Annotated in this window: 50 protein-coding genes and 1 tRNA gene (1 of these 51 running past the window's edge); 29 read left to right on the top strand and 22 right to left on the bottom strand. The window is 61.6% G+C overall.

Translation table 11 applies throughout. The features are described 5' to 3' along the window. The 3 genes in view from GGD57_RS18060 to obgE are tightly spaced (each overlapping or abutting the next) and all read right to left on the bottom strand, a layout consistent with a single transcriptional unit that may run on beyond the window. Positions 1–1,100, bottom strand: the 5' portion of a protein-coding gene (locus GGD57_RS18060; protein ID WP_184471698.1) for a glutamate-5-semialdehyde dehydrogenase. Its footprint begins 184 nt before the window's first position; 1,100 of the gene's 1,284 nt are visible here — the first part of the coding sequence; the start codon lies at positions 1,098–1,100; the stop codon falls past the left edge of the window. Next, complete coding sequence (proB, locus tag GGD57_RS18055) at positions 1,093–2,262, bottom strand: glutamate 5-kinase (RefSeq protein ID WP_184471697.1); 1,170 nt, start codon at positions 2,260–2,262, stop codon at positions 1,093–1,095. Before proB ends, GGD57_RS18060 begins: the two co-directional genes overlap by 8 nt. Further along, entirely contained in the window at positions 2,249–3,331 is a 1,083-nt protein-coding gene (gene obgE / locus GGD57_RS18050) for a GTPase ObgE (RefSeq protein WP_184471696.1), read from the bottom strand. The genes proB and obgE overlap by 14 nt, the downstream gene beginning before the upstream one ends. An 83-nt stretch (positions 3,332–3,414) precedes the next feature. Between obgE and GGD57_RS18045 the strand changes: the two genes are divergently transcribed. Further along, positions 3,415–4,281, top strand: a complete 867-nt coding sequence (locus tag GGD57_RS18045) for an endonuclease/exonuclease/phosphatase family protein (RefSeq protein WP_184471695.1) — start codon at positions 3,415–3,417, stop codon at positions 4,279–4,281. Between the two features lie 89 nt (positions 4,282–4,370). On the opposite strand, the gene GGD57_RS18040 is transcribed toward GGD57_RS18045, so the two are convergent. From GGD57_RS18040 to rplU, 4 genes are all read right to left on the bottom strand, one after another. After that, a complete protein-coding gene (locus GGD57_RS18040) occupies positions 4,371–4,958 on the bottom strand; it encodes a GNAT family N-acetyltransferase (RefSeq protein ID WP_184471694.1) in 588 nt (195 codons plus the stop codon). After that, entirely contained in the window at positions 4,955–5,611 is a 657-nt protein-coding gene (locus tag GGD57_RS18035) for a GNAT family N-acetyltransferase (RefSeq protein WP_184471693.1), read from the bottom strand. The genes GGD57_RS18040 and GGD57_RS18035 overlap by 4 nt, the downstream gene beginning before the upstream one ends. A gap of 125 nt (positions 5,612–5,736) precedes the next feature. Next, positions 5,737–6,006, bottom strand: a complete 270-nt coding sequence (gene rpmA / locus GGD57_RS18030) for a 50S ribosomal protein L27 (RefSeq protein ID WP_003567620.1) — start codon at positions 6,004–6,006, stop codon at positions 5,737–5,739. Positions 6,007–6,040: 34 nt separating this feature from the next. After that, on the bottom strand, positions 6,041–6,358 hold the full coding sequence (gene rplU / locus GGD57_RS18025; RefSeq protein ID WP_003543907.1) for a 50S ribosomal protein L21: 318 nt from the start codon (positions 6,356–6,358) through the stop codon (positions 6,041–6,043). 304 nt (positions 6,359–6,662) lie between these two features. Here rplU and GGD57_RS18020 point away from each other — a divergent pair. Next, positions 6,663–6,752: transfer RNA gene (locus GGD57_RS18020), tRNA-Ser, on the top strand. A gap of 432 nt (positions 6,753–7,184) precedes the next feature. Here the strand turns inward: GGD57_RS18020 and GGD57_RS18015 are convergent. From GGD57_RS18015 to GGD57_RS18005, 3 genes are all read right to left on the bottom strand, one after another. After that, a complete protein-coding gene (locus GGD57_RS18015; protein ID WP_184471692.1) occupies positions 7,185–7,478 on the bottom strand; it encodes a type II toxin-antitoxin system RelE/ParE family toxin in 294 nt (97 codons plus the stop codon). A gap of 2 nt (positions 7,479–7,480) precedes the next feature. Beyond that, the gene (locus GGD57_RS18010; RefSeq protein ID WP_184471691.1) at positions 7,481–7,732 is read right to left on the bottom strand and encodes a type II toxin-antitoxin system ParD family antitoxin; all 252 of its coding nucleotides are present in this window, start codon (positions 7,730–7,732) and stop codon (positions 7,481–7,483) included. A gap of 259 nt (positions 7,733–7,991) precedes the next feature. Next, a complete protein-coding gene (locus tag GGD57_RS18005; protein ID WP_184471690.1) occupies positions 7,992–9,428 on the bottom strand; it encodes a DUF6880 family protein in 1,437 nt (478 codons plus the stop codon). A gap of 250 nt (positions 9,429–9,678) precedes the next feature. Here GGD57_RS18005 and GGD57_RS18000 point away from each other — a divergent pair, with 250 nt between their 5' ends. Further along, positions 9,679–9,939, top strand: coding sequence for a DUF2934 domain-containing protein (locus GGD57_RS18000; protein WP_184471689.1), 261 nt, complete (start codon positions 9,679–9,681; stop codon positions 9,937–9,939). A 17-nt stretch (positions 9,940–9,956) separates the two neighbouring features. Here the strand turns inward: GGD57_RS18000 and GGD57_RS17995 are convergent, their stop codons facing one another. Together GGD57_RS17995 and GGD57_RS17990 are read right to left on the bottom strand one after the other, a co-directional pair. Then, the gene (locus GGD57_RS17995) at positions 9,957–10,523 is read right to left on the bottom strand and encodes a GNAT family N-acetyltransferase (protein ID WP_184471688.1); all 567 of its coding nucleotides are present in this window, start codon (positions 10,521–10,523) and stop codon (positions 9,957–9,959) included. Positions 10,524–10,589: 66 nt separating this feature from the next. Further along, entirely contained in the window at positions 10,590–11,237 is a 648-nt protein-coding gene (locus GGD57_RS17990) for a ThuA domain-containing protein (RefSeq protein ID WP_184471687.1), read from the bottom strand. A 240-nt stretch (positions 11,238–11,477) separates the two neighbouring features. Between GGD57_RS17990 and galE the strand changes: the two genes are divergently transcribed. Both galE and GGD57_RS17980 read left to right on the top strand, forming a co-directional pair. Beyond that, on the top strand, positions 11,478–12,461 hold the full coding sequence (gene galE, locus GGD57_RS17985; RefSeq protein WP_184471686.1) for a UDP-glucose 4-epimerase GalE: 984 nt from the start codon (positions 11,478–11,480) through the stop codon (positions 12,459–12,461). Then, positions 12,439–13,998 (top strand): alkaline phosphatase family protein, encoded by a 1,560-nt coding sequence (locus tag GGD57_RS17980; protein ID WP_184471685.1) that lies wholly within the window; start codon positions 12,439–12,441, stop codon positions 13,996–13,998. Before galE ends, GGD57_RS17980 begins: the two co-directional genes overlap by 23 nt. Before the next feature lie 153 nt (positions 13,999–14,151). On the opposite strand, the gene GGD57_RS17975 is transcribed toward GGD57_RS17980, so the two are convergent. After that, positions 14,152–14,649, bottom strand: coding sequence for a DUF1993 domain-containing protein (locus GGD57_RS17975; protein WP_184471684.1), 498 nt, complete (start codon positions 14,647–14,649; stop codon positions 14,152–14,154). 371 nt (positions 14,650–15,020) lie between these two features. On the opposite strand from GGD57_RS17975, the gene GGD57_RS17970 reads away from it, so the two are divergent. From GGD57_RS17970 to GGD57_RS17920, 11 genes are all read left to right on the top strand, one after another. Next, positions 15,021–15,950, top strand: a complete 930-nt coding sequence (locus tag GGD57_RS17970) for a sugar ABC transporter substrate-binding protein (RefSeq protein ID WP_097610425.1) — start codon at positions 15,021–15,023, stop codon at positions 15,948–15,950. 68 nt (positions 15,951–16,018) lie between these two features. Then, entirely contained in the window at positions 16,019–17,560 is a 1,542-nt protein-coding gene (locus tag GGD57_RS17965; protein WP_184471683.1) for a sugar ABC transporter ATP-binding protein, read from the top strand. 34 nt (positions 17,561–17,594) lie between these two features. After that, entirely contained in the window at positions 17,595–18,620 is a 1,026-nt protein-coding gene (locus GGD57_RS17960) for an ABC transporter permease (protein WP_184471682.1), read from the top strand. A gap of 253 nt (positions 18,621–18,873) precedes the next feature. Further along, positions 18,874–19,932: a dipeptidase gene (locus GGD57_RS17955; RefSeq protein ID WP_184471681.1), complete on the top strand. Its 1,059-nt coding sequence runs from the start codon at positions 18,874–18,876 to the stop codon at positions 19,930–19,932. A gap of 99 nt (positions 19,933–20,031) precedes the next feature. Further along, positions 20,032–21,675, top strand: coding sequence for an ABC transporter substrate-binding protein (locus GGD57_RS17950; RefSeq protein ID WP_184471680.1), 1,644 nt, complete (start codon positions 20,032–20,034; stop codon positions 21,673–21,675). A gap of 18 nt (positions 21,676–21,693) precedes the next feature. After that, positions 21,694–22,761: an ABC transporter permease gene (locus tag GGD57_RS17945; protein ID WP_184471679.1), complete on the top strand. Its 1,068-nt coding sequence runs from the start codon at positions 21,694–21,696 to the stop codon at positions 22,759–22,761. Further along, on the top strand, positions 22,758–23,693 hold the full coding sequence (locus GGD57_RS17940; RefSeq protein ID WP_184471678.1) for an ABC transporter permease: 936 nt from the start codon (positions 22,758–22,760) through the stop codon (positions 23,691–23,693). The genes GGD57_RS17945 and GGD57_RS17940 overlap by 4 nt, the downstream gene beginning before the upstream one ends. Beyond that, positions 23,690–24,523: an ABC transporter ATP-binding protein gene (locus GGD57_RS17935; RefSeq protein WP_184471677.1), complete on the top strand. Its 834-nt coding sequence runs from the start codon at positions 23,690–23,692 to the stop codon at positions 24,521–24,523. The genes GGD57_RS17940 and GGD57_RS17935 overlap by 4 nt, the downstream gene beginning before the upstream one ends. Then, positions 24,520–25,269, top strand: coding sequence for an ABC transporter ATP-binding protein (locus GGD57_RS17930; RefSeq protein ID WP_184471676.1), 750 nt, complete (start codon positions 24,520–24,522; stop codon positions 25,267–25,269). Before GGD57_RS17935 ends, GGD57_RS17930 begins: the two co-directional genes overlap by 4 nt. Before the next feature lie 162 nt (positions 25,270–25,431). Beyond that, entirely contained in the window at positions 25,432–25,620 is a 189-nt protein-coding gene (locus GGD57_RS17925) for a hypothetical protein (protein WP_184471675.1), read from the top strand. Between the two features lie 142 nt (positions 25,621–25,762). Next, positions 25,763–25,924, top strand: a complete 162-nt coding sequence (locus GGD57_RS17920; RefSeq protein WP_179869597.1) for a hypothetical protein — start codon at positions 25,763–25,765, stop codon at positions 25,922–25,924. 88 nt (positions 25,925–26,012) lie between these two features. On the opposite strand, the gene GGD57_RS17915 is transcribed toward GGD57_RS17920, so the two are convergent. Continuing rightward, positions 26,013–26,378, bottom strand: coding sequence for a type II toxin-antitoxin system RelE/ParE family toxin (locus tag GGD57_RS17915; protein WP_246713686.1), 366 nt, complete (start codon positions 26,376–26,378; stop codon positions 26,013–26,015). Next, on the bottom strand, positions 26,375–26,650 hold the full coding sequence (locus tag GGD57_RS17910) for a CopG family ribbon-helix-helix protein (protein WP_184471674.1): 276 nt from the start codon (positions 26,648–26,650) through the stop codon (positions 26,375–26,377). Before GGD57_RS17910 ends, GGD57_RS17915 begins: the two co-directional genes overlap by 4 nt. A 401-nt stretch (positions 26,651–27,051) precedes the next feature. On the opposite strand from GGD57_RS17910, the gene GGD57_RS17905 reads away from it, so the two are divergent. Further along, positions 27,052–35,571 (top strand): GH36-type glycosyl hydrolase domain-containing protein, encoded by an 8,520-nt coding sequence (locus tag GGD57_RS17905; protein ID WP_184471673.1) that lies wholly within the window; start codon positions 27,052–27,054, stop codon positions 35,569–35,571. 100 nt (positions 35,572–35,671) lie between these two features. Next, complete coding sequence (locus GGD57_RS17900) at positions 35,672–36,910, top strand: OpgC family protein (protein ID WP_184471672.1); 1,239 nt, start codon at positions 35,672–35,674, stop codon at positions 36,908–36,910. A 678-nt stretch (positions 36,911–37,588) separates the two neighbouring features. Here GGD57_RS17900 and GGD57_RS17895 read toward each other — a convergent pair. Together GGD57_RS17895 and GGD57_RS17890 are read right to left on the bottom strand one after the other, a co-directional pair. Then, a complete protein-coding gene (locus tag GGD57_RS17895) occupies positions 37,589–37,942 on the bottom strand; it encodes a VOC family protein (protein ID WP_184471671.1) in 354 nt (117 codons plus the stop codon). A gap of 225 nt (positions 37,943–38,167) precedes the next feature. Then, on the bottom strand, positions 38,168–39,931 hold the full coding sequence (locus GGD57_RS17890) for a glucan ABC transporter ATP-binding protein/ permease (protein WP_184471670.1): 1,764 nt from the start codon (positions 39,929–39,931) through the stop codon (positions 38,168–38,170). A gap of 318 nt (positions 39,932–40,249) precedes the next feature. Between GGD57_RS17890 and GGD57_RS17885 the strand changes: the two genes are divergently transcribed. From GGD57_RS17885 to GGD57_RS17875, 3 genes are all read left to right on the top strand, one after another. Then, entirely contained in the window at positions 40,250–41,005 is a 756-nt protein-coding gene (locus GGD57_RS17885) for an autoinducer binding domain-containing protein (protein WP_184471669.1), read from the top strand. 216 nt (positions 41,006–41,221) lie between these two features. Then, positions 41,222–44,686, top strand: coding sequence for a pyruvate carboxylase (pyc, locus tag GGD57_RS17880; RefSeq protein WP_184471668.1), 3,465 nt, complete (start codon positions 41,222–41,224; stop codon positions 44,684–44,686). Positions 44,687–44,954: 268 nt separating this feature from the next. After that, a complete protein-coding gene (locus GGD57_RS17875) occupies positions 44,955–45,527 on the top strand; it encodes an NADPH-dependent FMN reductase (protein ID WP_184471667.1) in 573 nt (190 codons plus the stop codon). A 158-nt stretch (positions 45,528–45,685) separates the two neighbouring features. On the opposite strand, the gene GGD57_RS17870 is transcribed toward GGD57_RS17875, so the two are convergent. From GGD57_RS17870 to GGD57_RS17855, 4 genes are all read right to left on the bottom strand, one after another. Next, complete coding sequence (locus tag GGD57_RS17870; RefSeq protein ID WP_184471666.1) at positions 45,686–46,447, bottom strand: amino acid ABC transporter ATP-binding protein; 762 nt, start codon at positions 46,445–46,447, stop codon at positions 45,686–45,688. Continuing rightward, a complete protein-coding gene (locus GGD57_RS17865; protein WP_184471785.1) occupies positions 46,444–47,124 on the bottom strand; it encodes an amino acid ABC transporter permease in 681 nt (226 codons plus the stop codon). Before GGD57_RS17865 ends, GGD57_RS17870 begins: the two co-directional genes overlap by 4 nt. A 206-nt stretch (positions 47,125–47,330) precedes the next feature. Continuing rightward, positions 47,331–48,104 (bottom strand): amino acid ABC transporter substrate-binding protein, encoded by a 774-nt coding sequence (locus tag GGD57_RS17860; protein WP_184471665.1) that lies wholly within the window; start codon positions 48,102–48,104, stop codon positions 47,331–47,333. A gap of 153 nt (positions 48,105–48,257) precedes the next feature. Continuing rightward, positions 48,258–49,127: an EamA family transporter gene (locus GGD57_RS17855; RefSeq protein ID WP_184471664.1), complete on the bottom strand. Its 870-nt coding sequence runs from the start codon at positions 49,125–49,127 to the stop codon at positions 48,258–48,260. Positions 49,128–49,335: 208 nt separating this feature from the next. Between GGD57_RS17855 and GGD57_RS17850 the strand changes: the two genes are divergently transcribed. From GGD57_RS17850 to hisC, 4 genes are all read left to right on the top strand, one after another. After that, entirely contained in the window at positions 49,336–50,112 is a 777-nt protein-coding gene (locus GGD57_RS17850; protein WP_184471663.1) for a DeoR/GlpR family DNA-binding transcription regulator, read from the top strand. A gap of 64 nt (positions 50,113–50,176) precedes the next feature. Continuing rightward, positions 50,177–51,370: an MFS transporter gene (locus tag GGD57_RS17845; protein WP_184471662.1), complete on the top strand. Its 1,194-nt coding sequence runs from the start codon at positions 50,177–50,179 to the stop codon at positions 51,368–51,370. Positions 51,371–51,569: 199 nt separating this feature from the next. Next, entirely contained in the window at positions 51,570–52,820 is a 1,251-nt protein-coding gene (gene ispG / locus GGD57_RS17840) for a flavodoxin-dependent (E)-4-hydroxy-3-methylbut-2-enyl-diphosphate synthase (RefSeq protein WP_184471661.1), read from the top strand. A gap of 16 nt (positions 52,821–52,836) precedes the next feature. Then, a complete protein-coding gene (gene hisC / locus GGD57_RS17835; protein ID WP_184471660.1) occupies positions 52,837–53,898 on the top strand; it encodes a histidinol-phosphate transaminase in 1,062 nt (353 codons plus the stop codon). A gap of 7 nt (positions 53,899–53,905) precedes the next feature. On the opposite strand, the gene GGD57_RS17830 is transcribed toward hisC, so the two are convergent. Further along, positions 53,906–54,820 carry a polyprenyl synthetase family protein gene (locus tag GGD57_RS17830; protein WP_184471659.1) on the bottom strand — a complete coding sequence of 305 codons (915 nt, stop codon included), beginning with the start codon at positions 54,818–54,820 and terminating at the stop codon, positions 53,906–53,908. A gap of 136 nt (positions 54,821–54,956) precedes the next feature. Here GGD57_RS17830 and mtgA point away from each other — a divergent pair, with 136 nt between their 5' ends. The 4 genes from mtgA (at position 54,957) to rpmF (ending at position 57,516) form a co-directional block, all read left to right on the top strand. Beyond that, positions 54,957–55,694: a monofunctional biosynthetic peptidoglycan transglycosylase gene (mtgA, locus tag GGD57_RS17825; RefSeq protein ID WP_184471658.1), complete on the top strand. Its 738-nt coding sequence runs from the start codon at positions 54,957–54,959 to the stop codon at positions 55,692–55,694. Positions 55,695–55,790: 96 nt separating this feature from the next. Further along, the gene (locus GGD57_RS17820) at positions 55,791–56,513 is read left to right on the top strand and encodes a DUF1868 domain-containing protein (protein ID WP_184471657.1); all 723 of its coding nucleotides are present in this window, start codon (positions 55,791–55,793) and stop codon (positions 56,511–56,513) included. A 13-nt stretch (positions 56,514–56,526) separates the two neighbouring features. Continuing rightward, a complete protein-coding gene (locus GGD57_RS17815; RefSeq protein WP_184471656.1) occupies positions 56,527–57,174 on the top strand; it encodes a glutathione S-transferase family protein in 648 nt (215 codons plus the stop codon). 156 nt (positions 57,175–57,330) lie between these two features. Continuing rightward, a complete protein-coding gene (gene rpmF, locus GGD57_RS17810; RefSeq protein ID WP_003543812.1) occupies positions 57,331–57,516 on the top strand; it encodes a 50S ribosomal protein L32 in 186 nt (61 codons plus the stop codon). Positions 57,517–57,671 lie beyond the last annotated feature (155 nt).

The raw sequence follows: 57,671 nt of genomic DNA, 5'->3' as shown, positions 1-57,671 counted from the left end.
GTGAAGAACCGCGCGACGACCTCGGGGTCCTCGGCGATGACAGCCTCGGTATGGTTCGAGGAATAGGTCTGGATATGAGCGATGGCGCCGGATATGCCGTCGACCACGGCCACCGAGATAATCGCGTCGAGATATTCGGTCGACCAGTCCTCCTCGGTTGCCGGCTTCAGGCCGGGGACGACCTTCAGCACCGTCGGCGACGCGCGGACCTCGCAGCCGGCTTCGGTGAGAACCTCGAGCAGCGGCGTCAGATGCGTGCCGATTGCGGCGCCATCGACGAGCAGGGTTTCGGCCGCGCCACAGATGCCGGTGCGGCGCATCTTGGCGTTGACGACGATCTTCTTCGCCATCTCGATATCGGCCGAGCCATCGATATAGATGTGGCAGAGGCCTTCGAGATGGGCAAAAACCGGCACGCGGGCCTCGTTCTGCACCCGGGCGACCAGGCTCTTGCCGCCGCGCGGCACGATGACGTCGATTGCGCCGTCGAGGCCGCGCAGCATGGCGCCGACGGCGGCACGGTCGGTGACCGGCACGAGCTGGATCGCATGCTCCGGAAGCCCTGCCGCTTTCAGGCCCTCGACCATGCAGGCATGGATAGCCTGCGATGAGCGGCGCGAGTCCGAACCGCAGCGCAGGATCACGGCATTGCCCGCCTTGAGGCAGAGCGCGCCGGCATCGGCGGTGACGTTGGGGCGGCTTTCGAAGATGACGCCGATGACGCCGAGCGGCGTGCGGACGCGCTCGATCTTCAGGCCGTTCGGCCGGTCCCAGGCGGCGATGACTTCGCCGACCGGATCGGCAAGGGCGGCGATGGCGCGGATGCCCTCGGCCATCTCGGCAATGCGCTTGTCGTTCAGCGTCAGCCGATCGACGAAGGAGGCGAGCATGTCGGAGCCTTCGATATCCTTCAAATCCTTGGCGTTTTCGGCAAGAATCTCAGCCTTGTTCGCCAGGATCGCGTCGGCCATGGCGTTCAGCGCGCGGTTCTTCGCTTCGGTGGAGGCAAAGCCCAGCGGTCGCGCTGATGCCTTTGCCTTGCGGCCGATGTCGTTCATCAGCACGTCAATGTCAGGGCCTAGCGCAACGGTATCAAGCATAGCTCGCGTCCTTCTTCTGCCTTTCCGATTTCGAACCGATCGGCGCGGTCATCACCATGTCGTCGCGATGGACCATGGCGGCGCGCCCGGCATAACCGAGGATGGCCTCGATCTCCGCCGATTTGCGGCCGGCAATCCGGCGGGCGTCGTCGGCGTCGTAGCTGACAAGCCCGCGGGCGATCTCGCGGCCTTCAGAGCCGATGATCGCCACCGTGTCGCCGCGGCTGAAGAGGCCGGAAACATTGCGCACGCCGGCGGGAAGCAGGCTCTTGCCGGCCCCGAGAGCGGTGACGGCGCCGTCATCGACATGCAGTTCGCCGGCCGGCTGCAACTGTCCGGCAATCCAGGTCTTGCGAGCCGTGACGGGCGTTCCCGAAGGGGCGAACCAGGAGGAACGGGCGCCGTTTTCGATCGCCGACAGCGGGCTGTCGGTTTTGCCGGAAGCGATGATCATGGCGCAGCCCGATGTCGTGGCGATCTTGCCGGCATCGATCTTGGTGCGCATGCCGCCGCGCGACAGTTCGGAAGCAGCACCCCCGGCCATCGCCTCGATCTCCGGCGTGATTGCCGAAATCGTCTCCAGGAAGGTGGCGTTCGGATCGAGATGCGGCGGGGCGGTATAGAGGCCGTCGATGTCGGAGAGAAGGATCAACAGGTCGGCGCCGGTCATCGTCGCGACGCGGGCGGCCAGCCGGTCGTTGTCGCCATAGCGGATTTCGCTGGTGGCAACCGTGTCGTTCTCGTTGATAATCGGCACGGCGCCGATCTTCAAAAGCTGATTGATGGTGGCGCGCGCATTCAGATAACGGCGGCGCTCCTCGGTATCGCCGAGCGTCAGCAGGATCTGGCCGGCAACGATCTCGTCGCGCGACAGGCTTTCCGACCAGGCGCGCGCCAGCGCGATCTGGCCGACGGCGGCGGCCGCCTGGCTTTCTTCCAGCTTCAGCGCGCCGGAGGGCAGATCGAGCACCGAGCGGCCGAGCGCGATTGCGCCGGAGGAAACGACGAGCACGTCGATGCCTTTGGCCTTCAAGCCTGCAATATCGGCGCACATGGCGTCGAGCCAGGCCTTCTTCAGCCCGGCCTTGCGGTCGACCAGCAGCGCGGAGCCGATCTTGATGACGACGCGGCGGTAGCGGCCAAGCGGCTTACGGCTGGTCATCGGCCTCATCCTCACCCTCATCGGTGACGACCATGTCGCGATGCCTGAGCTTCGGCACCTTGGCCGGTTTTTCCTCGGCATTTTCCTCGACGATGATGTCGCGCAGCGCCCGCAGGACTTCGGTCATGCCCTTGCCGGTGACGGCCGAAATCAGGAACGGTGTCTTGCCGCAGGCCTTGGCCAACTCCTTGGCCTTCTTCTTCAGCTCGGCATCGTCGAGCACGTCGATCTGCGACAGCGCCACGATCTCCGGCTTGTCGGTCAGGTCGTTGCCATAGGCTTCGAGCTCGTGTTTGACCGTCTTATAGGCTTTGCCGACCTTTTCCTCCTGGGCGGAGACGAGGTGCAGCAGCACCCGGGTGCGCTCGACATGGCCGAGGAAACGGTCGCCGATGCCGACCCCCTCATGGGCGCCTTCGATCAGGCCCGGAATGTCGGCAAGGATGAATTCCCGCTCGTCGATGGTGGCGACGCCGAGATTGGGATGCAGCGTGGTGAAGGGGTAGTTGGCGATCTTCGGCCGGGCACGGGTGACCGATGCCAGGAAGGTCGATTTGCCGGCATTGGGCAGGCCGACAAGGCCGGCATCGGCAATCAGCTTCAGCCGCAGCCACAGGGTTTTTTCCTCGCCCGGCAGGCCGGGATTGGCCCAATCCGGCGCCTGATTGGTCGAGGTCTTGAAATGGGCGTTGCCGAAGCCGCCATTGCCGCCATGAGCAAGGCAATAACGCTGGCCTTCGACGGTGAGATCGCAGATCAGGGTTTCCCGGTCTTCCTCGAAGATCTGGGTGCCGACAGGGACCTTCAGCGTCACGTCGCTGCCATTGGCGCCGGTGCGGTTCCGGCCCATGCCGTGGGTGCCGATCGTCGCCTTGAAATGCTGCTGGTAGCGGAAATCGATCAGCGTGTTGAGGCCGTTGACGGTCTCGACCCAGACATCGCCGCCGCGTCCGCCATCACCGCCGTCGGGGCCGCCGAACTCGATGAATTTCTCGCGCCGGAAGGAGACGCTGCCCCCGCCGCCGTCTCCGGATCGGATATAGACCTTTGCTTCGTCGAGAAATTTCATTTTACTTCCAGTACCGGTGGCAGTTGGACGGCCCGTCTTGGCCCATTCGATATAGGCGGTTCCGACGGAGGTCAAAGATTATCGTGAATTTTGCGAGCTATAACATACAGTACGGCTTTGGTCTTGACGGCAGATACGATCTCGGGCGGATTGCCCGCAGCCTCGAACGTGCGGATGTCATCGCGCTGCAAGAGGTGACCCGCGGCTTCTCGCGCAACGGTTTTGCCGATATGGCGGCCGATGTTGCAGCCCTCTTTCCCGACTATTTCTGGGTGTATGGGCCGGCCTGCGACATGCATGCCGAAGCGGCTCCGGGCGGGCCGGCGCCGGTGCGCGGCACCCGCTTCCAGTTCGGCAACATGGTGCTGTCGCGCTGGCCTGTCGTCTCGACCCGAACGCTGCTTCTGCCGCGCAGCCGGACGATCGGCAAGATCAACCTGCAGCGCGGCGCCACCGAGGCGGTGATCGCAGCACCCGGCGGGGCGATCCGCCTCTACTGCGTCCATCTCGACCACGTCTCCGCCGACGAGCGCATCCGCCAGCTGCAGTTCCTGAATGCCCATATCAACGCCTTCGTTCACGAGGGCGGGTCGCTGACCGGAGGCGGCGAATTCGATCTGCCGGAGCCGCCGCTGCCGGAGGATTACGTCATCATGGGCGATTTCAACATGGAGCCGGAATCGCCGGAATATTGCGCGCTTGCCGGGGCCGGCGGCGGATATTACGGCCGGATCGCCAGGATCGGCACGCCGGTCGACGCCTTTGCGGCGCTTCAGGCCTATCGGCCGGAGAGCTATAGCTGGATGGATCCCGAAGATCACGGCAAACGCATGCATCTCGACTATTGCTTCGTCAGTTGCGGCCTTGTCGGCCGGTTGAAATCCGCCCGGATCGACACGCAATCCGTCGGCTCCGATCATTTCCCGCTCTGGGTCGAGATCGGCGATTAATGGAGACGCCGCCGAGCCGGCGGCATCTCCTTTTACGTGAGCATGATGTTCGTCCGAAAATCGCTCACACTTTTCGGCATCATGCTGTGTCAGGCAACCTTCCGCTGCTGCAGCATGCCCGGCTGCAGCACGGTTTCGATGTGCGAAACCATGGTGTTGCGGGCGAAACAATAGATTTCGCCGCAGCCCACCATGCGGAAACCGAGCTTCTCCTGCAGCCGCAGCGACGCCGGGTTGTCGGCGAAGACGCCGGAATGAACCGGCGTCTCCGGCATGCGGCGCGAGAAGCGCTCGATGATCGCCGCCACCGCCTCGCTCATATAGCCGCGCCGCCAGTAGTAGCGGTTCAGCCAGTAGCCGAGGTGCCAGCGGCCGTGGCGCAGCTCGATCGAGACATTGCCGATATGGACATCGTCCCTACCGGTGATCGCCAGCGGCCAGTCCGGCAGAGTGCCGGAGGTGACCGGCATCAGCCAGTCCAGCGCATCCTGCCGGTCGAACGGCGCGGGGACGCGGGACAGCATGCGCGTGACCGCGAAATCGGAGAGCGATTCCGCGATCGCAGGCGCATCGCTCAGCCGGTGAGGGCGGAGCGTCAGCCGGGCCGTCGAGATGACAGGCGCGGGGCCGGGCATCATCGGCGTGGTCTCCGGCCTTTGCAGCGCGGTCGTGCTCATGCGATGTTCCCCCAGCTTCGGAGCGATATCCAGGTCTTGCGGTCGAGCCTGTACCATTCCACCGGCACGTTGCTGCCGAGCGCCAGCGAGGCGGCGAGCCCCGATCCCTGGAACTGGAAGCCGCACTTCTGAATGACGCGGCGCGAGGCGACGTTCATCACCCGGCAGCGGGCGTCGATCTGATCGACGTTTTCGCGGGTTCTGAACACCATATCGACCAGGGCATGGCAGGCCTCGGTCGTATAACCCTTGTTCCAATGGGGTTCGCCCAGCCAGTACCCGATTTCGACGGTCCTGCCATCGGCATGCGGCTCGACACCGCAGCAGCCGATAAAGGCGCCGTTTTCGGCTTTGGTGATGGCATAGACGCATTTGCCAATCTCGCCATTTCGCGTACGCCAAACAAAGTCGGCGGCATCATCGGCGGTATAGGGATGCGGCATACGCGATACCATGGTGGCGACTTTGGCGTTGTTGGCGAGATGGGCAAGGGCGTCGATGTCTTCTTCGTGGGGCGCGCGCATGACGAGCCTTTCCGATAGTAAGACAGGGCAATCGGTCCTTAACCGCTCCGGCCTCAGCCGTTCCATGGGAGACCGCTGGTCTTCCCGGGGAGACCGTGATTGGTCTGCCCTCAACAATTCGCCTTGCATGTTCAGTCCTCCTGTTTGGACAAAGAAAAAGGGGAGATGGCGCCCCATCTCCCCTGTTTTCTGAACTGAACCTGGTACGGCCAGCCGGGTCGATGAGACGCCGGCTGTTTTAGAGCGCTACCGGCTTATTCCGCTGCTTCCGCTTTCGGCATGACAGACACGTAGACGCGACCGTTGGCCTTCGTTCGGTAGTTCACATTGCCGGCGGTAAGTGCAAAAATCGTGTGATCCTTGCCGAGGCCGACGTTGGAACCCGGATGCCACTGCGTCCCGCGCTGACGCACGAGGATGTTGCCTGCGATGACGGCTTCCCCGCCGAACTTCTTCACGCCAAGGCGCTTGGATTCGGAATCGCGACCGTTGCGCGAGGAACCGCCAGCTTTTTTGTGTGCCATTGGAGTTCTCCTTTAAACCTGAAACCCGTTGATCTTACTTGGCAGCCACGATGTCCGTGATACGGACGACCGTGTGATGCTGACGATGGCCGCGCGAACGCTTCGAATTCTGACGGCGGCGCTTCTTGAAGGCGATGACCTTCTTGCCGCGGTTCTGTTCGACGACTTCTGCCTTGACAGAGGCGCCGGTAACGAAGGGCGCACCGATCGCAGCGTCGGCGCCTTCGCCGATCACGAGCACTTCGGTGAATTCAATGGAATCGCCAGCGGTGGCTTCCAGCTTTTCGATGGTCAGCACGTCGTTGGCTGCCACACGGTACTGTTTACCGCCGGTCTTGATGACTGCGAACATTTTTTATCCTTTCATGTTCGTTCCAGCTCTCCTCGCTCCTTGAGCAAGGCGGCCGTCTTTTTATCAGTCGAAGTTAAGCAGGGATTTCAGAGGGAACCTCGAACTCTTCCTGCCGGTGAAGTGTCCCACGCGAGCGCGAGACGAGCAAGGCACGGATTTCTCCAAACCTATTGCGCAGCCGAGATACGCGAGTGTCAAAAAGGTGTCAAGGCAAAAGGATGGAATGCTTCGACTTTTCGGCTTGCCAACCCGTCATATGCTCGTTATGAGAACGCCCGCGCCGAACAAGCGCCGACCAGACCGCGGAGAGGTGGCAGAGTGGTCGAATGCACCGCACTCGAAATGCGGCATACCTGCAAGGGTATCGTGGGTTCAAATCCCACCCTCTCCGCCACTTGGACCGTAAGGCCGCGATCTACTGATTTCGCTCAAATTGCCAGGCCAAGCGGGGCTGCTGCATTTCGCGCCTCATCGAAGCGCCCGCGAATTTGACGTGACCGTCCGTTCAAGACTGTGACAGGATCATTCAGTCGAACACGACGCGGTCGGTTGGCATGGATGGTTGCTCACGACCCTTCGGGCATGAGAGGGGTGTCGCCTACCTTGTCGATTGCCGCCCAAGGCATGGCGTTGTCAGCGTCGAGCGGTTCGAGGATCACGCTATGGCCGACCCGGCCGACCCGGACCTCCTTGCCTTCGAAGCGAAACTCTTTTGGCAGGCGCAGGGCCTAGCTGCGCCCATGTGTGAATAGCTTGGCGGTCGCGCTCATCGTGACGTTCCACTGGTAGATACTTATTAATATCCATCATGTGTCGAGAGCTGTGGTCACTCGTTTCCATCAAGCCAATCTTCGTGTCCATGCCGGAGGCGGACAACAAGGACATCGCCATTCTCTTCGATTGTGTAAACGACGAGATGCGCCTTGAAGGGATGAATGCGCATAGGCGGCGAAATCTCAGGACGCTCTCGCGCCATTCGGGGATTGGCAGCAATCAGGTCGAAAATGGCGTAAAGCTCGTCATGGTAGCGCCGCGCTTGCGCCGGCCCGAACAGCCGGATTCCCGCCTCGACAATGCCGATCATGTCTTCTTCGGCTTCTTTTGTGAGGTGAAACCCCATCGTCAGTTGCCGCGGGAGGCTTCAACGCGTGCCCGCGCTGCCTCAAAAAGCTCGTCCTTCGAGCGTGTACCGACGCCGCTCTTCAGCCCCTCATCGACAAATCGCTGCATGGCGGCGATCTTATCTTTTCGCTCCTGATCCTTGCGGATAAGGTCGCGGACATAATCGCTCGCGTTGGCATAGCGGCCCGTTTTGGTTTGCGCCTCGACCCAGTCTTTCATCGGGCCGGGCAGGGATACATTCATCGTCGCCATATCGGCCTCCTTATTTTGTAGCGTGACACAATTTGGCAAAGTTTGTCAATTTTGATCGCCCCCGCGTTATTCGATAGTGCGACGCCCAGACACGCCCGCCCGCCTGGAAAATTCCGCTGATAGGACATCATATGCCCGAAGATCGGTACGAATATCCCGGTTCTTCGCCAAATACGCACGGGCGATTTCCTGCCTCAGCGCGGACATACGGCGGCGTTCCTCAAGCTGCCGTCAAGTTCGGCGCGGTCTCGTGTCCGGCTTAACGCAGCAGGCTCCAGAAGCCGTGCTTATTTCCATGTTGGCGTTTCAGCTCGACAAGATAGGCGTCGTGCGGCCGGGCGCTGCCGAAATCGTCGATATGAGGGGCCAGCGACGCGCATTCCGCCAGATGGCGGGCGGCATGCTTGTAACGGCTGGATCGGCCGTAATCGAGGGCGAAGCCGATCATTGCCCGCAGCAGCATGGTTGCCGCGAGCGGATATTTCTCCTGCAGCATCTCGGCGGCCGGTGTCATCAGCTCGTACAGGTTGCCGTCCAGTTCGGCCTGGCGCCTGGAGATGAGTTTTGCTGCCTCGGCATGTGCGGGCCAGGTGAGGAAAAAGGCAAGCGCCGGGTGAACATCCGGAAAACCATGGACGAAGGCGAATGCCTTCTCCTCGGCCTCGATATCGTCGAAGTCGGGGAGCCTTCGCAGGAAAGCGCGAAGGTGCTCGCCATTCAGCGACTGCTCGAAGCGTTGCCATTGATAGGCTCGCGCTTCCTCCTCCCGTCCCAGGGCATCGAGCGCCTCGACGCGGGCGCGCTCCCATTCATAAGGCAGTTCGAACCGCCCCCGGTGATCGGCGGCGTCCAAAATCTCCAATGCTTCCCCGGCGCGTCCAGCCAGGAGCAAACGGTCGGCGATCTCGGTTGCGATCGTCGGCGCCCTTAACGTCTCTTTCGGCTGCTGGGCGATGAAGGCATCGACATCGTTCTCGGCATCGGCAATTTCCTGCAGAGCGATTCGCGCCGTCTGTTGCCGATGGCGGGCGTAGATCTCGTCCCTGAAAATCGGCTCGTTGCCGCCCCAGCCGAAAATCTCCCGGTCGGCATCGGCGGGCTTCTCCTCCGCTTCGTTCGACCATTGCACCAGGAGGCTCTTCAGCCGTTCCAGGCCGTCTTTGCCCAGTGCCGGAACCATTTCGGCGATCAGCGGATCATATTGGCCGTGGTCGTTATCCTGCAGCGCATCGAAGACCCTGTCGGCAAGGACATCGGTACCGATAGAAGCGGCGCTGGCGATGACGCCGGCATCGGCGCATGCCTGATGGAAGGTATCGAGGAACACGCTGTCACCGCTGCCGGATCGCTCGAATATCGTGTGGGCGACGGCAAGGAATTGCCAGATGAGATCGAACGCCTCCTTCGGATCGTCGGCGGCGACGACCGTGACGATCGTCGATCGCTGCGTTTCGAGGTCGGTATTGATCGCCTTCACCTTATGCCATTCGATGAAGCTGCGGGCTCGCGCGATGCTGGCGAGGCGCTTGCGCACCTCACGCGCCACTTCGGCACTGCCGTGATTGCCGGCAAGCTCCATGCGAAGCCGGCGTTTGTGGGCGGCGCTGCCGGTGCTGATTTCGATCAGCAGTTCGGCGAGACGCTGCGCACCGAGGGCCTCCAGGTTTTTCGCGTTGAGAGTTGTCTTTGCTGCCATGGCCATCGCTATCGTTTCAGGCCGACAGTATCTCAGCGTTTCGGTCAGTCCAAGGTGTCGGGTGCGGAGACGCCGGGATAATTCCAGCTGCGACCATAGACCGAATTCGTATGACTTTATCGGCGCTTAGTCTCGCCGAATCATCGCCGTTAGCTAAAAAATAACGCTGCCTCGTAACGACTCCTAAAGCCGGTTTTGGCACCTTCTTGTTATCGATATTTGCTTTCAAATTTTTCGGCTGGGGTTTGTCATGAGTCACAATAAAGACGCCTGGGTCAGCCAGCGCGCTTATTCACTGTGGGAATTTGAAGGCAGGCCGGATGGGCGCGGCGAAAGCCATTGGGCGCAGGCGCTGAGGGAATTCGAGCAGCTGGAATTGACCAAGGCCTCGCCCGATGGAAACGACCTCATCGAGAAGCTGAAGGCAGCCGGGCGGCTGATGCGGGTTTATGACGAGCCGGCGCCCGACGTCGTCGATGACGACGACCGGCAGCTGAAAGCGGCCCGTTAGACTGCCAGGACTTCGAACTAACGGCATTCCAGGCGCACGATCGGCCTTGTCGGCAGGCGTCTCGCCACCTCGACGAAACCTTCATCAAGAAACATCGAGAGCGCTCCCGGATAGAGGTCGCCCACTCTCGAGGCGCGGAGCTGGTCGACGGGGTACGCCTCGAGGCATTCGGCGCCATTTGCCCGTGCGAATTCGACGGCATGGTTCAAGAGCCGCCGCGACAGGCCCTGCCGCCGGAATGGCTTGCGGACGATGAAGCAAGTGATCGACCAGACCGGCCTGTCATCGACCGCAGCAAAGGGTTTCGAGCGGTGCAGCCGGTCGAAGACGACTCGCGGCGCCACGCCGCACCAACCGGCCGGCTCGTTCTCGTGATAGGTGAGAATGCCCGGCGGGCGCGGCTGGGCGAGCAGGCTTCGAAACCAGCTGCGATTTCCCTCGCCCCATCCGGCCTTGTAGTCGGCATTCGGAAGATACCAGTAGGCGCAGCGGCAATTGCGGCCGTCGGCGCAATCGTCGAACACCGCTTCTATATCGGCCAGGCGGTCTGTTGTGGCGGGGACGAAAGAGAAACGATCCTGCATAACGATCCTGCATACCGGCAAATTATGGCGCGGGCGGGCGGTCGACAATCGGCCGGGCGTGTTCCATCACGGCTGGCGAGCGGCCCAGTTCAGGCCGCGCCGCAGGATGAGGGGCATATAGGGATGGTCGAATTCGGCCGCGACATGGCCGAGCGCGGAATAGAAGATGCGGCCGGCGCCGAAATGGCGCTTGAAGACAACAGGCATCACGACATTGCGGGCGGCCGGATCGTAGGCGCCGGTGAAGGTGGTGGTCGCCAGGATTTCGACAGTGGGATCGTAATGGAGGTAATATTGCTCCGAACGGTAATCGAAATCGGGAATGCCCTCCATGACAGGATCGTCCTGGCGGGTGACGGCGACGCGGAAGTCGATGATGTTGCCGGGATGGGCAACCCAGGTGACGCCGGAGACATAGCGGAAAGGCGCGCTTTCCTTGAAGGAAGTAGCGAGCGCGCCGTGATGGCCGGCAAGCCCCAGCCCGCCGCGCACCGCTTCGACCAGGGCGCTGGCATGGGGCTTTTCGAGCGTTTCGCCGGTGATGATCGGCACCAGCAGATCTGTTCTGGCAAGCGCCGGAGATCCGAATATGCCGAGATCGCCGGTAACCTCCACCGCAAAACCGTCCTCGCGCAGGAGATCGGCGACGATCTCGGCGCATTGCTCCGGCTCATGGCCTTGCCATCCGCCCCAAACGACCAATGCTTTCCTCATTCGCGCGCTCCCTGGCTGACGGCTGCGGACCGTTGCATCACATGGTGGTAAAGCCCCTTAAAACGGGCGATCATGCAAATCACGCGAATAATTCGCCATTGCCGATCCGGCAGAGAACATGGGGCCGGGGCGTTCGGCATTTGACCTATTGTCCTTTCCTGCCTATCGCAATTCCTTCTTTTTATTGACGTGTATCTCGTCTAGGTTTCTTTTATCTCTCGCTAACAATAAGGGTGGTGCATGGCAGGTGAAACGGTTCTTGTGGTCGGCGGCGCCGGCTATATCGGCTCGCATACGTGTCTCGACCTGGCGAACAAGGGCTACAAGCCTGTCGTCTTCGATAATTTTTCGAACGGCCATCGCGAGTTCGTCAAATGGGGCCCGGCCGAGGAAGGCGATATTCGCGATCGCGCCCGGCTGGACGAGGTGCTCGCCAAGCACAAGCCGGCGGCGATCCTGCATTTTGCGGCGCTGATCGAGGTCGGCGAATCGGTCAAGGATCCGGTTTCCTTCTATGAGAACAATGTCATCGGCACGCTGACGCTGCTTTCGGCGGCGCAGGCGGCCGGCATCAACGCCTTCGTCTTCTCCTCCACCTGCGCCACCTACGGTCTGCCGCAGAGCGTGCCGCTCGATGAGACGCACCGGCAGGTTCCGATCAATCCCTACGGGCGGACGAAATATATCGTCGAGCAGGCGCTTGCCGATTACGACCAGTACCGGAGCCTGCGCTCGGTGGTGCTGCGTTATTTCAATGCGGCCGGCGCCGATTTCGAAGGCCGGATCGGCGAATGGCACCAGCCGGAGACGCATGCGATACCTCTGGCGATCGATGCCGCACTCGGCCGCCGCCAAGGCTTCAAGGTGTTCGGCAGCGATTACGAGACGCGCGACGGCACCTGCGTGCGCGACTATATCCATGTGCTCGATCTTGCCGATGCGCATGTGCGTGCCGTCGAATATCTGCTGAAGGGCGGGGATTCCGTCGCGCTCAACCTCGGCACCGGCACCGGCACGACGGTGAAGGAGTTGCTCGGCGCGATCGAAGATGTATCGAACCGGCCTTTCCCGGTCGAATATATCGGCCGGCGCGAAGGCGATTCGCATACGCTGGTCGCCAATAACGACAAGGCGCGTGACGTGCTCGGCTGGGTGCCGCAGTATGATCTGTCCGAGATCATCCGTTCCGCCTGGAACTGGCATGCAAAATCCAACCAGCACTGAGCCAACCCGCGCCGAGAAGGCGCGTCGGCCGAACATTTTGCTGATCACCGCGGATCAATGGCGCGGCGATTGCCTGTCGGCTGCCGGTCATGCTTGCGTGAAAACGCCCAATGTCGATGCCTTGGCGCGGGAGGGTACGCTGTTCCGGCGGCATTATGCCGGGGCGGCACCCTGCTCGCCGGCCCGGGCGACCCTCTATACCGGCCTCTATCAGATGAACCATCGCGTCTGCCGCAACGGTTCGCCGCTCGACGCCCGCTTCGACAATCTGGCGCTGGCCGCGCGCCGGGCGGGATACGACCCGACTTTGTTCGGCTACACCGACACGGCGCCCGATCCGCGCGGGATGGATGCCAACGATCCGCATCTGACGACCTATGAAGGCCTGTTGCCGGGCTTTACGGCTCGCCAGCTTCTGCCGGAGCACGAGAGGCAATGGCTCTCATGGCTCCGCTCCCGCGGCCATGCCAATGCTGTCAGCCGTGACATCCATATTCCCGTCGGCGCGGCGCCGGGAGAAATTTCCGATGCGGCGCCGGCCTATTCCAGCGACGAGACCCAGACGGCGTTCCTGGCCGGCGAGTTCATCCGCTGGCTGGGTGAGCAGGATCGGCCGTGGTTTGCCCATGTCTCCTTCCTGCGCCCGCATCCGCCATTCTCGGTGCCGGAGCCGTTCAACCGGATGGTCAAGCCGGGCGAGGGGCCGGCTTTTGCACGGGCGGTAAATCGCGACGCGGAAGAGGCAGGTCATCCCTATCTCGCCTTCGCCATGCCGCGCACCGACAAGGGCAGCTTCATCCACGGCGCAAAGGGACCGCTCGGCAACTGGAACAGCGAGGATTTCGCCGCGATCAGGGCGATCTATTACGGCATGATATCGGAGGTCGATGCGCAGCTCGGCCGTATCTGGCAGGCGCTGAAGGATGCGGGCGCCTGGGACGATACGCTTGTTGTCCTCACGTCGGACCATGCCGAGATGGCGGGCGATCACTGGACGCTGGGGAAGGGCGGTTTCTTCGACGGCAGCTATCATATTCCGCTTGTCATTCGCGATCCTTCAAGCGGCGCGGCCGGCGGGCTCGTCGACGATTTCACCAGCGCTGCGGATATTTTTCCGACTCTCTGCGAAAGGCTCGGCATCGAGGCGGAGAACGGGCTCGACGGCCGGTCGCTGATGCCGTTTGTCAATGGCAGCAGCGGGGCGGACTGGCGGGACGCAGCCTTCTGGGAGTTCGACTTCCGCGATATCGCCGAGGGCCAGGCGGAACAGCATTTCGGGCTCAGGTCCAACGAGTGCAATCTCGCAGTAATCCGTGACGCACGGTTCAAATACGTGCATTTTGCCGGCTTGCCGCCGCTGCTCTTTGATCTCCGCGACGATCCGATGGAGCTCGACAATGTCGCGGCCGACCCGGCCTATGCGGCGATCCGGCTTGAATATGCCGAAAAGCTGCTGTCGCTGCGAGCGCGGCATCTCGACCAGACGCTTGCCTATACCGAGCTGACGGAAAAAGGGCCGGTGACGCGCCGGCCCTGAAGTTAGAGCGGTTCAGCTTTTCATGGAAGTGTAGAACCGCTCTACCCTTTTGTTCTTAAGCAATCCCGGACGGAAAACCGCTTCACACTTTTCCTGGAATTGCTTTAGAGCGCCGCGCGTCCCAAAGGACGCGCGAAGTCGGGGCTAAGCACTTTACCCGAGATAATCACGCTTGCCGATCGGCGCACCCTGGTTGCGCAGGATGGCGTGGGCGGTCGCGACGTGGAAATAGAAATTCGGCAGGGCGAAGACGGTGACATATTCGTCACCGGGCAGCACGATGCCGCTGTTGCCCGGCAGGGTGATCTGACGGCTTTCGACGCCTTCCAGCGCTTCCTTTGAGAAGCCGGCGAGATAGGCTTCGGTCTTTGCCAGGCGCTCGCGAAGCTCGTCGAACGTCTTCTCATTGTCCTCGAACTTCGGGGCCTCGGTGGCGGTCAGGCGGGCGAGGGTGAATTTGGCGCTGTCGCTGGCGCGCTGATACTGGCCGGAGAGCGGCAGCATGTCAGGCGCAAGACGCGCAGCGACCAAGATCGTCGGATCGATATTCTTTTCCTTCGCATAGGCTTCGGCCTTGTCGAGATAGGTTTTCAGGCTGGCAAGGCCGCGCTGGAACATCGGAACGGTGAGGCGATAGATCGAAATGGACATTTGTCCTGTCTCCAAAATCTTTAAATGACCGGCCGCATCGAGAAATCGAAGACGCCTGCGGCCCGGCCTTGTCTTCGACCTCCCATAAATGGATGCGGCCCTCGTCTTTCACAACAGCGGCATGCGGGCGCCGATCATGAAGTCCGTGGCATTGCAGCTTTATCCATGCCTCGTCGCCGCTAAAGAGGCTTGACGCCGTTCCCAGAAAATGGAATGAATATTCCGAAGAGCAAATTTTACGGTTTGTTTGTTCCGTTTTGCGGAAGCGCCGCGGGAGAGGCGGCGCGAGGGAATTACGGCTTCAGGGCAAATGCCTGGAGCTCCGGCGTGAGGAGGGTGCAGCCGGGCACCGCTTTGTGGAGGAAGTGAAAATGAAAAAGTTTATCCTGGGCACTGCGATGGCGCTCGTCATGTCGACGGCCGCGCACGCAGAAACCGTCGGCGTCTCGATGGCGAAATTCGACGACAACTTCTTGACCGTTCTGCGCAACGGCATGACCGATTATGCAAAGACGCTTTCCGGCGTGACACTGCAGGTCGAAGACGCACAGAACGACGTTTCCAAGCAGCAGAGCCAGATCCAGAATTTCATCGCCTCCAAGGTCGATGCAATCATCGTCAACCCTGTCGATACCGACGCAACCACGGCAATGTCCAAGCTCGCCGCCGATGCCGGCATTCCGCTTGTCTACGTCAACCGCCAGCCGGTCAATGTCGACACGCTGCCGGACAAGCAGGCCTTCGTCGCCTCCAACGAGCAGGAATCCGGCACGCTGGAAACCAAGGAAATCTGCCGCATTCTCGGTGGCAAGGGCAAGGCCGTCGTCATCATGGGCGAGCTTTCCAACCAGGCTGCACGCATGCGCACCCAGGACGTTCATGACGTCGTCAAGACCGATGAATGCAAGGGCCTTGAGATCGTCGAAGAGCAGACGGCCAACTGGGACCGCACCCAGGGCGCCGACCTGATGACCAATTGGTTGTCCAGCGGCATCGAATTCGACGCCGTCATCTCCAACAACGACGAAATGGCGATTGGCGCCATCCAGGCGCTGAAGGCTGCCGGCAAGGACATGACCAAGGTCGTCGTCGGTGGCGTCGACGCCACGCAGGACGCGCTTGCCGCCATGCAGGCCGGCGATCTCGACGTCACCGTCTTCCAGGACGCTGCCGGCCAGGGCAAGGGCTCGCTCGACGCTGCGCTCAAGCTCGCCAAGGGCGAAAAGATCGAGAAGAAGGTCTATATTCCCTTCCAGCTCGTCACCCCTGCCAACGTCAAGGACTTCGTCACCAAGAACTGAGACGAGTGCCAACAGGATGCGGGCTCTGCCCGCATCCTTTCCGCCTGTCCGTATTTGGAGGAGATGAGATGGCCGTCAGCCCGACAACCATGGCCGCCGTGCGTGCGAGCGGCGCAGTTCCGAATGCGGAATATCTGCTGAGCGCCGAGGGCGTTCGCAAGGAATTTCCCGGTGTCGTCGCCCTCGACGACGTCCAGTTCCGGCTGAAGCGCGCCTCCGTGCATGCGCTGATGGGCGAAAACGGCGCCGGCAAATCGACATTGATGAAGATCCTTGCCGGCATCTACATACCCGACAAGGGCGATATCCGCCTGAAAGGCGTCGAAATCCGGCTGAAATCTCCGCTCGACGCGCTGGAAAACGGCATTGCCATGATCCATCAGGAGCTGAACCTGATGCCGTTCATGACGGTCGCGGAAAATATCTGGATCCGCCGCGAACCGAAGAACCGCCTCGGCTTCGTCGATCACGGCGTCATGCACCGCATGACCGAGGAACTGTTTACCCGGCTCAATATCGACATCGATCCCGATATCGAGGTCCGGCACCTGTCGGTCGCCAACCGGCAGATGGTCGAGATCGCCAAGGCGGTCTCCTATAATTCCGACGTGCTGATCATGGACGAGCCGACCTCGGCGCTGACCGAGCGCGAGGTCGAGCATCTCTTCCGCATCATCCGCGACCTCAGGGCCCAGGGCATCGGCATCGTCTACATCACCCACAAGATGAACGAGCTGTTCGAGATCGCCGACGAGTTCTCCGTCTTCCGCGACGGCCGATATATCGGCACGCATGCTTCGACCGACGTCACCCGCGACGACATCATCCGCATGATGGTCGGGCGCGAAATCACCCAGATGTTTCCGAAAGAAGAGGTGCCGATCGGCGAGGTCATGCTCTCCGTTAGGGATCTTTGCCTCAACGGCGTCTTCAGGGACGTCTCCTTCGAGGTGAGGGCGGGCGAGATTCTCGGCGTGGCCGGCCTTGTCGGCTCCGGGCGATCGAATGTCGCCGAAACGCTGTTCGGCGTGACGCCGGCAAGCTCCGGCTCGATCGAGCTCTACGGCAAACCGGTGACGATTTCCTCGCCGACCGAGGCTATCCGCCACCAGATGGCCTTCCTGACCGAGGACCGCAAAGATACCGGCTGTCTGCTGATCCTCGATATTCTCGAAAACATGCAGATCGCCGTTCTGCAGGACAGATATGTCAAGGGCGGTTTCGTGCAGCAGGGCGCAATCGAGGCGACCTGCGAAGACATGGCGAAAAAGCTGCGGGTGAAAACGCCCAATCTCTACGAGCGGGTGGAAAATCTTTCCGGCGGCAATCAGCAGAAAGTGCTGATCGGGCGCTGGCTGCTCACCAATCCGCGGATCCTGATCCTCGACGAGCCGACGCGCGGCATCGATGTCGGCGCCAAGGCGGAAATCCACCGGCTGGTGACGGAGATGGCGCGAAACGGCGTGGCCGTCATCATGATCTCATCCGAAATGCCCGAGGTTCTCGGCATGAGCGACCGCATCATGGTCATGCATGAGGGACGCGTCACCGGTTTCCTCAATCGCGATGAAGCAACGCAGATCAAGGTGATGGAGCTGGCTGCGCAGTGATGCGCCGCCTGCGATCGTCCAAGGGAGGTTTGACATGACTACCAAGGCAGCAGAGGGCGCGGCTCCGCTCGCGACCCGGCAAAGGCGGCGGCGTATGCCGCCCGAGCTCAGCATCTTCCTCGTGCTTGTCGGCATCGCGCTCATTTATGAAGCGCTCGGCTGGATGTTCATCGGCCAGAGCTTTCTTCTGAATTCGCAGCGCCTGACGATCATGATCCTGCAGGTCTCCGTCATCGGCATCATCGCCGTCGGCGTCACGCAGGTCATCATAACAGGCGGCATCGATCTTTCCTCCGGCTCGGTCGTCGGCATGACGGCGATGATCGCGACAAGCTTTGCCCAGTCGTCGACCTGGGGACGGGCGGTGTTTCCGTCACTGACCGACCTGCCGGCCGTTGTGCCGATTATGGTCGGCCTGCTGATCGGGGCGGCAGCGGGTCTGGCGAACGGTGCGCTGATTGCCTACACCAAGATCCCTCCGTTCATCGCGACGCTCGGCATGTTCGTATCGGCCAGAGGTGTGGCCAAGTGGTATACCAAGGGCCAGCCGGTTTCCGGGATCACCGAGCAGTTTCACTTCATCGGGACCAAAGCCTGGCCTGTGGTCGTCTTCCTGGTCGTCGCTCTGATCTTTCACATTGCGCTGCGCTACACCCGCTACGGCAAGTTCACCTATGCCATCGGCGCCAACCCGCAGGCGGCGCGCGTGTCCGGCATCAATATCGAGGCGCATCTCGTCAAGGTCTATGTGATTGCCGGATTACTGGCCGGTCTCGCCGGGATCGTTACGGCGGCACGCGCCGAAACCGCGCAGGCGAGCATGGGCGTCGGCTATGAACTCGATGCGATCGCGGCGACCGTCATCGGCGGCACTTCGCTCACCGGCGGCGTCGGGCGCATCACCGGCACCGTCATCGGCACCATCATCCTCGGCGTCATGACATCGGGCTTCACCTTCCTCAGGATCGACGCCTATTACCAGGAGATCGTCAAGGGCTTCATCATCGTCGCGGCTGTCGTCATCGACGTCTACCGGCAGAAGAAGCGCCGCAAGCACTGATCCGACGGTGCGATCGATGATTTTTACGGGGGCTTCGGCCCCCGTTCCATTTTGGCGTCGATGACGGGTTTCTAAAAAAAGAGGTGGCGAATTTCGTCAGCTTTCCTATTCTGCCGGTTCATTCGCCCTCTGCAGCGCCGCGCGTCCGAAGAGACGTGCAAAGGACGCTGCAGCACTTTGAATGCTGCGTAATTCTATTCTTAAATCGAACCCGATTTAAGGGATTGTGCGGTAGGGCAGCGCAGGAAGACAGATGCAATTCGTATTTGACGGTCACAACGACGTTCTCCTTCGACTTTGGACACATGCAAAAGACGGCAGCGACCCGATCGCGGAATTCGCGGAGGGTACGACGGTCGGCCATATCGATGCCCGTCGCGCCAGAGAGGGCGGCCTTTCCGGCGGTCTCTGCGCCATCTACATTCCCTCGGGCGATCTCGTTTTCGCCGATCCGGATGCAGAGGGTCGTTATATCACGCCGATGGCGGCGCCTCTCGATCCGCTGCCGTCCCTTGCCATCGCCACCGAAATGGCGGCGATCGCGCTGCGGCTCGACCAGGCCGGCGCCTGGCGGCTCTGCCGGACGGTGAAGGATATCCGCGGCGCCATGGCGGACGGTATTTTTGCCGCCGTCATGCATATGGAAGGCTGCGAGGCGATCGGCGCCGATCTTTCGGCGCTCGAAGTGTTCTATGCGGCGGGGCTGCGGTCGCTCGGGCCGGTTTGGAGCCGGCACAATGTCTTCGGCTACGGCGTACCCTTCGCCTTTCCGATGTCGCCGGATACAGCCCCCGGCCTGACCGATGCCGGCTTCGCGCTGGTGAGGGAATGCAATCGCCTCGGCATCCTGATCGACCTTGCCCATATTACCGAGAAGGGTTTCTGGGACGTGGCGAAAACGACGGACCAGCCGCTGGTCGCCAGCCATTCCAACGCCCATGCACTGACGCCGGTGGCGCGCAATCTGACCGACAGGCAGCTCGATGCGATCCGCGAAAGCCACGGGCTCGTCGGCATCAACTATGCCACCGCCATGCTGCGTCCTGACGGCCGCTCGGACAGCGACACGCCGCTTGCCGATATGATCCGCCACATCGACTATCTGGTGAACCGCATCGGCATCGACTGCGTCGGCCTCGGATCGGACTTCGACGGCGCAACCATTCCGGAAGAAATCGGCGACGCGGCCGGCAATCAGAAGCTGATTGCCGCTCTCCAGGAGGTTGGATATGGTGAGGCCGATCTGACGAAACTTGCCCGTGAAAATTGGCTTCGTATTCTGGCACAAGCTTGGCGGGAGGACCACGCCTAAAGCGCCGTGCGCCTCTGGACGCGCTCGGAACGGACAATAGTTTAATGTGAGATGACCGACAAAACGCTTCGTAATCAATCAAGAACAGGGGAACAGACCATGATGATCACCAAGCTCAGCCGCAATTTCCGCCTGCTTTCCGCAGGAGCCGCTCTTTCCCTCCTGATGATGGCCGCACCCTGCGCCTTCGCCGAAACGCCCAAGGATACGCTGGTCGAAGGCTTTGCCATCGACGATATCATCACGATGGATCCGGGCGAGGCTTTCGAGCTGTCGACCGCCGAAATCACCAGCAACAGCTACAGCCTGCTCGTCCGTCTCGACATGGACGACACCTCCAAGGTGAAGGGCGATCTGGCCGAGAGCTGGAGCGTTTCCGATGACGGTCTCACCTATACGTTCAAGCTGAAGCCCGGCATGAAATTCGCTTCGGGCAATCCAGTCACCGCCGAAGATGTCGCCTGGTCGTTCGAGCGCGCCGTCAAGCTCGACAAGAGCCCGGCCTTCATCCTCACCCAGTTCGGCCTGACCGGCGAAAACATTGCCGAAAAGGCCAAGGCGGCCGATGCCAATACCTTCGTCTTCACGGTCGATAAGGCCTATGCGCCGAGCTTCGTGCTGAACTGCCTGACGGCAACGGTCGCGTCGGTCGTCGACAAGAAGCTGGTGCTGGAGCATGTGAAGGCGGTGACGCCGGATGCCGAGCACAAATACGACAATGATTTCGGCAATGAATGGCTGAAGACCGGCTATGCCGGTTCGGGCGCCTACAAGCTGCGCGAATGGCGCGCCAACGAAGTCGTCGTGCTGGAGCGCAACGACAATTATTACGGCGACAAGGCGAAGCTCAACCGCGTCATCTACCGCTACATGAAGGAAAGTTCGGCGCAGCGGCTGGCGCTCGAAGCCGGCGATATCGATATCGCCCGCAACCTCGAGCCGGGCGATATCGACGCCGTTTCGAAGAATGCCGATCTGGCAACGACAAGCGCGCCGAAGGGCACGATCTATTATGTCAGCCTGAACAACAAGAACGAGAATCTGAAGAAGCCCGAGGTCCAGGAAGCCTTCAAATATCTGGTCGACTACGATGCGATCGGCGCGACCCTGATCAAGGGGATCGGCGAAATTCATCAGACCTTCCTGCCGAAGGGCCAACTCGGCGCGCTCGACGAGAACCCCTACAAGCTCGACGTCGCCAAGGCCAAGGAACTGCTCGCCAAGGCCGGCGTGCCCGATGGTTTCTCGATCACCATGGACGTGCGCAACACGCAGCCAGTGACCGGTATTGCCGAATCGATGCAGCAGACGCTGGCGCAGGCCGGCGTGAAGATGGAAATCATCCCGGGCGACGGCAAGCAGACGCTGACCAAATACCGCGCCCGCACCCACGACATGTATATTGGCCAGTGGGGGTCTGATTATTTCGACCCGAATTCCAATGCCGATACCTTTACCGGCAATCCCGACAATTCCGATGCCGGCACGGTGAAGACGCTCGCATGGCGCAACACCTGGGAAGCGCCGGAACTCGACAAGCTCGCCAAGGCCGCCCTTCTGGAGCGCGACGCCGGCAAGCGCGCCGCCATCTACCAGGACATCCAGAAGAAATATCTGGCAAACAGCCCCTTCGTCTTCATCTTCCAGCAGACCGAGGTGGCCGGTTACCGCAAGAACGTGAAGGACTTCAAGCTGGGTCCGAGCTTCGACACCAACTTCGTCGGCCCGATCGCCAAGGAATAATCCTGCAGGATTGATCGCTTGAGCACCTTGGGAATAACGCGGGAGGCACGGCCCCGAAAGGGCCGGGCCGGTCCCTTCGCAAAGGCGGCAGGCCGGTTCCTGTTTGCCGCCGTCACCACCTATTTCGGCCTGCTGGCCGTTACCTTCTTCATCGGCCGCGTCGTGCCGATCGATCCCGTGCTCGCCATCCTCGGCGACCGCGCCCCCACCCATGTCGTCGAACGCGTGCGCCAGGAGATGGGCTTCAACCTGCCGCTCTATCAGCAGTTCTTCCTCTATATCAAAGGAGTCCTGTCCGGCGATTTCGGCAATTCGGTGCTGACGACCAATCCCGTCATGGTCGATATTCGCCGGGCATTTCCGGCGACGGTCGAGCTCGCAACGCTCGGGACGCTGATCGGCGCTTTCGTCGGCGTGCCGCTCGGCGTGCTTGCGGCGGTGCGGCGCGGCAGCTTCGCCGACCAGCTGGTGCGCGTTATCGGCCTCATCGGCTATTCGGTGCCGATCTTCTGGCTGGCGCTGATCTCGCTCGTCATCTTCTATGCGCAACTGCGCTGGGTGGCCTTTCCCGGCCGCATCGATATCGTCTTCGAATATACGTTCACGCCGATCACCGGCTTTTATCTCCTGGACAGCGCCTGGCAGGGGCAATGGGACGTCTTCTCAGACGTCTTCCGCCACATCATCCTGCCCGCGTCGCTGCTCGGCTATTTCTCGCTCGCCTATATCAGCCGGATGACGCGCAGCTTCATGCTGAACGAGCTTTCGCAGGAATATATCGTTGCCGCACGCGCCAAGGGACTTTCGGAAACGCGGGTGATCTGGGGTCATGCGCTGCGCAATGCCGCCGTGCCGCTCGTCACCGTCATCGCACTTTCCTATGCCGGCCTGCTCGAAGGATCGGTGCTGACCGAGACCGTCTTTTCCTGGCCGGGCATCGGGCTCTACATTACCAATTCGCTGCAGAACGCCGACATGAACGCCGTGCTCGGCGGCACGATCGTCATCGGCACGGTCTTTATCGGCATCAACCTTCTGTCCGATCTTCTCTACCGGACGCTCGACCCGAGGACGCGCAACCGATGACGGCCCCTGTCAGCCCATCTGACCCGATGAGCCGCCGCGAATGGCTGCTGTCCGACCGGCCTCAATCGCGCCTGCAGGCCCGCCTCGGCCGCGCCTATGTCACCTGGCGGCAGTTTACGGCCAACAGGCTTGCCGTCGTCGGCCTGCTGATCATCGTTGCGCTGCTTTTCATCGCCGCTTTTGCCGATCTCCTCGCCACCCACAATCCGGTGGTCGGCGATCTCCGCAATGCCCGGCTGCTGCCGCCGGGAACGAGCGGCTTCCTGCTCGGCACCGACGACCAGGGCCGGGATATCTATTCGCGGCTGATCTACGGATCGCGGTTGACGCTGTTTGTTGTCGTGCTCGTCGCCGTCATCTCGGCGCCGATCGGGCTGATCGTCGGCACGGTCTCGGGTTATGCCGGCGGCTGGGTGGATGCGACGCTGATGCGCATCACCGATATTTTCCTCGCCTTCCCGAAGCTGGTGCTGGCGCTTGCCTTCGTCGCCGCGCTTGGTCCGGGTATTCAGAACGCGATCATCGCCATCGCCATCACCTCCTGGCCGCCCTATGCCCGCATCGCACGCGCCGAGACGCTGACGGTGCGCCGGTCCGATTATATCTCGGCGGTGAAGCTGATGGGCGCCTCGCCGATCCGCATTATCGTGCGCCATGTCATGCCGCTCTGCATTTCCTCGCTGATCGTGCGGGTGACGCTCGATATGGCCGGCATCATCCTGACGGCGGCCGGTCTCGGTTTCCTCGGCCTGGGCGCACAGCCGCCGCTGCCGGAATGGGGCGCGATGATCGCCTCGGGCCGGCGTTTCATCCTCGATCAATGGTGGGTGGCGGCGATGCCCGGCATTGCCATCCTCATCGTCAGCCTCGGCTTCAATCTCCTGGGCGACGGCCTGCGCGACGCGCTCGATCCGAAGGAGAGCGGCCAATGACGGCACTTCTGACGGTCGAGAAGCTCAAGGTCAGTTACCCCACCCGCACCGGCGTGATCGAGGCGGTGCGCGGCGTCTCCTTCACGCTCGGCAAGGAAAGGCTGGGCATCGTCGGCGAATCCGGTTCCGGCAAGTCGCAGACAGGCCGGGCAATCATGGGACTGACGCCGAAACACGGCATCGTCACGGCCGACAGGCTGGATTTCAACGGCATCGACCTCCTCAAGGCCTCGGCCGGCGAAAGGCGCAGGCTGCGCGGCAAGCGCATCGCCATGATCCTGCAGGATCCGAAATATTCGCTCGATCCGGTGATGACCATCGGCCGGCAGATCTCCGAAACGCTGCGCACGCATGAGAAGATCGGCAAGGCGGAGGCGCGCGAACGTGCGCTCGCCATGCTGGAAGCCGTGCAGATCCGCGATCCCCAGCGCGTCTACGACCTGCATCCGCATGAGGTTTCGGGTGGGATGGGGCAGCGCGCGATGATCGCGATGATGCTGGTTGCCGGGCCCGAACTGCTGATTGCCGACGAGCCGACCTCGGCGCTCGACGTGACGGTGCAGCTCGATGTGCTGAGGATCATGGACAGGCTGGTGTCGGAGCGCGGCATGGGGCTAATCTTCGTCTCCCACGATCTCAGGCTGGTCTCCTCCTTCTGCGACCGCGTCATCGTCATGTATGCCGGCAAGATCGTCGAGGAACTGGCGGCCGCCGATCTGAAACATGCGCAGCATCCTTATACGCAAGGACTGCTGAACTGCATGCCCGAGATCGGGGCCAGCCGCCACCCGCTGCCGGTGCTCGACCGCAGGCCGGAGTGGGCGGCATGAGTGCAACTCTCGAGGTCGACAATCTCAGCGTCGTCTATGACGAATTCCATGCGCTGAAGGACGTCAGCATCACCGTCCAGGGCGGCGAATCCTTCGGTCTCGTCGGCGAATCCGGCTCGGGAAAGTCGACCCTGTTGCGGGCCGTCGCCGGGCTTGCGCCGATCAGCGGCGGCGCGATCAGCATCGACGGCGAGGCTCTGAAGGGTTCGAAACGCAGCAAAGCCTTCTATCGCCGCGTGCAAATGGTCTTCCAGGATCCGTACGGTTCGCTGCATCCGCGCCAGACGATCGACCGGCTGCTGCTCGAACCGCTTGCCATTCACGGCATCGCCGACGGCGAGAGGCGCATCGCCCGGGCGCTCGACGAGGTCGGCCTCGGCAATGGTTTCCGTTTCCGCTACCCGCACCAGCTTTCGGGCGGCCAGCGGCAGCGTGTGGCGATCGCGCGGGCGCTGATCGTCGAACCGTCGATCCTGCTGCTCGATGAGCCGACATCGGCACTCGATGCCTCGGTGCAGGCCGAGGTGCTGAACCTGCTGGAAGAGATCCGGCGTGACCGCAAGCTCACCTTCGTGATGGTGAGCCATGATCTCGGCGTCATCACCCATATGTGTGAAAGGCTCGCTGTCATGCGCAACGGCACTGTCGTCGAACGATTGAGCTCGCAAGACCTGGCAAGCGGCGCCGTGCAGGAGGACTACACGCGAAATTTGATGATCGCGAGCAAGGGTTTCGTCAAAGCTTGAAAGGCAATCTTTTCAAACCTTTGAAAAGAAAAGGCCGGTGGCGCCGTTAAGGATAACGTTTTGCTAAAAGACGACCATTCAACTAGACTATTGACAGCTGCCTTGCTTCTGTCATGATCCTGTTAACGTTTGTTAGCTTTCGTGATCGATGGAGGTTGAAGCATGTTCTTTCTCGGTGGGATGACCATGGGCTACCTCGATCCTCCCGTCAAAGCCGACCGTAGGGAACAGATTTCAACGTCCATTCCCGCGGAGAAGGACCGTCGGCTGATCGACGTCCCCGCCCACGCCCCTCAGAGCGAGGACGCCGTCGAGCGTTCGTGGATCTGGGCATGGCGCACGCTCTGCTAATACAGGCGCTGCGAAAGGTCTGGTTGAATTTTCTCTTCCGTTCGCTCTAGACGGAATTTTATCTCTACCTACCTGATAGAGAATATAAGAAAAGAAACGCGAGCCGCACAACCGGCCGCATGAAAAACAACGGAGGCGACATATGGCAGATCTGGGTATTTCGCATACTCACGTGAACCAGTATGGTTCCGTAGCGAAGAAGCCGCTCACCACACGTCACCGGCTTCAGACGGTGCTCCATGGAGCAATCTTCACGGCGGCATTCCTGTTCGTCGTGGCCATGGTTTGCGGCGTCGTCGGCTAACCGGCGTGTGACAAGCGTCGGCCGGTGCCGGCGCTGCGGCGGTTTCCGCCTCATTGGATGACCTCTACCACCGGGTGATGGTAATCCATCAGAACCGCGGCTCGGCTGGTTCGTCGTCTATTTTCTCTTGGTCATCTGTTTCTTCGTCATAGAGGGCGTCGCGCAATTCGGTCGGCGCGAATGCATCCCTTTGCCGCGCGTCTCTGATGGCGGCAATTTCTATGATGCCGTTCCGCTCCCGGATTGTCAGAACCAAAGGCGGCATGCTGACCTTCCTTGTTCCTTCGAGAAGGCCCCTTTCCGTGCTTCTGGGGAAGGAAGACAACAGCCCTTTCTGTCTCTCAAGTCGGTCGATCAGATTCCTGGCTGCGGCAGGATTGACGTCCGCCAGTTCGGCAATTTTGGTCAGAAACCAGCGTTCGGCACTTTTGGAGAGACGGACAGGCGGCATCATCCAGCCCGACGATGCCGAACGTCTGAAGCGTCAACGATCATTCGAGCTTTTTCAAGCACATCGTCGAGATCGACGCTTTCCTCGCGATCAAGTTCGTCGAGACCCTGGGCGTCTCTCAGAATCTCCGTGCCTTCATTGGCAAGATATTGATCGAGGGCCTTCGACATCACCCAGGTGCGATCCCGGTCAAGAAGCTGGGCGATGCGATCGAATGCTTCCACTGTTCGCGTGGGCAACCTCAGGGAGATCTGTGATTTTTCGTTATCCTTCATGATGCGGCCTCGTAATGCAGCGGGCTACGATGGGATGCAGTGTATCCCGCTTATCTATCCAGGTCAAAATCCTGGCGGCGGCTTTGCGGCCCGACACCTGAACTTTGTTTCCCGGTCCTGCGCGCAAGGGGCAGCGGCGCATGCCTCTTGACTTGAATTATCCCGATGGTGTCCAATTTTCGACATGGCTTTCGCGGAGAGGGTAGCGATGGTCTCGATCATCCGTCGGGCTGTGCCCTGGACGGGGGGCTTAGCCCGTTCGCATCACTTGCCGAAATGTCATTTATCCCGGCTTCATCGTTCTTCGAAGAATCGGGCTCCGTTCATGTCGCAGTCATGATAAGCAGTGCAAAAGGCTGAGCAAAACAGCCATAACTTTGTTTGGATCCAGAACCGAACCCATGTCTATTTCTAATCTTTCTCCGAGCCTTCCGCGCGAATCCGAGACCAAGCAGATCGATCACAACGATTCGATCCGCTCGACCTATCTTGCCATCGAGGACATCAAGGCGATGGGCGATGCGGTCGCCCGCAGCGGCGTCGACAAGCTGCCGGCTTTCGCTCCCTTCGATTTCTTCGCGCGCCATAAGGAAAACGAGAAGGAAATCCTGCGCGTCTACCGGACCACGGCGACCGACGTCGAAGCCGGCGAGACGATCACGCCAGCGGCGGAATGGCTGCTGGACAATCATTATATCGTCGAAGAGGCGATCCAGGAGGTGCGGCGCGACTTCCCCCGCCGCTTCTATCGCGAATTGCCGACCATGGTCGTCGGCGGCGTTGAGGTGCCACGCACCCTCGTGCTTGCCTGGCTCTACGTCGCCCATACCCACAGCACGATCTCGCAGGAAAGCCTGACGGCGCTGGTCGATGGTTTCCAGGCCAGCGAGACGCTGAGGATCGGCGAACTCTGGGCGTTGCCGTCGCTTGTGCGCTATGTGCTCGTCGAAAACCTCCGCCGCATTTCCAGCCGCGTCGAAGCCAGCCGCCGCATGCGCCGCCGCGCCAACGATGCGGCCGATGAACTGGTGCGCCTGACCGATCCGGCCGGGGCGGCCAGCTATCTGAAAACGCTGGAGCCGCTTGCCGAGGACAATACCTTCTCGACGCAGTTCCTCTACCGCCTGCGCGACGGCTCGCAGACGTCGAGCCTGGCGATCACCTGGCTCGATGAGCGGCTGGAAGAACTCGGCCGCAATACCGAAGAGGCGACGACGGCAGAACACAGCCGCCTCTCCTCCGGCAACGTGACGATGGGCAACATCATCCGTAGCCTTCGCGAGATCGACGATGCCGAATGGTCGGTCTGGGTCGAGCAGGTCAGCCATGTCGACAAGCTGCTCTGGGAGCATTCGGACTATGGCATCCTCGATTCCGGCTCGCGCAACAAATACCGCAAACAGATCGAAAAGCTGGCCAAGCGCTCGCCGCTGACGGAAATGGAAATCGCCCAGCTGGCGCTCGACATGACCGATGCCGCCAAGGCCTCCGGCGAGCCGCAGCCGCATGAACCGAATGTCGGCGGTTTCCTGTCCGGCGCGCAGCGGCCGAAGCTCGAGGCGCGGGCGAATTATCGCCCGACGTTCATCCAGCATTTCGTGCGCGCGGTGCGCCAGTTCAACTGGCTGGCAATTGCCGTGCCCGTGATGCTGCTGACGATCATCGCCATGGCGATCGTCGGCCGGTTCATGGCCAATGCCGGCATGGGGCCGATCGAAATCGCCCTGCTGCTGATCATGTTCTCCCTGCCGGCGTCGGAAGGGGCGACGGGTCTCTTCAATACCGTGCTGTCCTTCTTCGTGACGCCGGCGCGCCTCGTCGGCTACGAGTTCAAGGAAGGCATTCCGGAGGATGCGCGCACGCTGCTCGTCGTGCCCTGCCTGATTTCGAACCGCGACAGCGTCGACGACCACGTGCGCAATCTCGAGGTTCATTATCTCGCCAATCCGCGCGGCGAGCTCTATTTCGCGCTGCTCAGCGACTGGCCGGACAGCGACACCGAGGAAACCGCCGCCGATCTCGAAGTGCTCGATTATGCCAGACGCGAGATTGCCAATCTTTCCGCCCGCTATGCCTATGACGGAAAGACGCGTTTCTATCTGCTGCATCGCCGCCGTCTCTACAATCCCGCCGAAGGTGTTTGGATGGGGTGGGAGCGCAAACGCGGCAAGCTGCATGAGCTGAACATGCTGCTGCGCGGCGACCGCGACACGACCTATCTGCCGGGCGCCAATGCCGTGCCCGCCAATGTGCAATATGTCATGACGCTCGATGCCGACACGCGCCTGATGCGCGACGCCGTCACCAAGCTCGTCGGCAAGCTCTATCATCCGATCAATCGTCCGGTCATCAATCCGAAAACCGGCCGTGTCGAAAGTGGCTACGGCGTGCTGCAGCCGCGTGTCACCCCGTCGCTGACAACCGGCAAGGACGCTTCGGTCTTCCAGCGTGTCTTTTCGATCAACCGCGGCCTCGACCCTTACGTCTTCACCGTTTCCGACGTCTATCAGGATCTTGCCGGCGAAGGCACCTTCACCGGCAAGGGCCTCTATCATGTCGATGCCTTCGAAGCCTCGCTGAAGGGCCGGATCGACGAGAATTCCGTGCTCAGCCACGATCTTCTCGAAGGCTCGATGGCGCGCTGCGCGCTCGTCACCGATCTCGAGCTGGTCGAGGATTTCCCGATCCGCTACGAGGTCGAAACCTCGCGACAGCATCGCTGGGCGCGCGGCGACTGGCAGCTGCTGCCCTATATGTTCAATCCGAAATACGGTGTCACGGCGCTTGGCCGCTGGAAGATGTTCGACAATCTGCGCCGCTCGCTGACGCCGATCGCCTGGTTCTTCGCCTCCGTGCTCGGCTGGTATTTCATGGGTCCGCTCGGCGCGCTCATCTGGCAGATCCTGCTGATCTTCTGCCTCTTCGTCGCGCCGACGCTGTCGCTGATCAACGGCATCATTCCGCGCACCAGCGATATCATCGCTCGCGCCCATCTCTATACGGTCTGGTCCGATATCACCGCCGCCAATGCGCAGGTTGCATTGCGGATCGTCTTCATCGCCGATTCCGCGGCCATGATGGCGGATGCGATCGGCCGTTCGCTCTACCGCCTGTTCGTCAGCCGCAAGCTGATGCTGCAGTGGCGGACCGCCGCCAGCGTTCAGGCCGGCGGCCAGGGCACGCTGATCTCCTACTACAAGCAGATGTGGCATGCCCCGGTGCTGGCGCTGCTGGCGCTTGGTTTTGCCGCCCTGCCCGGCGGCAGCGCCTTCGTCGTCGGCATTCCCTTCGCGCTGTTGTGGATCCTCTCGCCTGTCGTCGCCTGGTATGTCAGCCAGTCGGCAGAGACCGAGGACCGGCTCGAGGTCGCTGATTCGGTATCGAGCGAACTGCGCAAGATCGCCCGGCGCACCTGGCGTTATTTCGAGACCTTCACCACCGCCGAGCAAAATTATCTGCCGCCGGACAATATCCAGGAAACGCCGCATGTCATCGTCGCGGCGCGTACCTCTCCGACCAATATCGGCGTCTATCTGCTCTCCGTCGTTTCCGGCCGGCAATTCGGCTGGTTCTCCTTCGAGGAGACGCTCGAGCGGCTGGAACAGACGATCGCGACGATCGACAGAATGGAGAAATTCCGCGGCCATCTGTTCAACTGGTATCACACCGACACGCTGCAGACGCTCGGACCGCGTTATGTCTCGGCCGTCGACAGCGGCAATCTCGCCGGCCATCTGATCGCCATTTCGTCGGCCTGCCGCAACTGGGCCGAGGCGCCGTCCGCCCATATGCAGGGCAATCTCGACGGCGTCGGCGACACGGCCGGCATTCTCGGCGAAGTGCTGGCGGATCTGCCCGACGACCGCAAGACCGTGCGCCCGCTGCGCCGGCGCCTCGAGGAACGCATCGTCGGCTTCCAGAACGCGCTTGCCGCCGTCAAGCGCGAGCATGAATTCGCCTCGATCCGCATCATCAACCTCGCCGTTCTTGCTCGCGACATCGAGAAGCTCGCTGCCAATCTCGACCATGAGGTCAAGTCGAAGCAGAGCGAAGAGGTCACCCAATGGGCGGCATCCTTGGTGAAGGTCTGCGAGGCGCATATATCGGACAGCACCTTCGACCTCTCCAAGGTCGATGCGCTGAGGCCGCGCCTGGTGGCGCTGCGCGACAAGGCCCGCGATCTCGCCTTCTCGATGGATTTCGGCTTCCTGTTCCGGCCGGAACGGCGCCTGCTGTCGATCGGCTACCGTGTCGAAAGCGGTGAACTGGACCAGGCCTGCTACGACCTTCTCGCCTCGGAATGCCGCCTGACCAGCCTCTTCGGCATTGCCAAGGGCGATCTGCCGACGGAACATTGGTACCGCCTCGGCCGCCAGGTCGTGCCGGTGGGTTCACGCGGCGCGCTGGTCTCCTGGTCCGGCTCGATGTTCGAATATCTGATGCCGCCGCTCGTCATGCAGGAACGCGGCGGAGGCATTCTCAACCAGACCAACAATCTGGTCGTCGTCGAGCAGATGAATTACGCCCGCAAGCTCGGCATTCCGTGGGGCATTTCGGAAGCGGCCTTCAACGCCCGCGACCATAACCTCAATTACCAGTACACGAATTTCGGCGTGCCGACGCTCGGCCTGAAGCGCGGCCTCGGCCACAATGCCGTCATCGCACCTTATGCATCGCTGCTGGCCAGCCAGTACGACCCGCCGGGCGCGCTCGAAAATCTGCAGAGGCTGCGCAAGGTCGGTGCGCTCGGCAAGTTCGGCTTCCACGATGCCGTCGACTTCACGCCGACACGCGTGCCGGAAGGCAAGAAATGCGCTGTGGTCTACAATTATTATGCCCACCATCACGGCATGTCGATCGCAGCCGTCGCCAACGTCGCCTTCAACGGCCATCTGCGCGAACTCTTCCACTCCGATCCCGTCATCGAGGCGGCCGAGCTGCTGTTGCAGGAAAAGGCGCCGCGCGACATTCCGGTCATGAGCGGCAAGCACGAATCCGACACGCCGGCCAGCATCCAGGACGATCTGCTGCGGCCGGAGATCAGGAAGATCAGCGATCCGGCTACGCGCGACCGCGAACTCGTATTCCTGTCGAACGGTCATTATTCGCTGATGCTGACGGCGACGGGTGCCGGTTATTCCCGTTGGAACGGCCTTTCCGTTTCCCGCTGGAAAGCCGATCCGACCGAAGACCGCTGGGGCAGCTTCATCTTCCTGCGCGACACCGCCACCAACGAATGGTGGTCGACGACATCGGAACCGAAGGGCGTCGAGGGCGAAAAGATCAAGGTCGAATTCGCCGACGAGAAGGCGCAGTTCACCAAGACGGTCGGCGACCTCACCAGCGAGGTGGAATGCATCATCGCCACCGAGCATGATGCCGAAGCCCGCCGCGTCACCCTGCTCAACATGGGCACCGAAGACCGTTTCATCGAAGTCACCTCCTATCTCGAACCGGTGATCACCTCCGACGATACTGACAATGCGCATCCGGCATTCGCCCGGATGTTCGTCAAGACCGAGATCGGCAAGCGCGGCGACGTCATTCGGGCCGAACGCAACAAGCGCGATCCGAACGAGCCGAACATCAGCATCGCCCATCTGATCGTCGACAATGCCGGCGACACGCGTCATACCGAATTCGAGACCGACCGGCGCAAGTTCATCGGCCGCGGCCGCAGCCTTGCCGATGCGGCGGCCTTCGATCCGGGCGCCACACTTTCCGGCAGCGACGGCTTCATGCTCGATGCCGTCATGTCGCTGCGCCGCACCGTCCGCGTGCCGGCCGGCAAGAAAGTCAGCGTGATTTTCTGGACGATCGCAGCGCCAAGCCGCGACGAAGTCGACAAGGCGGTCAATCGCTATCGTCATCCCGACGCCTTCAACCACGAACTGGTCCAGGCCTGGACGCGCACGCAGGTGCAGATGCGTCACGTCGGGGTCACCTCGCAGCAGGCGGCGGCCTTCCAGCATCTCGGACGCTACCTCGTCTATCCCGACATGCAACTGCGCAAGGACGAGGCGACCGTCGAGGCCGGCCTTCAGTCGCAATCGGCGCTCTGGCCGCTGGCGATCTCGGGCGACTTCCCGATCTTCACGCTGCGCATCAACGACGACATGGATCTCGAAATCGCCCGTGAGGCACTGCTGGCGCAGGAATATCTGCGTTCGCGCGGCGTCACCGCCGATCTCGTCATCATGAACGAACGCGCCTCGTCCTATGCGCAGGACATGCAGCATGCGCTCGACGCCATGTGCGAAAACGTGCGCCGCATGGGCCAGGCCGACGGCTTGCGCCAGCATATCTTTGCGGTTCGCAAGGACCTGATGGAGGAGAGCACCTATCACGCGCTGATCGCGGCTTCCCGCGTCACGCTGCATACGAAGAACGGCAAGGTGGTCGACCAGATCAACCGCGCCGTGGCCCTGTTTGCCCCCTCCAAGGAGGAGCTGCAGGAGATGGAACGGGCCGAGCGCAACAAGGTCCCGGTCAAGCGTGTCGCGCCGGTGCCGCCGCCCGTCGTGCCCGCCGTCCTCATCGAGGAAGAAGGCGATCTCGACTTCTGGAACGGTATCGGCGGCTTCGCCCGCGACGGACGCGAATATGTCGTTCGCCTGCCGGGAGGCCACGCGACGCCGCAGCCCTGGATCAATGTCATCTCCAATGACAGGTTCGGCTTCCACGTGTCGGCCGAGGGTTCCGGCTTCACCTGGAGCGCCAATTCGCGCGATTATCAGCTGACCTCCTGGTCGAACGACGCTGTCATCAACCGTTCCGGCGAAGCCTTCTATCTCACCGATCTCGACAGCGGTGCCGTCATGACACCGTTCGCAGCGCTTTCCCGCCGGCCGGACATCCGTTTCGAAGCCCGCCATGGGCTTGGTTATTCGGTTTTCTCCAGCATTCAGCAGGATATCGCGCTGGAGTTGACGCAGACGGTCGACCGCGAAAGGCCGGTGAAACTGCAGCGCCTGCGTCTGCGCAACACCGGTTCGACGAGCCGCAAGCTGCGTCTTTATGGTTATGTCGAATGGATCCTCGGCAGCAATGCGGGACGCACGGCGCCCTTCATCCTGTCTAGACATGACCAGGAGACGGGGGCGCTGTTTGCCAGCAATCCCTACAGCATCGATTTTTCCAACCGCACCGCCTTCTTCGCGGCGAACGAGACGCTTTCGAGCTATTCGGCAAGCCGGCGCGAATTCATCGGCAAGGCAGGAACGATCCAGGCACCGCAGGCCGTCACCTCCGCCGCCTCGCTTTCCGGCACGACCGACCTCGACGGCGATCCGGCCGCGGTGCTCGCGATCGATATCGAGCTTGGCGCCGGCGAGGAACGAGACTTCACCTTCTTCCTCGGCGATACGCCGACGGAGGAGGAAGCGCGCGGTGTCATCGCCGATATCCGCAAGGCTTCGTTCGACGATGCCGTCGAGGCGAACCGTGCTTTCTGGCGGGATTTCACCGGCCGAGTGCAGATATCGACGCCGGATCGCGGGATGAACAATCTCGTCAACACCTGGCTGCCCTATCAGAGCCTTGGCTGCCGCATCATGGCCCGCACCGCCTTCTATCAGGCAAGTGGCGCCTTCGGCTTCCGCGATCAGCTGCAGGACACGCTGGCCTTCGTGCTGCACGAACCGTCGCTCGCCCGCCGGCAGATCCTGAATGCCGCTTCGCGCCAGTTCCGCGAAGGCGACGTGCAGCATTGGTGGTTGCCCGGAACGGGGGCCGGCGTGCGTACGATGATCTCGGACGACGTCGTCTGGCTCGCTTACGCGCTCCATCAATATTGCAGCGTCACCGGCGATAAGGGCGTGCTCGACGAGGAGATCGCCTTCCTGGAAGGCCCGGCTCTGCTCGAAGGCCAGCACGACTCCTTCTACAAGCCGGAGATTTCCGAGGACAAGGCAAGCGTCTACGAGCACGCGGCGCTGGCGCTCGATCTCGCCATCGCCCGCAAGGGGACAAACGGCCTGCCGCTGTTCCTTGGCGGCGACTGGAACGACGGCATGAACCGCGTTGGCATCGGCGGGCGCGGCACCAGCGTCTGGCTCGGCTGGTTCCTGGCCGGCGCATTGCGCTCCTTTATTCCCTATGCGCAAGAGCGTGGCGACACGGTGCGCGCGGAGCGCTGGTCGACGCATCTCACCGAGCTGAAGAAGGCGCTCGAAACTGCGGCCTGGGATGGCGGTTATTATCGCCGCGGCACGTTCGACGACGGTGCGCTGCTCGGCTCCAGGGAAAGCCCCGAATGCCGGATCGATTCGATTGCACAGTCCTGGAGCGTGCTGTCGGGCGAGGGTGATCCGGCCCGCGCCGTCACGGCGATGGAGGCCGTGCTCGACCAGCTGGTCGATGAAGATGCTCGCATCATCCGGCTGTTCACGCCGCCTTTCGTCAATTCGGCGAGAGATCCCGGCTATATCAAGGCCTATCCGCCGGGCGTGCGCGAAAACGGCGGGCAATATACTCATGCTTCGACGTGGGTGGTGATGGCGCTGGCCGAGCTGAAGCGGGGCGACGATGCCTTCCGCTGCTTCCAGATCCTCAACCCGATCACCCATGCGCTCGACAAGGCTTCGGCGGAAGAATACCGCGTCGAACCCTATGTCGTGGCGGCCGACGTCTACGGCCATGAGCCCTATACGTCGCGCGGCGGCTGGACCTGGTATACCGGCTCTGCCGGCTGGCTCTACCGTGCCGCCGTCGAAGGCATTCTCGGTATCCGCCTGAAGGGGGGCCGGCTTTATGTGCGGCCGTCGCTCCCTTCGGAATGGGACGGATTTGCGGCAGAGGTCGAGCAGGGCGGCGGCAAATACCGCATTTCGGTCTCAAAAGCGTCCAATGCCAGCGGCTACACTCTGTCGATCAACGGCTGCGAAGTCACCGATCCCGAAGAGGGATATCCGCTCGGATAACAGCGTTCTCCACGCTGAAAAACACGGCGATTCGCGACGGCCAAAAGGGAACCCTTTTGGCCGTCGTCGCGTTTGCAAATCGGATGACAAGGAGAGACTCATGGCAAGCACGCCGACCGAAGCCATCGTCGCTGGGCGCAGTTCCCTATCCGCAGCTGCGCCAATGCGTGATACGAGGCTCGACGTCTTGCGCGGCGTGGCGCTGATCATGATTTTCATCAATCATGTTCCCGGACAGATTTTCGAATATGTGACGACGAAGAATTTCGGTTTCTCCGATGCCGCCGAGGCCTTCGTGCTGATCTCGGGCATTGCCGTCGGCCTTGCCTATGGTTCCGGCTTCCGGCCGGGCAACCGGCTCAACATGGCGATCAAGGCGGTCAAGCGCGCCTTCACGCTCTATCTCGCCCATATGATCACCACCTTCATGACGCTGGCGCTGTTCATCTGCGGCGCCTGGCTGTTTCACCGGCCGGGTTTGCTGGTCGAGATCAACATCCTGGCAGTGCTGATGAACCTGAAGGAAGGCATTCCGGCGCTGCTGCTGCTTGGCCACCAGATCGGCTACAACAATATCCTGCCGATGTACGGCGCGCTGATGCTGATGGTGCCGATCATCCTGCTCTTGAATGCGCGCAGCCCGCTGCTGGCGCTCGGCGTCTCCGGCACGGTCTGGCTGCTGGCCGGCATCTACCAGGTGGCGCCGCACAACATGCTGATCGAAAGCTACTGGTTCCTCAATCCGCTTTCCTGGCAGTTCCTGTTTTCGATCGGCATCGTTTCGATGCTGCATATCAAGCGCGGTGGCACGATCCCGCGGCATCCGCTGGTGCTTGCGGCCGCGGCCGCTTATGTCGCGCTGTCTTTCATCTGGGTGACCGGCCATCTCTGGGTCTTCGGCAACTCGCTGGCCGCGCTCGGCCTGCCGCCTGTCATCACCGGTTTCGACAAAACCTTCCTGTCGCTGCCACGGCTGCTGCACGTGCTGGCGCTGACCTATCTCGTCATCAGCATTCCGGTATTCTCGCGCATTCTGCGCCGTCCCGCGCACCATCCGTTGACGATCCTCGGTCGCCATTCGCTGAACATCTTCGTCGCCGGCACAATCCTCGCCATGATCGGGCAGGTGGTGCTCTACATCACCAACAAGGATCCGCTGGTCGGTCCGCTCTTCGTGATATCAGGTATCGCAATACAATTCGCCTATGCCTATTATCTCGAGCGCAAGCGCCGCGAGGGCAAGGTCAAGGCGAAACTGGTCACCGAGCCCGCCGCTATCACGGTTCCCGTCCGCATCGGCGGAGCGGCAAATGCCTATCGTGGAAGCGATCGGAAATAAACAATTGGGTTTTGCCTGCTTAAGAGCCGGTGGCCGAATGGCCGCCGGCTCAATTTTTAGTGCGCCCAGCATGGGCGCACTCTTGTGGGTGTAAGTCCCACCGTAAGCTGGTCATGGCGAGCGAAGAGAAGCGCAACTGCGGAAGGGTGACTGACCGTGGGGAGGAAGCGTGGATCGCAACTGCGGGCCGATGGACAAGAACCGGATATGAGGCGGTGCCGACCAGGGCGAGCGGGCTAATGACCGCAAAGCTCTCGTGACCAAGGGGCGGTGGCGTAAATCCGGCGGTCGTGCAGTGAAGGAGTGCGTTCTTACCTGGGGAGATCTCGCTTTGCGCTTGAAAGGGCGACGGTGCTGAGCCGGAGCGAGAAGTCAGCAGAGGCCGTAGTAGGGAGCGCCTTGGCGCAAACGAAGGGCCGAAGGAGCGGAAGGGGAAGCCGATGGTTATCGGATTTGAATGGTCTCAGATGGTCGCGCCAGCGAAGCTCGCCGATCTGGCAGGTAGGGTGAAGCCCGAAGGGTCACGGCAGCGAGAAATCAAATCCGCCGAACCAGACTAAGCAAAGCCAAGCGTCAGGCCGGGAGAACGACGAGCCCGACGACTTCAACTGCTCCAACCGCCCGGTGCGGACCCGCATGCCGGGTGGTGTGGGAGGGGCGGAGCCAACAGGCTCCCCCCTATCCCGATTGGACGAGAATGTTCACCAGCTTGCCCAGGGGATCCCTGACATAGAAGCGCCTGACGCCCCAAGGCTCGTCAGCCGGGCCGTATTCGATCGGAAAGCCGGCAGCCGACATTGCCTCGAACACGGCATCGAGATCGTCGACCTCGATGGAGAGATCCGGGACCGGGGTTCCGGAACCGCCTTCGCTCGCGATGCTGAGCTGGATGTTCATCGGTCGCGCGGCGCCGTAGGTGGTGATCCAGCCGTGGTCCATCAGCACGTCGAGACCGAGGATCTCCTGATAGAAACGCCGGGCCGGCGTGATGTCGGGGGCTTGGATATTGGCGACGAGGCGCAGGACCGTCATGGGTTTTTCTCCTGTGCTTGGGGACAGCAGGAGGTTAGGGAAGAACGGCAGGGGGATCAATCTGTCTTGATCTCAATGGAGAGGCTGTGCCGTGTGGCTAATGCGTGGTCTTCCGCCGTGGTTCCGGGGAGGAGGCAAAGTCCTAAAGCGTCGTGTATGAACGTCACCAAACAAAAAGGCCGGAAGGATCGCTCCTTCCGGCCTTTGTTTGGAAATCCGAACCGATCAGGCGGCTTCGGTCGCGTGGGCCTTGCGGACCTCTTCGTCCGTCAGGATGCCGCTGGCGCGCAGCAGGGCGGCGAAGCGGCCGTTGCTGTGGCTGAGCTCGTCGAAGCTGCCCTGTTCGACGACGCGGCCGTCATCCAGGAAGAGCACCATATCGGCTTCGCGGACCGTCGACAGGCGGTGGGCGATGATGAAGGTGGTGCGGTTCTCTCGCAGATTGTCAATCGCCGTCTTGACGCGGTTTTCGGTCTCGACGTCGAGCGCCGAGGTCGCCTCGTCGAGCACCAGGATCGGCGCGTCCTTGAGGATGGCGCGGGCAATGGCGATGCGCTGGCGCTCGCCGCCGGAGAGCTTGTTGCCGCGTTCGCCGACATGGGTATCGTAGCGATCCTCACGGGTCTCGATGAAGTCGGCGGCGGCGGCGGCTTCGGCCGCACGGCGCATTTCTTCTTCGCTGGCTCCTTCGCGGCCGAGGCGGATGTTGTCGCTGATCGAGCGGTTCAGCAGGCCGGCATCCTGGAAGACGGTGGCGATGTGGCGACGCAGCGACTTGCGGGTCACCTTGGTGATATCGGTGCCGTCGACGAGGATCTTGCCGTCCTGTGGATCGTAGACGCGCTGCAGCAGGTTGACGAGCGTCGTCTTGCCGGCACCGGTCGGGCCGACGATTGCGACCGTCTGGCCTGCCTTCACCGAGAAGGAGACATTGTGCAGGCCCTGCGAGGAGTTGCCGAAGCCGAAGGAGACGTCGCGGAACTCGATCGCACCCTTGACGTCCTTGATCTCGCCGTTGCCGGCCGGCTCTTCGCGGTCACGCACCGAGTCTTCGAGCGCATAGAATTCCTCGAGCTTGGAGCGGGCCTCGAAAATCTGCGTGGCGAACTGGCGCATCAGGTCGAGGCGGCCGATCAGCAGGTTGGCGAAGCCGATGAAGGCGATGACGTCGCCGACGCGCAGCTGGCCGGCCTGGACGAGCATGGTGCCGATGATCAGGACCACCATCATGGCAATGGTCGAAGCCATGCGGTTCAGCGCACTGGCAATCGCCCACCAGTCGAGCACCGGATACTGGGCTTCGAGCAGACGGTCGGCGAAGGATTTCAGAGCCTTGGTTTCAGCCTCGATGCGGTTGTAGCTGTGCAGTACCGAAACGTTGCTGATCGAGTCGCTGACATGCGAGAAGACGGTGTGATAATGGTTTTCGACCGAAGCTTGGCCGTCTTTGGTGCGGCTCATGACGACGCGGCCGATCAGCCAGTAGGCGATGGCGAGCACCATCAGCACGGCGGAAAGGCGCAGATCCATCGACATTGCGGTCGGGATCAGAAGGGCGAGCGCGATGACCGTCGACAGGTGGTTGCGCATGAATTCCAGCCAGAGGCCGAACAGCGTTTCGCAGGCGCGCAGCAATGTATGCAGCGCGTTGGACGTGCCGCGCTGATGGTGCCAGCCGAGCGGCATGGAAATGATGCGGCCAAAGGCTTCCGTCAGCAGCGTTGCCCGGCGGCCATGGGCCAGCCGGTCGGCCTCGCGGGCGACCAGGACGAAGGCAAAGGTGTTGAAAACCGCGAACGCCGCCCACATGAACAGGATAGGCTTGACCTCACCTTTGCCGGAAATCGCATCGATAATGCGACCGAACAGGATCGGCTCCGCGATGGTAATCGTCGCCAGAACGATGTTTGCGACCACGACCAGGGATACGCGCAGCTTGTAGGCGCTGAGATAGCGCAGAGCTCTTGCATAGACCTTGAATAGCGTCACGTCGAACCTCTTGTGCATCTGCGAAAACGGGATGATGCGATGCTACAAAAGATTACCTGAACCGGCGATTAACGGCCTATTCAGGCTTCAATCCTGCGCCGCCTAACCCGATCGTGCTATCCCAGGGTGCAGCGAGATAATCCTGGCGTTCAGGTTGCTGCTCGGCTATACCCCGCGGCAATTTGCGCTTGCATTTTAATAAATGTTTAGCGCAGCATTAAATTAGAGACTGCATTTTTTGAAGAAGACCGTTTCGCGACCCATTTGAAAGCCGCCGACGGCCTCGATGCGGGCACCAGTCCGGGCAAGGGGCAATTTGTGAATATTAATTCGTTAATTCAATTGCTTATAATTCTGGGAGAAGCGTCAAATCCTCAGGCTGTCGTGACCGAACTTGAGCATGTCATTCACGCTTCCGGCTTCGAATATTACGGTTTGCTGCGCCATTTGCCGCAGAATCCGGCTCAGAAGAATCCAGAACCCTGGGCTGCGGCGCTTGCCGGCCGCTGGCCGGAACAATGGCCGCAAATCTATACTGCGAAAAAATATGTCCTGATCGATCCGATGGTGCGCTATCTCGCCCATGCCCAGCGGCCTTTCGGCTGGCGGGAAAGCCTGGCCGCCTTCCGCAAGGATGGCCAGCAGCGCCGTATGGAGCAGATGATGGTCGATGCTTTCGGTCACGGGCTGGAAGACGGTTATATCTTCCCGATCCACGGGCGGAATGGCATTCTCGGCAGCCTCAGTCTCGCCGGCAAGCCTGTCGATCTGTCGCCGATGGAGATCGCCCTGTTCGAGGCGGTGGCGCGCAAGTCCTTCTGGCGATTGCTTGAATTGAAGGGCGAGGCGCAGGCGCTGGAAACCGTGCTGCCGGCCGAAACGCCGCTGACGCGACGTGAAATGGAAATCCTGCATTACCTCGCCGAAGGCATGACCTCGATAGAAATCAGCAAGATGCTGAAGATCTCAAACCATACCGTCGACTGGTATATGAACGGCTTGCAGAACAAGCTGAAGGCGAAAAACCGGCAGCAGGCGGTGGCGCTCGCCTTCCGTCACGGCCTGATACGCTAGAGCGCGATCGCGAAACTATGAACGGTTCTCACGCTACTTCCTTGATTTAGATAGGGATTCAGATTTAACCCGATCCGGGCCGGCATTATTCTCATCCGGAATGGCGAGAAATTGCATTTCGCAGTCGCAAGAGAAATTGAACTTCCTGTGACAAGAAGTTAAGAATTTCCTTCGCGGGTGCAGCATGCCCGCGTCTGAACGTCTGAGGAGACCGTTTTGCCCATTTCCAAGATACTCGTTGCCAATCGCTCCGAAATTGCCATTCGCGTGTTCCGCGCGGCCAACGAGCTTGGAATAAAAACGGTGGCGATCTGGGCGGAAGAGGACAAGCTGGCGCTGCACCGCTTCAAGGCGGACGAGAGCTATCAGGTCGGCCGCGGCCCGCATCTTGCGCGCGATCTCGGGCCGATCGAAAGCTATCTGTCGATCGACGAAGTGATCCGTGTCGCCAAGCTTTCGGGCGCCGATGCGATCCACCCGGGCTACGGCCTGCTGTCGGAAAGCCCCGAATTCGTCGATGCCTGCAACAAGGCCGGCATCATCTTCATCGGCCCGAAGGGCGATACGATGCGTCAACTCGGCAACAAGGTTGCGGCGCGCAACCTCGCGATCTCGGTCGGCGTGCCTGTGGTGCCGGCCACCGAGCCGCTGCCGGACGATATGGCCGTGGTTGCGAAGATGGCCGAAGACATCGGTTATCCGGTCATGCTGAAGGCTTCCTGGGGCGGCGGCGGCCGCGGCATGCGCGCGATCCGCGATCCGAAGGATCTCGCCCGCGAGGTGACCGAGGCCAAGCGCGAGGCGATGGCCGCCTTCGGCAAGGACGAGGTCTATCTGGAAAAGCTCGTCGAGCGCGCCCGCCACGTCGAAAGCCAGATCCTCGGCGACACGCACGGCAATGTCGTGCATCTCTTCGAGCGTGACTGCTCGATCCAGCGCCGTAACCAGAAGGTCGTCGAGCGCGCGCCTGCACCCTACCTCTCGGAAGCGCAGCGCCAGGAGCTTGCCGCCTATTCGCTGAAGATCGCGGCGGCGACCAATTACATCGGCGCCGGCACCGTCGAATACCTGATGGATGCCGATACCGGCAAATTCTACTTCATCGAGGTCAATCCGCGCATCCAGGTCGAGCACACGGTGACCGAAGTCGTCACCGGCATCGATATCGTCAAGGCGCAGATCCACATCCTCGACGGCTATGCGATCGGCACGCCGGAATCAGGCGTTCCGGCTCAGGCCGACATCCGTCTCAACGGCCATGCGCTGCAGTGCCGCATCACCACGGAAGATCCGGAACACAACTTCATTCCGGATTACGGCCGCATCACCGCCTATCGCTCGGCCTCCGGTTTCGGCATCCGTCTCGATGGCGGCACCTCCTATTCCGGCGCCATCATCACCCGCTATTACGACCCGCTGCTCGTCAAGGTGACGGCCTGGGCGCCGAACCCGTCCGAAGCGATCTCCCGTATGGACCGGGCGCTGCGCGAATTCCGCATTCGCGGCGTCGCCACCAACCTGACCTTCCTCGAAGCGATCATCGGCCACCCGAAATTCCGCGACAACAGCTACACCACACGCTTCATCGATACGACGCCGGAACTGTTCCAGCAGGTCAAGCGCCAGGACCGCGCGACGAAGCTCTTGACCTATCTCGCCGACGTCACCGTCAACGGCCATCCAGAGGCCAAGGACCGGCCGAGGCCGCTGGAGAATGCTGCCGAACCGGTGGTGCCCTACAGCAACGGCAATGGCGTCAAGGACGGCACCAAGCAGTTGCTCGACACGCTCGGCCCGAAGAAGTTCGGCGAATGGATGCGCAACGAGAAGCGCGTGCTCTTGACCGACACGACGATGCGCGACGGCCACCAGTCGCTGCTCGCCACCCGCATGCGCACCTATGACATCGCCCGCATCGCCGGCACCTATGCGCATGCGCTGCCGAACCTGCTGTCGCTCGAATGCTGGGGCGGCGCCACCTTCGACGTCTCGATGCGCTTCCTGACGGAAGATCCGTGGGAGCGGCTGGCGCTGATCCGCGAGGGCGCGCCGAACCTGCTGCTGCAGATGCTGCTGCGCGGCGCCAACGGCGTCGGCTACACCAACTATCCCGACAATGTCGTCAAATATTTCGTCCGCCAGGCGGCCAAGGGCGGCATCGATCTCTTCCGTGTCTTCGACTGCCTGAACTGGGTCGAGAACATGCGGGTGTCGATGGATGCGATTGCCGAGGAGAACAAGCTCTGCGAGGCGGCGATCTGCTATACCGGCGATATCCTCAACTCGGCCCGCCCGAAATACGATCTCAAATATTACACCGACCTTGCCGTCGAGCTCGAAAAGGCCGGCGCGCATATCATCGCGCTCAAGGATATGGCGGGTCTGCTGAAGCCTGCGGCAGCGAAGGTGCTGTTCAAGGCGCTGCGCGAGGCGACCGGCCTGCCGATCCATTTCCACACCCATGATACGTCGGGGATTGCGGCAGCGACCGTTCTTGCCGCCGTCGATGCCGGCGTCGATGCCGTCGATGCGGCGATGGATGCTCTATCCGGCAATACCTCGCAGCCCTGTCTCGGTTCGATCGTCGAGGCGCTGCGCGGTTCCGAGCGCGATCCGGGCCTCGATCCGGAATGGATCCGCCGCGTCTCCTTCTATTGGGAAGCGGTGCGCAACCAGTATGCCGCCTTCGAAAGCGACCTCAAGGGTCCGGCATCCGAAGTCTATCTTCACGAAATGCCGGGCGGCCAGTTCACCAACCTCAAGGAACAGGCCCGTTCGCTGGGTCTGGAGACCCGCTGGCATCGGGTGGCGCAGGCCTATGCCGACGCTAACCAGATGTTCGGCGATATCGTCAAGGTGACGCCGTCCTCCAAGGTGGTCGGCGACATGGCGCTGATGATGGTCAGCCAGGATCTCACGGTTGCCGATGTCGTCAGCCCGGACCGCGAAGTCTCCTTCCCGGAATCGGTGGTGTCGATGCTGAAGGGCGATCTCGGCCAGCCGCCGTCGGGATGGCCGGAAGCGCTGCAGAAGAAGGCGCTGAAGGGTGACAAGCCCTATACGGTGCGTCCGGGCTCGCTGCTGAAGGAGGCCGATCTCGATGCCGAGCGCAAGGTGATCGAGACCAAGCTGGAGCGCGAGGTCAGCGACTTCGAATTCGCCTCCTACCTGATGTATCCGAAGGTGTTCACCGACTTCGCGCTGGCCTCCGACACCTATGGTCCGGTCTCGGTGCTGCCGACGCCCGCCTATTTCTACGGGCTTGCCGACGGCGAGGAGCTGTTTGCCGATATCGAACGCGGCAAGACGCTCGTCATCGTCAACCAGGCGATGAGCGCCACCGACAGCCAGGGCATGGTGACCATCTTCTTCGAACTCAACGGCCAGCCGCGCCGCATCAAGGTGCCGGACCGGGCGCATGGGGCAACGGGGGCTGCGGTCCGCCGCAAGGCCGAACCCGGCAATGCCGTCCATGTCGGTGCCCCGATGCCGGGCGTCATCAGCCGTGTCTTCGTCTCTTCAGGCCAGGCCGTCAGCGCCGGCGACGTGCTGGTCTCCATCGAGGCGATGAAGATGGAAACGGCGTTGCATGCGGAAAAGGACGGCACGATTTCCGAGGTGCTGGTGCGTGCCGGCGACCAGATCGACGCCAAGGACCTGCTCGTCGTCTATGGCGGCTAAACAGCTCGGCTGCCGGAGCGATCGAAGCCTCGTTCCGGCAGCCCACCCACTTTGCCGTGATCACTCGATTGTGTGCGACCGGTCGATGGGAATGGGGGACTTTCACGCGTTTCGCAGTGTTTCCGGCTTGCCGGGCATGACGCTTCTTTCCTAAAACAAAATCCGGCGTCTAACTCCAAAGGATTATACGCTGGTCAAGGAGCGTCCATGGTGTGCCCTGTCGGACGCGGCGCTCCAGCGACCCCGCCGTTCAACAGGAAAGAACCCCATGAGCAAGCTGAAGATTGCCGTCATTGTCGGCAGCACGCGTATTGGCCGTTTCGCCGAACATCCGGCCAAGTGGATCGCCGAACTGGTCGGCCAACGCTCCGATCTCGAAGTCGAGATTCTCGATCTTCTCGACTATCCCATGCATTTCTTCGGCGAAGAGCGCGCCACGACGGCGGAAAGCGAATCCGCCGAGCGCTGGAAGAAGAAGCTGCGCGAATTCGACGGTTTCATATTCACTGTCGCCGAATACAACCATGCGCCGACGGCGGTTTTGAAGAACGCGATCGATCTCGGCGAATTCATCCAGAAGCCGGTCGGTTTCGTCGGTTATGGCGGCGTCGGCGGCGCACGTGCGGTCGAGCAGCTTCGTCTGATCTTCGTGGAAATGAGCGCCGCTTCCGTCAAGACCGGCGTTCACATCGCCTTTAGCGAATATCTTGCCGTTCTCAAGGAAGGCAAGAGCCTTGGCGATTACGCGCATCTCAACGAGGCTGCCAAGAACCTGCTCGACCAGATCACCTGGTGGGGCAATGCGCTGAAGGCTGCGCGCTCCGTCGTCACCTCGGCCTGAGGCAGGTCGCTTAGAGCATGTCGCGCAAAGTGTGCCGCGGTTTTGCGACAACGACATGCGTAAAAACAAAGACCTAAAGCACGTCACATGAATCAAATTTGACGCGACGTGCTTTAGACAAAGCGTCTCACGTGAATCATGATTCACGTGAGACAAGTTCAGATATCGTAGGTATGGGCGGCGTTGATCGTCGAGATGAAGCGCTTGGTGCGTTCGCGCTCCGGCGCGGTGAAGATTGCCCTGGCGCTGCCCGTTTCCACTACGTTTCCGGCTTCCAGGAAGACGACGTCATTGGCGATCTTCGAGGCAAGCCTGAGATCGTGGGTCGCCATCACCATCGTCGTGCCTTCACGGGCAAGCTGGCCCAGAACATCGACGACTTCTGCCGAAAGCTCCGGATCGAGGGCCGAGGTCGGTTCGTCGCAAAGAAGCACGCGCGGCGACGGCGCCAAGGCGCGAGCAATCGCCACACGCTGCTGCTGGCCGCCTGAGAGCGTCGATGGCCAGGCATCGGTCTTGTGTGCCATGCCGACCTTGGTCAGCAGCTCCATCGCGCGTTCGCGGGCCTTTTCCTTCGGCCACTTCAAGACTGTCACCAGGCCCTCCATGACATTTTCGATCGCGGTCTGATGCGGGAAAAGCTGGAAGTTCTGGAAGACCATGCCGGTCTGGCGGCGGATCTTCTGGATCGCCTGCCAGCTCGTTCGTTTGCCCGGTGCAAAGCTCAGCCTTTCCTCCCCGAGGCGGATGGAACCCGATGTGGGGATTTCGAGCAGGTTGATGCAGCGCAGCAGCGTGCTCTTGCCGCCGCCGGACGGCCCGACCAGCGCGGTGACGCTGCCTTCGGGAATGCGAATGCTGATATCCTTCAGGATGACGGCGTCGCCGAAGCGCTTTTCGATGTTGGAAAGCTCGATCATGCATTGGCCTCCAGCATGCCGCCGTAACGCGCGAAGCGGCGCTCGAGCCGCACCTGCAGCTGCGAGAGAACGGAGCTGAGCACGAGATAGAGCAACGCCGCCTCGATATAAAGGATCAGCGGCTCATAGGTGGTGGCGACGATGCGCTGCGCTGCCTGGAAGAGTTCCGGCACGGTGATGGCGGCGGCAAGCGAGGTATCCTTGACCAGCGAAATGAAGGTGTTCGACAGCGGCGGCACGGCGACACGGGCCGCCTGCGGCAGGATGGTGCGGCTCATCGCCTGACGCCAGCTCATGCCGATCGAATAGGCCGCCTCCCATTGGCCCTTCGGCACGGAGGAGATGACGGCGCGGATGATTTCGGAACTATAGGCGCCGATATTCAGCGTAAAACCGATAAGGGCGGCGGGAAAGGCATCGAGCAGGATGCCGATGCTCGGCAGGCCGTAGAAGATCACGAAGAGCTGGACGAGCAGCGGCGTGCCGCGGATCACCCAGACATAGAAGCGGGCGACGGCTGCAACAGGCGCGGGGCCGAAAAGGCGGGCGATCGCGGTGATCAGGCCGAGGATCAGGCCGAAGGCGAAGGACAGCAGCGTGAGGGGGATAGTGAAGATCAGCCCCGCCCAGAGAAGCGAGGGAAGCGATTCCGCCATCAGTTGGAGCCAGTGCGGCAAGGACATTCCCTCTCATGGATTGGTGTGTCTGAGGTGTACCCCTCCCCAACCCCTCCCCACAAGGGGGAGAGGCTTGGAGGATGCACCGTCCGACCCCAAAATGGCGTCTGTCCCGCAGCTTCGCGCCTTCGATCGTGAAGCGGGGCGGCAGAAAGCCCCTCCCCCTTGTGGGGAGGGGTTGGGGAGGGGACTTTTTTGAATGAAGCTTACTTCGAGACGTCCTGGCCGAAATATTTATCGGCGATCTTCTTGTAGGTGCCGTCGGCCTTGATGTCGGCAAGCGCCTTGTTGATCGCTTCCAGCAGCTCCGGTTCGTTCTTGCGGATGATGACGCCGGAGTAATCGGCATTTTCTTCCTGGGCGGCGATCTTTACCGGCGCGTCCGGCTTGTGCTTCTTGAAATCGAGGAAGGACAGGCTATCGTTGATCGTGGCGTCGGCGCGCTTGGTCAGCACCAGCTGGATCGACTGATCGAAGCCATCGGTGCCGACGAGTTCGGCGCCGGCTTCGGTTGCGAGCTTGCCGAAGTTGCTGGTCAGCGACTGGGCGGACTTTTTGCCCTTCAGGTCGGCGAAGGTCTTGATGCTGTCGTCGCCGTCGCGGACGATCAGCACGGCCTTGGAAGCGATATAAGGCTCGGAGAAATCGTATTTCTGCTTGCGGGCTTCGGTGATGCCGACCTGGTTGATGACGGTGTCGTAGCGTTTGGCGTCGAGGCCGGCGATCAGGCCGTCCCACTTGCCTTCGACGAACTCGGCCTTGACGCCGAGCTTGGCGGCGATGGCCTCGCCGATCTCGACGTCGAAGCCGACGAGCTTGCCGCTTTCGTCATGATAGGTGAAGGGCGCATAGGTGCCTTCGGTGCCGATCTTGAAGACGCCGGCCGATTTGATGGCGGCGAGGTTTTCGCCGGCATGGGCGGGCAGGAGGGCCGCAGCCTGAATGAGAGCAGCGGCGGCGACGGTTTTCAGCCAGTTCATTGTTTATCCATCCTTGGGAGGTTGTTATCGGATGAGGGATAGTTCGCAGAAAACTAGGGCGCCGGAAGCGTAAAAAACTGCGAATAAAAGCAGCAACTGCAAATATTTTTCTCAAGCGGCCGGTTGGGCCGGGAATCCCTTGGAAAATACGCATCAAACCGCGACGCGGCGGCGCAGCCTTTCGCTGATGATGATGATCAATCCGGCCCCGAGGATCATGCATGCGCCGGCAATGACATTCTGCGTGGGGAGATCGGCCCAGATCAGGTAGCCGAGGAGGAAGGCCCAGACGAGAGAGGTATATTCGAATGGCGCAAGCACGGAGACGGGCGCCCGGCGCATGCCTTCGAAGAGGGCGACCTGCGCCAAGCCGGCGACGACGCCGGTGGCGACGAGAAGCGCCAGCTGCGTCATGTCGGGCGTCCGCCAGGTGTAGAGAACCGCAACACCGGTCATGAGCAGGAAGAAGACATTGGAGACGGTTAGCTGGACGATGGTCTTCTCATGCAGCGAGGTCTTGCGCAGCAGGACCATGGCGGCGGCCCAGAGAACGGCTGCCTGCAGCGCCAGGTAGACCGGCCAGGAGATGGTGAGGCCGATGGGGTTGCAGGCAATGAGCACGCCGACGAAGCCGGCACCGACGGCAAGCCAGCGCGCCGGTGTGACCTCTTCCTTCAGGATGAGCCATGCAAGCACGGTGCCGACGACGGGTGCGGCGTAATAAAGCGTGGTCACTTCGGCCAGCTGCAGGCGGCTTGCGGCGGAATAATAGGAAAGCCAGGCAGAGAGAAGAAGGATGCTGCGGAGGATCATCGGCTTGATGATCGGGGATGTCATCGTTTGGTGGATGAGCTTACCGCGGCCATAGGCGAGACAACCGAGCAGGATGGTGAGGCTGCGAAAAAACAGGATCTGCCAGACCGGAATGGTTGAAGTCAGGATCTTGATGATCACGTCATGGAAGGTGAACGCCATATAGGCGACGCTCGTGAGCAGAATGCCCAGGCTGACGGAGTTTTTCACGGGGAATGCACCAGATGGCGGTATGGCGGCGGGGACCTGAGAATATCAGATCGATATTCTCCGGCCCTGAACCGGTCAAGAGGCGATATGTCGCTCCGGTGGCGCTTTGTTTCCTAATGTCAGAAAACGTGTGATCGCGCATATTGCCTGCACGTTCATCAGTGTTTATGCACGTTTTACGTATTTGCGATATTCACCCGGTAGAAACATGCAGGATTTTTTGTTGCGAGAGCGTCAGGGCGTAATTTCGGACAGGCTGCGGCTCAATGGCCGCGTGCTGGCGGCGGAACTTGCGCTCGAATTCGGCGTCTCCGAGGATACGGTGCGGCGCGATCTGCGCGAAATGGCGGCGGCGGGCCTTTGCGAGCGAGTTTACGGCGGCGCATTGCCGGTTTCGCCGGCGCACGGAAGCCTGACGCAGCGCGTCGGTTTTGCCGCCGATCGGAAGCAGGCGCTGGCGCGCGCTGCGGCCGAGCAGATCGCTGCCGGTTCGTGCGTGTTTTTCGATGCCGGCAGCACCAATCTGGCAATTGCCAATGCCTTGCCGGCCGAACTCGAATTGACAGCCGCGACGAATGCGCCGGTGATTGCCGCAGCGCTCATCGACAAGCCTGCCGTCAACGTCATCCTGATCGGCGGCATGGTGGACCGGCAGACGGGCGGGGCGCTCGGCGCCAAGGCCTTGCGGGATATGGAGCAGATTTCACCCGATCTCTGCATTCTCGGCGCTTGCGGCGTCGATCTCGAAGCCGGCATCACCGCGTTCGGCTTCGAAGATGCCGAATTCAAGCGGTTTGCCGCATCGAGGAGCAGAAAAGTGCTGGCGGCGGTCACCTCGGAGAAGTTCGGCACGGCTGCGCCGCACAGCATCCTGCCGGTTGCGCATTGCGAATGCCTTGTTGTCGAGCACGATGCCGATCCGGCCGTTCTTGCGGGTTACCGCGAGCGTGGATGCAGGACCGTCATCGCTGAAAAAACGAACTGAGCCGCCGTTAGAGAGTTTGAGAAAAACGGGCGCTCCCAAGCCCGGTAGTGAGGAAAGACCGAAAATGGACAGTCATGTGAGTGCGCCACGGGGAGCCCGAAGCGGCTTCATCACCAGAAGCAGGGCGGCGGTTTCCCTGCTTTTTCTCATGAACGGTTTCGTCGTCGGCTGCTGGGCGCCGAAAATCCCGGATTTTGCCGAGCGACTTGATCTCTCCAAGTTCGAGCTCGGGCTGATGATCCTTGTCTTCGGCCTCGGCTCGCTTGTCATGATGCCGATCGCCGGCGCGCAGATCGCCAGACACGGCTCGCGTGTCGTCGTTCGGGCGACGGCGGTTGGCGTGCTGCCGCTGCTGATGGCATTGACGCTCGCGCCGAATGTGATCACCGGGGCCATCTCGCTCTTCCTGTTCGGCGGCTTCATCGGCGCGATGGATGTGGCGATGAATGCCAATGCGGTGTCGGTCGAGAAATCCATGCGCCGCGCCATCATGTCGTCCTGCCACGCTTTCTGGAGCCTTGGCGGGCTGATCGGTTCCGGCCTCGGCGGCATCGTGATTTCCAAGCTCGGCATTCTCGGCCATGCGCAGCTGGCGACGGTGCTGGCGGCGATCTTCCTCGCTCTGGCATGGCCGATGATCCTGGCGGATCCGCCGCATCCCGATACCAAAAAGGAAAAAACCAAGCTGCCGATGGTGCCGCTGCCCTGGCTGCTCGGATTGATGGCCTTGTTCTCCATGGTGCCGGAAGGTGCCGTCCTGGACTGGGGCGCGCTCTATCTGCGGCAGGAAATGGACGCCTCCGTGGCGCTCTCCGGTCTTGGATTCGCAGCCTTTTCGGCGACCATGGCGATCATGCGCTTTGCCGGCGACCTGGTGCGCGATCGTCTCGGCGGCGTCAAGACGCTGAGGATCTGCACGCTGTTTGCGATTGTCGGCATGCTGCTTGCAGGCATGGCGCCCAATGCCGAGCTTGCCATTCTGGGCTTTGCCTTTTGCGGTATCGGCATTTCCAACATGGTGCCGATCGCCTTCTCGGCGGCGGGCAATATCCCCGGTCTCAAGCCCGGCATCGGCATTTCCGTGGTTACGACCATGGGGTATTCCGGCATGCTGGTTGCGCCGTCGCTGATCGGCTTCGTCGCCGAGCATATCGGTTTTGCCGTCGTTTTCATGGCGCTGCCGGTGCTGTTGCTGGTCGTCCTGGCGTTCTCCAAGCTGGCTCATTATGCCGATGGGGTCTCCGGGGGTGGCCATTGAGCCGCCTCCAGACAAAAGTGATATCGGGGGCGGTTGACAAGAAAGCGGTCATGATCCACCTGAAAGGCACTGTTTCTAAAGCGCGCCGCAATCTTTCAGATTCGCTCCTCGCGCTTTAGGTCTTTGTTTTACGCATGTCGTTGTCGCAAAACCGCTGCGCACTTTTGCGCGACATGCTTTAGGGGTGCAAGAACTCTTCATGTCTTCAGCCGCCGATTTTGATCCGAAACCGCGCCGCGCTTCCGTTGCCGTCGATGTCGGCGGCGTTATCGTCGGCGGCGGGGCGCCGGTCGTCGTGCAATCCATGACGAATACCGATACGGCCGATATCGATTCGACCGTCGCCCAGGTCGCGGCCCTCCACCGGGCGGGCTCGGAGCTGGTGCGCATCACCGTCGACCGCGACGAGAGTGCGGCTGCCGTGCCGAAGATCCGTGAGCGGTTGCTGCGGCTCGGTATGGACGTGCCGCTGATCGGCGACTTTCATTATATCGGCCACAAGCTGCTTGCCGATCATCCGGATTGTGCGGCAGCGCTGGCGAAATACCGCATCAATCCCGGCAATGTCGGCTTCAAGGACAAGAAGGACAAGCAGTTCGCCGAGATCATCGAGATGGCGATCCGCTACGACAAGCCGGTGCGCATCGGCGTCAACTGGGGCTCGCTCGATCAGGATCTCTTGACGGCGCTTATGGATCAGAACGCCGCAGCCGGATCGCCGCTTTCGGCCCGGCAGGTAACGCGTGAAGCGATCGTGCAGTCGGCGCTGCTTTCGGCAGCCCTTGCTGAAGAGATCGGCCTGCCGCGCAACCGCATCATCCTGTCGGCCAAGGTCAGCCAGGTCCAGGACCTGATCGCCGTCAATTCGATGCTCGCCGAACGCTCCAATCATGCTTTGCATCTCGGCCTGACCGAGGCCGGCATGGGCACCAAGGGCATCGTCGCCTCGTCGGCGGCGATGGGCTTCGTGCTGCAGCAGGGCATCGGCGATACGATCCGCGTGTCGCTGACGCCCGAGCCGAACGGCGACCGCACGCGCGAAGTCCAGGTGGCGCAGGAAATCCTGCAGGTCATGGGCTTCCGCCAGTTCATACCCGTCGTTGCCGCCTGTCCCGGCTGCGGGCGCACGACCTCGACAGTCTTCCAGGAACTGGCCCAGAACATCCAGAACGACATCCGCAAGAACATGCCGATCTGGCGCGAGAAATATCCGGGCGTCGAAGCGCTGAACGTCGCCGTCATGGGCTGCATCGTCAACGGGCCGGGGGAAAGCAAACACGCCGATATCGGCATTTCGCTCCCGGGCACCGGCGAGACGCCGGCCGCCCCCGTCTTTATCGACGGCAAGAAGGCGCTGACGCTGCGCGGCCCCAATATCGCCGCCGATTTCGAGGCGCTCGTCGTCGACTATATCGAGAAGCGCTTCGGCCAGCGGACGGCGGCGGAATGAAGGCCCGGAAATTCGCATGAGCCGATACTGGTCTGATATCATCGGCAAGCTTCGGCCCTATGTCGCGGGGGAGCAGCCCCGTATTCCCGGCCTGGTCAAGCTCAACACCAACGAGAATCCCTATGGGCCGTCTCCAAAGGCGCTCGAGGCGATCGCGCAGGCCGCGGACGATCGTCTTCGGCTCTATCCCGATCCGGCGGCCACGGAATTGCGCGAGACGATCGCTGCCCGTCACGGTCTGACGGCGGAGGAAGTGTTTGTCGGCAATGGCTCCGACGAGGTCCTTGCCCATGCGTTTCAGGCGCTGTTGAAGCACGAGCTGCCGCTTCTCTATCCCGACGTCAGCTACAGCTTCTATCCGACCTATAGCCTGCTATACGATATCGAAGCGATCGAAGTGCCTGTCGACGACAGGTTCCAGATCCGGCTGGCGGATTACGACAGGCCGTGCGGCGCGATCATCATTCCCAATCCGAATGCGCCGACCGGCATCGGCCTGCCGCTTGCCGACATTGAGGCGCTTGTCGCCACCCATCCGGACGCCGTCGTTGTGATCGACGAAGCCTATGTCGATTTCGGCGGTGAAAGCGCCATCCCGCTCATTTCCCGATATCCCAATCTGCTGGTTATTCAGACCCTGTCGAAATCCCGCTCCTTTGCGGGCCTGCGCGTCGGTTTCGCGCTGGGGCAGCGGGAGCTGATCGAGGCGCTGGAGCGGGTCAAGGACAGCTTCAATTCCTATCCGCTCGATCGTCTGGCGCAGGTCGCCGCGACGGCGGCGATCAAGGACGAAGCATGGTTCGAGACCTGCCGGCGAAAGCTTATCGCCAGCCGGGAGGATCTCGTCCGGGAACTCGAAGCGCTGGCTTTCCAGGTGCTGCCGTCTCAGGCGAATTTCGTTTTCGCACAGCACGACAGCCGGTCGGGCGCTGCGCTGCAGGCGGCCCTGCGGGAGCGTGGCGTTCTCATCCGGCATTTCGCCAAGCCGCGTATTTCGGATTTCCTGCGCATCAGCATCGGCACGGACGAGGAATGTGCCCGTCTCGTTTCCGCTCTCAAGGCGATCCTGGCAGTCTGACTGCCTCTCAGCTCTTTCGGTCGGCGATGAAACGCGCTGCGGCGGTGAGGATCGAGGCGCGGGCGCCGTAGGGGGCAAGCAGTGCCTCGGCGTCGTGGACATGCCGGCGAAGCTCGGTCTCGGCCCATTCCATGCCGTGCAGGGCGACAAGCGTTCCCTTGCCGCGGGCCGCATCCTTGCCGGTCGCCTTGCCCATGGTTGCGGTGTCCGACGTCAGGTCGAGGATGTCGTCGGCGAGCTGGAAGGCAAGGCCGATCTTCTCGCCGAAGGCGCGCAGGCGCTGGCGATCGTCCGGTGAGCCCGCCGCGATGATGGCACCGGCCTCGCAGGCAAAGCGGATCAGCGCACCGGTTTTCATCGCCTGCAGGCGGATGATGCCGTCCTCGTCGGGGGCCTGTCTTTCCGCTGCAAGATCGAGCGCCTGGCCGCCCGCCATGCCGCCGAGACCGGCAGCGCGGGCAAGAGCCAGCACCAGCGCTGCCTTGCTCGTATCGGGAAGGGCCGTTTCCGGCGCGGCGACAATGTCGAAGGCATAGGTCAGCAGGCTGTCGCCTGCGAGGATCGCGGTGGCTTCGTCGAACTTGATGTGGACCGTCGGTTTGCCGCGGCGCAGATCATCATCGTCCATGGCCGGCAGATCGTCATGCACCAGCGAATAGCAGTGGACGCATTCCAGCGCTGCGCCGACCCGAAGGGCCGCCCCGGCGTCGCCGCCGAGAAGGGCTGCACTTTCGACGACCAGGAACGGGCGCAGCCGCTTGCCGCCGTTCAGCACGGCATAGTGCATGGCGCTGCGCAGGGTTTCGGGTCTGGCGATTTCATCGGAAAGGGTCGCTGGTGACAGCAATATGTCGAGCAGCGCCTCAATTTCGTGGGCGTTGTGCTTCAGCCTCGTCTCGAAAGTGTCCCGGTTCGCGTCCATGGGGCGCTGTTTGACATGAGCGCACAGCCGCTTGCAACGGAATTGTCGATGGCGGGGGCAAGATTCCCTCTGTGCTCTGGCATAAGCGGCGCACAGGGGTTATGAGAACGATAGGAGCGAAATCGGGCTGGGGACATTGGATATAGCGCCAGAGATAGAGGACAGCGTCGAGGCGCCGGCCGAGCGGCGATGGTTCGGAGACCGGCGTGTGTTGAAACGCATTGTCCTTGCGGTGCTGGCCCTGCTGATCCTTCCCTATGCGCTGATCTTCTTCTACCTGCTGCCCTTCATTCATCCGGTCTCGACGCTGATGCTGCGCGATCTCGTGCTGTTGCGCGGCTATGACCGTCGATGGGTGTCGCTAGATGAGATCTCTCCGGTTCTGGTGCAATCGGTGATGATGTCCGAGGATGGGCAATATTGCTTCCATGGCGGCGTCGACTGGGCCGAGATGCGCATGCTGGTCGAGGATACGCTGAAGGGCCAGGCGACGCGCGGCGGCAGCACCATCCCGATGCAGACGGCCAAGAACCTGTTTCTCTGGAACAGCCGCTCCTTCGTGCGCAAGGCGATGGAGCTTCCGCTGGCCGTCTCCACGGATTTCGTCCTGTCGAAACGGCGGCTGATGGAAATCTATCTCAACATCGCCGAATGGGGTCCCGGCATTTACGGCATCGAGGCGGCGGCCCAGCACCATTTCAAGGTGCCGGCCTCGAAGCTGACGCGGCGCCAGGCATCGCTGCTTGCGGTTTCGCTGCCGAACCCGATCGATCGCAATGCCGGCAAGCCCGGACGAGGTCTTCGCCGGCTTGCGGGCGTGATCGAGCGGCGGGCGCAGGGTTCTGGCGACTACATCAAGTGCATCTATGACTGAGATCGGAACTTGTTATTGGAGATGGTGAGCGTCATCTGACATTCTTGGTTCTGCCATATGGGCTGACGCAGTCCCATCAGAACTCCTGAGTCGCCCATGACCGTCACGACGTATTCTCCCGAGCTTCTTGTTTATTCGAAGACACACAATCCGCACCCGCCCGCTCATCTCGGCAGCCGCTACCGCAAGGTCGGAGGTTTCCTGCCGGAGGCCGGCAACACCATCGTCTGCCATGTTGAGAAAGGCTCGCAGACCCAGGCGATGCTGATCGAGGCGCGCGAAACATATCTGGCGATGCCGGAGGCGCAGCAATTCCTGTTCACGCCGATCTCGAGTCTGCACATGACGCTTTTCGAAGGCATCATCGAGACCCGGCGCCGGGAGAACGCCTGGCCGGGCGATCTTCCGCTCGAGACGCCGATCGACGACATGACCGCGCTGATGGCGGCGCGACTCGAAGGCTTCTCGATGGCCGATCCCTTCGATGTCGCCGTCGTCGAAGCTCGCCCGTCGGGCCTGCTCGTCGACGGGGCGACGGAAAGGGACCGCAGGATCATGCGTGCCTGGCGCAATGCCTTTGCCGATCTTCTCGGCTATCGCCAGCCGAACCACGAGGACTACAAGTTTCACATGACCTTCGCCTATCCGATAGAACGGCTGGAGGACGAAGCCTTGCCTCGCTGGCAGGCTATGCTCACCGACGTGGCCGAAGATATCCGCCGCAAGGCCCCCGTTTTCGAGTTGACGCCGCCGGCCTTCTGCGTGTTCGAGGACATGAACCATTTCCACGAATTGCTGATCTTCGATTTCAACACCTGAACGGGAGAAGCCCATGGACAGGCCGACGCTTTACATCGCCAACAAGAATTATTCCTCCTGGTCGTTCCGACCCTGGATGGCGCTGACGGGCGGCGGCATCGATTTCGAGGAGGTCCTGATCCCCTTCGACTATCCCGCCGGCAATCCCGACATCAAGGCCATTTCGCCGAGCGGCAACGTGCCGGTCCTGCAGCACGGCGCTTTGAAGATCTGGGAATCGCTGGCGATCATCGAATATGCCGCCGAGCTTTATCCGGAGGCAGGTCTTTGGCCGGGCGATCGTGCCGCACGCGCGGTCGCCCGTTCGGTGTCGATGGAAATGCTCTCGGGCTTCCGGGCTCTGCGCGGCGCCTGCCCGATGAATATCCGCCGGCCAAAGGCCAGGATCGTCTTGCCGGATGGTGTCGATGCCGATGTCAATCGTATCGAGACGATCTGGCGAGGCCTGCTGCAGCAATCCGGCGGACCGTTTCTCTTTGGCGCGTTCAGCGGTGCGGATGCGATGTTTGCGCCCGTCGTCAACCGGTTCGATATTTATGACCTCGTCAGCCGGGACGATACGCTCGCCTATATGAAGACCATGAAGGCGCATCCGGCCTGGCGGAAATGGGAAGAGGCGGCCCGCGCCGAGCGTTGGATCGTGGCGGAAGACGAAGTCTGAACCGGGAATCATCGCTTCCGCAAAAAATATGGATGGGGACTGGTCAAGGCCGCCCCTTGCATGTATAAGCGCGCAAAATTTCCGAAATCGCGACATGTCCGTTTCGGCCGCCAGTCTGGCCGTGGGAATGTTTTGCCCGCAAGTGGAGTAAGAGAAATGGCTGTACCGAAGAGAAAAACAAGCCCGTCCAAGCGCGGTATGCGCCGTTCGGCAGACGCGCTGAAGGCTCCGACCTATGTCGAAGACAAGAACTCCGGCGAACTGCGTCGCCCGCATCATATCGACCTGAAGACCGGCATGTATCGCGGCCGTCAGGTTCTGACGCCGAAGGAAAGCGCATAATTTTCCGATCCGGCCTGTCCGATCGTAAAGTTTCAAGGCCGGCATCACGCCGGCCTTTTTGCATTGTGCGCCCAGCATGGGCGCACTCTTGTGGGTGGAAGTCCCACCGTAAGCTGGTCATGGCGAACGAAGAGAAGCGCAACTGCGAGAGGGCG

This window comes from Rhizobium esperanzae (assembly GCF_014197615.1).
GTDB lineage: Bacteria > Pseudomonadota > Alphaproteobacteria > Rhizobiales > Rhizobiaceae > Rhizobium > Rhizobium esperanzae_A.
This window is presented reverse-complemented; position numbering and strand designations above follow the sequence as displayed.

What these genes read in the sequence shown, in the direction of transcription:
- proB (WP_184471697.1), bottom strand. Translation starts at nt 2,262, where the DNA reads ATGACCAGCCGTAAGCCGCTTGGCCGCTACCGCCGCGTCGTCATCAAG.
- obgE (WP_184471696.1), bottom strand. Translation starts at nt 3,331, where the DNA reads ATGAAATTTCTCGACGAAGCAAAGGTCTATATCCGATCCGGAGACGGC.
- GGD57_RS18040 (WP_184471694.1), bottom strand. Translation starts at nt 4,958, where the DNA reads ATGAGCACGACCGCGCTGCAAAGGCCGGAGACCACGCCGATGATGCCC.
- GGD57_RS18035 (WP_184471693.1), bottom strand. Translation starts at nt 5,611, where the DNA reads ATGCAAGGCGAATTGTTGAGGGCAGACCAATCACGGTCTCCCCGGGAA.
- rpmA (WP_003567620.1), bottom strand. Translation starts at nt 6,006, where the DNA reads ATGGCACACAAAAAAGCTGGCGGTTCCTCGCGCAACGGTCGCGATTCC.
- rplU (WP_003543907.1), bottom strand. Translation starts at nt 6,358, where the DNA reads ATGTTCGCAGTCATCAAGACCGGCGGTAAACAGTACCGTGTGGCAGCC.
- GGD57_RS18015 (WP_184471692.1), bottom strand. Translation starts at nt 7,478, where the DNA reads ATGGGGTTTCACCTCACAAAAGAAGCCGAAGAAGACATGATCGGCATT.
- GGD57_RS18010 (WP_184471691.1), bottom strand. Translation starts at nt 7,732, where the DNA reads ATGGCGACGATGAATGTATCCCTGCCCGGCCCGATGAAAGACTGGGTC.
- GGD57_RS18005 (WP_184471690.1), bottom strand. Translation starts at nt 9,428, where the DNA reads ATGGCAGCAAAGACAACTCTCAACGCGAAAAACCTGGAGGCCCTCGGT.
- GGD57_RS18000 (WP_184471689.1), top strand. Translation starts at nt 9,679, where the DNA reads ATGAGTCACAATAAAGACGCCTGGGTCAGCCAGCGCGCTTATTCACTG.
- GGD57_RS17995 (WP_184471688.1), bottom strand. Translation starts at nt 10,523, where the DNA reads ATGCAGGATCGTTTCTCTTTCGTCCCCGCCACAACAGACCGCCTGGCC.
- GGD57_RS17990 (WP_184471687.1), bottom strand. Translation starts at nt 11,237, where the DNA reads ATGAGGAAAGCATTGGTCGTTTGGGGCGGATGGCAAGGCCATGAGCCG.
- galE (WP_184471686.1), top strand. Translation starts at nt 11,478, where the DNA reads ATGGCAGGTGAAACGGTTCTTGTGGTCGGCGGCGCCGGCTATATCGGC.
- GGD57_RS17980 (WP_184471685.1), top strand. Translation starts at nt 12,439, where the DNA reads ATGCAAAATCCAACCAGCACTGAGCCAACCCGCGCCGAGAAGGCGCGT.
- GGD57_RS17975 (WP_184471684.1), bottom strand. Translation starts at nt 14,649, where the DNA reads ATGTCCATTTCGATCTATCGCCTCACCGTTCCGATGTTCCAGCGCGGC.
- GGD57_RS17970 (WP_097610425.1), top strand. Translation starts at nt 15,021, where the DNA reads ATGAAAAAGTTTATCCTGGGCACTGCGATGGCGCTCGTCATGTCGACG.
- GGD57_RS17965 (WP_184471683.1), top strand. Translation starts at nt 16,019, where the DNA reads ATGGCCGTCAGCCCGACAACCATGGCCGCCGTGCGTGCGAGCGGCGCA.
- GGD57_RS17960 (WP_184471682.1), top strand. Translation starts at nt 17,595, where the DNA reads ATGACTACCAAGGCAGCAGAGGGCGCGGCTCCGCTCGCGACCCGGCAA.
- GGD57_RS17955 (WP_184471681.1), top strand. Translation starts at nt 18,874, where the DNA reads ATGCAATTCGTATTTGACGGTCACAACGACGTTCTCCTTCGACTTTGG.
- GGD57_RS17950 (WP_184471680.1), top strand. Translation starts at nt 20,032, where the DNA reads ATGATGATCACCAAGCTCAGCCGCAATTTCCGCCTGCTTTCCGCAGGA.
- GGD57_RS17940 (WP_184471678.1), top strand. Translation starts at nt 22,758, where the DNA reads ATGACGGCCCCTGTCAGCCCATCTGACCCGATGAGCCGCCGCGAATGG.
- GGD57_RS17935 (WP_184471677.1), top strand. Translation starts at nt 23,690, where the DNA reads ATGACGGCACTTCTGACGGTCGAGAAGCTCAAGGTCAGTTACCCCACC.
- GGD57_RS17930 (WP_184471676.1), top strand. Translation starts at nt 24,520, where the DNA reads ATGAGTGCAACTCTCGAGGTCGACAATCTCAGCGTCGTCTATGACGAA.
- GGD57_RS17925 (WP_184471675.1), top strand. Translation starts at nt 25,432, where the DNA reads ATGTTCTTTCTCGGTGGGATGACCATGGGCTACCTCGATCCTCCCGTC.
- GGD57_RS17920 (WP_179869597.1), top strand. Translation starts at nt 25,763, where the DNA reads ATGGCAGATCTGGGTATTTCGCATACTCACGTGAACCAGTATGGTTCC.
- GGD57_RS17915 (WP_246713686.1), bottom strand. Translation starts at nt 26,378, where the DNA reads ATGATGCCGCCTGTCCGTCTCTCCAAAAGTGCCGAACGCTGGTTTCTG.
- GGD57_RS17910 (WP_184471674.1), bottom strand. Translation starts at nt 26,650, where the DNA reads ATGAAGGATAACGAAAAATCACAGATCTCCCTGAGGTTGCCCACGCGA.
- GGD57_RS17905 (WP_184471673.1), top strand. Translation starts at nt 27,052, where the DNA reads ATGTCTATTTCTAATCTTTCTCCGAGCCTTCCGCGCGAATCCGAGACC.
- GGD57_RS17900 (WP_184471672.1), top strand. Translation starts at nt 35,672, where the DNA reads ATGGCAAGCACGCCGACCGAAGCCATCGTCGCTGGGCGCAGTTCCCTA.
- GGD57_RS17895 (WP_184471671.1), bottom strand. Translation starts at nt 37,942, where the DNA reads ATGACGGTCCTGCGCCTCGTCGCCAATATCCAAGCCCCCGACATCACG.
- GGD57_RS17875 (WP_184471667.1), top strand. Translation starts at nt 44,955, where the DNA reads ATGAGCAAGCTGAAGATTGCCGTCATTGTCGGCAGCACGCGTATTGGC.
- GGD57_RS17870 (WP_184471666.1), bottom strand. Translation starts at nt 46,447, where the DNA reads ATGATCGAGCTTTCCAACATCGAAAAGCGCTTCGGCGACGCCGTCATC.
- GGD57_RS17860 (WP_184471665.1), bottom strand. Translation starts at nt 48,104, where the DNA reads ATGAACTGGCTGAAAACCGTCGCCGCCGCTGCTCTCATTCAGGCTGCG.
- GGD57_RS17850 (WP_184471663.1), top strand. Translation starts at nt 49,336, where the DNA reads ATGCAGGATTTTTTGTTGCGAGAGCGTCAGGGCGTAATTTCGGACAGG.
- GGD57_RS17845 (WP_184471662.1), top strand. Translation starts at nt 50,177, where the DNA reads ATGGACAGTCATGTGAGTGCGCCACGGGGAGCCCGAAGCGGCTTCATC.
- ispG (WP_184471661.1), top strand. Translation starts at nt 51,570, where the DNA reads ATGTCTTCAGCCGCCGATTTTGATCCGAAACCGCGCCGCGCTTCCGTT.
- hisC (WP_184471660.1), top strand. Translation starts at nt 52,837, where the DNA reads ATGAGCCGATACTGGTCTGATATCATCGGCAAGCTTCGGCCCTATGTC.
- GGD57_RS17830 (WP_184471659.1), bottom strand. Translation starts at nt 54,820, where the DNA reads ATGGACGCGAACCGGGACACTTTCGAGACGAGGCTGAAGCACAACGCC.
- GGD57_RS17820 (WP_184471657.1), top strand. Translation starts at nt 55,791, where the DNA reads ATGACCGTCACGACGTATTCTCCCGAGCTTCTTGTTTATTCGAAGACA.
- GGD57_RS17815 (WP_184471656.1), top strand. Translation starts at nt 56,527, where the DNA reads ATGGACAGGCCGACGCTTTACATCGCCAACAAGAATTATTCCTCCTGG.
- rpmF (WP_003543812.1), top strand. Translation starts at nt 57,331, where the DNA reads ATGGCTGTACCGAAGAGAAAAACAAGCCCGTCCAAGCGCGGTATGCGC.